Origin of the sequence: Clostridium sp. E02, from assembly GCF_003833015.1 — a bacterium.
GTDB lineage: Bacteria > Bacillota > Clostridia > Lachnospirales > Lachnospiraceae > Lacrimispora.
Map to the genome: position 1 here is coordinate 57,672 of NZ_RJLQ01000002.1, position 57,671 is coordinate 115,342.

General features: G+C 39.8%; 59 protein-coding genes (2 of these 59 cut by a window edge). 43 read left to right on the forward strand and 16 right to left on the reverse strand.

The features are described 5' to 3' along the window. The 3 genes from EFT72_RS01580 to EFT72_RS01590 form a co-directional block, all read left to right on the forward strand. Positions 1-341 carry the 3' portion of a hypothetical protein gene (locus tag EFT72_RS01580; protein ID WP_124065070.1) on the forward strand. It extends 136 nt beyond the left edge of the window, so 341 of the gene's 477 nt are visible here — the last part of the coding sequence; the start codon falls outside the window, past its left edge; its stop codon occupies positions 339-341. A gap of 11 nt (positions 342-352) precedes the next feature. After that, the gene (locus tag EFT72_RS01585) at positions 353-703 is read left to right on the forward strand and encodes a hypothetical protein (RefSeq protein WP_124065071.1); all 351 of its coding nucleotides are present in this window, start codon (positions 353-355) and stop codon (positions 701-703) included. A gap of 339 nt (positions 704-1,042) precedes the next feature. After that, positions 1,043-1,324, forward strand: a complete 282-nt coding sequence (locus EFT72_RS01590) for a hypothetical protein (protein WP_124065072.1) — start codon at positions 1,043-1,045, stop codon at positions 1,322-1,324. A gap of 303 nt (positions 1,325-1,627) precedes the next feature. Here EFT72_RS01590 and EFT72_RS01595 read toward each other — a convergent pair whose 3' ends face one another. Further along, positions 1,628-2,467: an AraC family transcriptional regulator gene (locus tag EFT72_RS01595; RefSeq protein WP_124065073.1), complete on the reverse strand. Its 840-nt coding sequence runs from the start codon at positions 2,465-2,467 to the stop codon at positions 1,628-1,630. 295 nt (positions 2,468-2,762) lie between these two features. On the opposite strand from EFT72_RS01595, the gene EFT72_RS01600 reads away from it, so the two are divergent. From EFT72_RS01600 to EFT72_RS01680, 16 genes are all read left to right on the forward strand, one after another. After that, positions 2,763-4,217 (forward strand): SulP family inorganic anion transporter, encoded by a 1,455-nt coding sequence (locus EFT72_RS01600; protein WP_124065074.1) that lies wholly within the window; start codon positions 2,763-2,765, stop codon positions 4,215-4,217. 136 nt (positions 4,218-4,353) lie between these two features. After that, the gene (locus tag EFT72_RS01605) at positions 4,354-5,400 is read left to right on the forward strand and encodes a D-alanine--D-alanine ligase (protein ID WP_124065075.1); all 1,047 of its coding nucleotides are present in this window, start codon (positions 4,354-4,356) and stop codon (positions 5,398-5,400) included. Positions 5,401-5,424: 24 nt separating this feature from the next. Continuing rightward, complete coding sequence (locus tag EFT72_RS01610; protein WP_124065076.1) at positions 5,425-5,619, forward strand: YwbE family protein; 195 nt, start codon at positions 5,425-5,427, stop codon at positions 5,617-5,619. Between the two features lie 171 nt (positions 5,620-5,790). After that, positions 5,791-6,384 (forward strand): TetR/AcrR family transcriptional regulator, encoded by a 594-nt coding sequence (locus EFT72_RS01615; protein ID WP_124065077.1) that lies wholly within the window; start codon positions 5,791-5,793, stop codon positions 6,382-6,384. Between the two features lie 3 nt (positions 6,385-6,387). Next, entirely contained in the window at positions 6,388-6,741 is a 354-nt protein-coding gene (locus EFT72_RS01620) for a VOC family protein (RefSeq protein ID WP_124065078.1), read from the forward strand. 19 nt (positions 6,742-6,760) lie between these two features. After that, entirely contained in the window at positions 6,761-7,018 is a 258-nt protein-coding gene (locus tag EFT72_RS01625; protein ID WP_124065260.1) for a zinc ribbon domain-containing protein, read from the forward strand. Positions 7,019-7,052: 34 nt separating this feature from the next. Beyond that, positions 7,053-7,496 carry a YaiI/YqxD family protein gene (locus EFT72_RS01630; protein ID WP_124065079.1) on the forward strand — a complete coding sequence of 148 codons (444 nt, stop codon included), beginning with the start codon at positions 7,053-7,055 and terminating at the stop codon, positions 7,494-7,496. 338 nt (positions 7,497-7,834) lie between these two features. Next, a complete protein-coding gene (locus EFT72_RS01640; protein WP_124065080.1) occupies positions 7,835-8,773 on the forward strand; it encodes an NAD(P)H-binding protein in 939 nt (312 codons plus the stop codon). 118 nt (positions 8,774-8,891) lie between these two features. Beyond that, positions 8,892-9,521, forward strand: a complete 630-nt coding sequence (locus tag EFT72_RS01645) for a DUF4397 domain-containing protein (protein WP_124065081.1) — start codon at positions 8,892-8,894, stop codon at positions 9,519-9,521. 168 nt (positions 9,522-9,689) lie between these two features. Further along, the gene (locus tag EFT72_RS01650; RefSeq protein WP_124065082.1) at positions 9,690-9,902 is read left to right on the forward strand and encodes a hypothetical protein; all 213 of its coding nucleotides are present in this window, start codon (positions 9,690-9,692) and stop codon (positions 9,900-9,902) included. Between the two features lie 148 nt (positions 9,903-10,050). Then, positions 10,051-10,383 (forward strand): rubredoxin-like domain-containing protein, encoded by a 333-nt coding sequence (locus EFT72_RS01655; RefSeq protein ID WP_124065083.1) that lies wholly within the window; start codon positions 10,051-10,053, stop codon positions 10,381-10,383. A gap of 581 nt (positions 10,384-10,964) precedes the next feature. Then, a complete protein-coding gene (locus EFT72_RS01660) occupies positions 10,965-12,914 on the forward strand; it encodes a carbohydrate-binding protein (protein ID WP_124065084.1) in 1,950 nt (649 codons plus the stop codon). 52 nt (positions 12,915-12,966) lie between these two features. Further along, positions 12,967-14,610 carry a carbohydrate-binding protein gene (locus EFT72_RS01665; RefSeq protein ID WP_243109922.1) on the forward strand — a complete coding sequence of 548 codons (1,644 nt, stop codon included), beginning with the start codon at positions 12,967-12,969 and terminating at the stop codon, positions 14,608-14,610. A gap of 138 nt (positions 14,611-14,748) precedes the next feature. Beyond that, positions 14,749-16,857 (forward strand): DUF2339 domain-containing protein, encoded by a 2,109-nt coding sequence (locus EFT72_RS01670; protein ID WP_124065086.1) that lies wholly within the window; start codon positions 14,749-14,751, stop codon positions 16,855-16,857. Between the two features lie 67 nt (positions 16,858-16,924). Beyond that, positions 16,925-17,965: a [FeFe] hydrogenase H-cluster radical SAM maturase HydE gene (gene hydE / locus EFT72_RS01675; protein ID WP_124065087.1), complete on the forward strand. Its 1,041-nt coding sequence runs from the start codon at positions 16,925-16,927 to the stop codon at positions 17,963-17,965. 265 nt (positions 17,966-18,230) lie between these two features. Continuing rightward, on the forward strand, positions 18,231-19,055 hold the full coding sequence (locus tag EFT72_RS01680) for a YitT family protein (RefSeq protein WP_164473041.1): 825 nt from the start codon (positions 18,231-18,233) through the stop codon (positions 19,053-19,055). Between the two features lie 97 nt (positions 19,056-19,152). Here the strand turns inward: EFT72_RS01680 and EFT72_RS19600 are convergent, their stop codons facing one another. Further along, positions 19,153-19,755 carry a hypothetical protein gene (locus EFT72_RS19600; protein WP_243109916.1) on the reverse strand — a complete coding sequence of 201 codons (603 nt, stop codon included), beginning with the start codon at positions 19,753-19,755 and terminating at the stop codon, positions 19,153-19,155. Between the two features lie 408 nt (positions 19,756-20,163). Between EFT72_RS19600 and EFT72_RS01690 the strand changes: the two genes are divergently transcribed. After that, a complete protein-coding gene (locus EFT72_RS01690) occupies positions 20,164-20,715 on the forward strand; it encodes a GNAT family N-acetyltransferase (RefSeq protein ID WP_124065089.1) in 552 nt (183 codons plus the stop codon). A 304-nt stretch (positions 20,716-21,019) separates the two neighbouring features. Here the strand turns inward: EFT72_RS01690 and EFT72_RS01695 are convergent, their stop codons facing one another. Beyond that, positions 21,020-22,147, reverse strand: a complete 1,128-nt coding sequence (locus EFT72_RS01695; protein ID WP_124065090.1) for a site-specific integrase — start codon at positions 22,145-22,147, stop codon at positions 21,020-21,022. 209 nt (positions 22,148-22,356) lie between these two features. On the opposite strand from EFT72_RS01695, the gene EFT72_RS01700 reads away from it, so the two are divergent. Next, positions 22,357-24,378 carry a methyl-accepting chemotaxis protein gene (locus EFT72_RS01700; protein ID WP_124065091.1) on the forward strand — a complete coding sequence of 674 codons (2,022 nt, stop codon included), beginning with the start codon at positions 22,357-22,359 and terminating at the stop codon, positions 24,376-24,378. A 70-nt stretch (positions 24,379-24,448) separates the two neighbouring features. Here the strand turns inward: EFT72_RS01700 and EFT72_RS01705 are convergent, their stop codons facing one another. Together EFT72_RS01705 and EFT72_RS01710 are read right to left on the reverse strand one after the other, a co-directional pair. Beyond that, positions 24,449-24,871, reverse strand: coding sequence for a metal-dependent transcriptional regulator (locus EFT72_RS01705; RefSeq protein WP_124065092.1), 423 nt, complete (start codon positions 24,869-24,871; stop codon positions 24,449-24,451). A 14-nt stretch (positions 24,872-24,885) separates the two neighbouring features. Continuing rightward, the gene (locus EFT72_RS01710) at positions 24,886-25,503 is read right to left on the reverse strand and encodes a recombinase family protein (protein ID WP_124065093.1); all 618 of its coding nucleotides are present in this window, start codon (positions 25,501-25,503) and stop codon (positions 24,886-24,888) included. A 421-nt stretch (positions 25,504-25,924) separates the two neighbouring features. Here EFT72_RS01710 and EFT72_RS01715 point away from each other — a divergent pair, with 421 nt between their 5' ends. The 3 genes from EFT72_RS01715 to EFT72_RS01725 all read left to right on the forward strand — a co-directional run bounded on the left by EFT72_RS01715 (position 25,925) and on the right by EFT72_RS01725 (position 29,027). Further along, a complete protein-coding gene (locus EFT72_RS01715) occupies positions 25,925-27,052 on the forward strand; it encodes a GGDEF domain-containing protein (protein WP_124065094.1) in 1,128 nt (375 codons plus the stop codon). An 86-nt stretch (positions 27,053-27,138) separates the two neighbouring features. Then, positions 27,139-28,188: a DNA adenine methylase gene (locus EFT72_RS01720; RefSeq protein WP_124065095.1), complete on the forward strand. Its 1,050-nt coding sequence runs from the start codon at positions 27,139-27,141 to the stop codon at positions 28,186-28,188. Further along, complete coding sequence (locus EFT72_RS01725) at positions 28,179-29,027, forward strand: Dam family site-specific DNA-(adenine-N6)-methyltransferase (protein ID WP_124065096.1); 849 nt, start codon at positions 28,179-28,181, stop codon at positions 29,025-29,027. Before EFT72_RS01720 ends, EFT72_RS01725 begins: the two co-directional genes overlap by 10 nt. Before the next feature lie 64 nt (positions 29,028-29,091). Here EFT72_RS01725 and EFT72_RS01730 read toward each other — a convergent pair whose 3' ends face one another. The 6 genes from EFT72_RS01730 to EFT72_RS01755 are packed head-to-tail and all read right to left on the reverse strand — an operon-like array spanning position 29,092 to position 33,882. Continuing rightward, positions 29,092-29,535 carry a hypothetical protein gene (locus tag EFT72_RS01730; protein WP_124065097.1) on the reverse strand — a complete coding sequence of 148 codons (444 nt, stop codon included), beginning with the start codon at positions 29,533-29,535 and terminating at the stop codon, positions 29,092-29,094. Positions 29,536-29,552: 17 nt separating this feature from the next. After that, complete coding sequence (locus tag EFT72_RS01735) at positions 29,553-30,650, reverse strand: ABC transporter substrate-binding protein (protein ID WP_124065098.1); 1,098 nt, start codon at positions 30,648-30,650, stop codon at positions 29,553-29,555. A 2-nt stretch (positions 30,651-30,652) separates the two neighbouring features. Next, complete coding sequence (locus EFT72_RS01740; protein WP_124065099.1) at positions 30,653-31,450, reverse strand: ABC transporter permease; 798 nt, start codon at positions 31,448-31,450, stop codon at positions 30,653-30,655. After that, a complete protein-coding gene (locus EFT72_RS01745) occupies positions 31,450-32,262 on the reverse strand; it encodes an ABC transporter permease (RefSeq protein WP_124065100.1) in 813 nt (270 codons plus the stop codon). Before EFT72_RS01745 ends, EFT72_RS01740 begins: the two co-directional genes overlap by 1 nt. Beyond that, positions 32,255-33,331 carry a spermidine/putrescine ABC transporter ATP-binding protein gene (gene potA, locus EFT72_RS01750; RefSeq protein ID WP_124065101.1) on the reverse strand — a complete coding sequence of 359 codons (1,077 nt, stop codon included), beginning with the start codon at positions 33,329-33,331 and terminating at the stop codon, positions 32,255-32,257. The genes EFT72_RS01745 and potA overlap by 8 nt, the downstream gene beginning before the upstream one ends. Before the next feature lie 17 nt (positions 33,332-33,348). Next, positions 33,349-33,882, reverse strand: coding sequence for a helix-turn-helix domain-containing protein (locus tag EFT72_RS01755; protein WP_124065102.1), 534 nt, complete (start codon positions 33,880-33,882; stop codon positions 33,349-33,351). Between the two features lie 441 nt (positions 33,883-34,323). Here EFT72_RS01755 and EFT72_RS01760 point away from each other — a divergent pair, with 441 nt between their 5' ends. The 3 genes from EFT72_RS01760 (at position 34,324) to rpiB (ending at position 37,082) form a co-directional block, all read left to right on the forward strand. After that, positions 34,324-35,382: a beta-propeller fold lactonase family protein gene (locus EFT72_RS01760; RefSeq protein WP_124065103.1), complete on the forward strand. Its 1,059-nt coding sequence runs from the start codon at positions 34,324-34,326 to the stop codon at positions 35,380-35,382. A 61-nt stretch (positions 35,383-35,443) separates the two neighbouring features. Beyond that, the gene (aroC, locus tag EFT72_RS01765; protein ID WP_124065104.1) at positions 35,444-36,550 is read left to right on the forward strand and encodes a chorismate synthase; all 1,107 of its coding nucleotides are present in this window, start codon (positions 35,444-35,446) and stop codon (positions 36,548-36,550) included. 91 nt (positions 36,551-36,641) lie between these two features. After that, positions 36,642-37,082, forward strand: coding sequence for a ribose 5-phosphate isomerase B (gene rpiB, locus EFT72_RS01770; protein WP_124065105.1), 441 nt, complete (start codon positions 36,642-36,644; stop codon positions 37,080-37,082). A gap of 76 nt (positions 37,083-37,158) precedes the next feature. Here the strand turns inward: rpiB and lepB are convergent, their stop codons facing one another. After that, positions 37,159-37,725 (reverse strand): signal peptidase I, encoded by a 567-nt coding sequence (lepB, locus tag EFT72_RS01775; RefSeq protein ID WP_124065106.1) that lies wholly within the window; start codon positions 37,723-37,725, stop codon positions 37,159-37,161. 192 nt (positions 37,726-37,917) lie between these two features. Here lepB and EFT72_RS01780 point away from each other — a divergent pair, with 192 nt between their 5' ends. Then, positions 37,918-39,018, forward strand: a complete 1,101-nt coding sequence (locus EFT72_RS01780) for a DUF3810 domain-containing protein (protein ID WP_124065107.1) — start codon at positions 37,918-37,920, stop codon at positions 39,016-39,018. Then, positions 39,011-39,922: a mechanosensitive ion channel domain-containing protein gene (locus EFT72_RS01785; protein WP_124065108.1), complete on the forward strand. Its 912-nt coding sequence runs from the start codon at positions 39,011-39,013 to the stop codon at positions 39,920-39,922. The genes EFT72_RS01780 and EFT72_RS01785 overlap by 8 nt, the downstream gene beginning before the upstream one ends. A gap of 40 nt (positions 39,923-39,962) precedes the next feature. On the opposite strand, the gene EFT72_RS01790 is transcribed toward EFT72_RS01785, so the two are convergent. Both EFT72_RS01790 and EFT72_RS01795 read right to left on the reverse strand, forming a co-directional pair. Then, positions 39,963-40,712, reverse strand: coding sequence for an SIMPL domain-containing protein (locus EFT72_RS01790; RefSeq protein ID WP_124065109.1), 750 nt, complete (start codon positions 40,710-40,712; stop codon positions 39,963-39,965). Positions 40,713-40,730: 18 nt separating this feature from the next. After that, positions 40,731-41,426 carry a hypothetical protein gene (locus EFT72_RS01795; protein ID WP_124065110.1) on the reverse strand — a complete coding sequence of 232 codons (696 nt, stop codon included), beginning with the start codon at positions 41,424-41,426 and terminating at the stop codon, positions 40,731-40,733. A gap of 256 nt (positions 41,427-41,682) precedes the next feature. Here EFT72_RS01795 and EFT72_RS01800 point away from each other — a divergent pair, with 256 nt between their 5' ends. Beyond that, on the forward strand, positions 41,683-42,384 hold the full coding sequence (locus tag EFT72_RS01800; RefSeq protein ID WP_124065111.1) for a hypothetical protein: 702 nt from the start codon (positions 41,683-41,685) through the stop codon (positions 42,382-42,384). 51 nt (positions 42,385-42,435) lie between these two features. Further along, positions 42,436-42,999 (forward strand): HD domain-containing protein, encoded by a 564-nt coding sequence (locus EFT72_RS01805; protein ID WP_124065112.1) that lies wholly within the window; start codon positions 42,436-42,438, stop codon positions 42,997-42,999. Between the two features lie 20 nt (positions 43,000-43,019). Here the strand turns inward: EFT72_RS01805 and EFT72_RS01810 are convergent, their stop codons facing one another. Both EFT72_RS01810 and EFT72_RS01815 read right to left on the reverse strand, forming a co-directional pair. Continuing rightward, positions 43,020-43,493: a methylglyoxal synthase gene (locus EFT72_RS01810; RefSeq protein ID WP_124065263.1), complete on the reverse strand. Its 474-nt coding sequence runs from the start codon at positions 43,491-43,493 to the stop codon at positions 43,020-43,022. A 46-nt stretch (positions 43,494-43,539) separates the two neighbouring features. Continuing rightward, positions 43,540-44,742, reverse strand: a complete 1,203-nt coding sequence (locus tag EFT72_RS01815) for a BTAD domain-containing putative transcriptional regulator (protein WP_124065113.1) — start codon at positions 44,740-44,742, stop codon at positions 43,540-43,542. A 142-nt stretch (positions 44,743-44,884) separates the two neighbouring features. Here EFT72_RS01815 and srtB point away from each other — a divergent pair, with 142 nt between their 5' ends. From srtB to EFT72_RS01875, 12 genes are all read left to right on the forward strand, one after another. Next, a complete protein-coding gene (srtB, locus tag EFT72_RS01820) occupies positions 44,885-45,646 on the forward strand; it encodes a class B sortase (RefSeq protein WP_124065114.1) in 762 nt (253 codons plus the stop codon). A gap of 75 nt (positions 45,647-45,721) precedes the next feature. Then, complete coding sequence (glmM, locus tag EFT72_RS01825) at positions 45,722-47,077, forward strand: phosphoglucosamine mutase (protein ID WP_124065115.1); 1,356 nt, start codon at positions 45,722-45,724, stop codon at positions 47,075-47,077. 51 nt (positions 47,078-47,128) lie between these two features. Further along, complete coding sequence (locus EFT72_RS01830; RefSeq protein WP_124065116.1) at positions 47,129-48,298, forward strand: 5-bromo-4-chloroindolyl phosphate hydrolysis family protein; 1,170 nt, start codon at positions 47,129-47,131, stop codon at positions 48,296-48,298. Then, positions 48,291-49,415, forward strand: a complete 1,125-nt coding sequence (locus EFT72_RS01835; protein ID WP_124065117.1) for a toxic anion resistance protein — start codon at positions 48,291-48,293, stop codon at positions 49,413-49,415. Before EFT72_RS01830 ends, EFT72_RS01835 begins: the two co-directional genes overlap by 8 nt. 262 nt (positions 49,416-49,677) lie before the next feature. Next, entirely contained in the window at positions 49,678-51,342 is a 1,665-nt protein-coding gene (gene leuA / locus EFT72_RS01840) for a 2-isopropylmalate synthase (protein WP_124065118.1), read from the forward strand. 158 nt (positions 51,343-51,500) lie between these two features. Continuing rightward, on the forward strand, positions 51,501-52,610 hold the full coding sequence (gene glf, locus EFT72_RS01845) for a UDP-galactopyranose mutase (protein WP_124065119.1): 1,110 nt from the start codon (positions 51,501-51,503) through the stop codon (positions 52,608-52,610). A 74-nt stretch (positions 52,611-52,684) separates the two neighbouring features. After that, positions 52,685-53,662 (forward strand): glycosyltransferase family 8 protein, encoded by a 978-nt coding sequence (locus tag EFT72_RS01850; RefSeq protein WP_124065120.1) that lies wholly within the window; start codon positions 52,685-52,687, stop codon positions 53,660-53,662. 12 nt (positions 53,663-53,674) lie between these two features. After that, complete coding sequence (locus EFT72_RS01855) at positions 53,675-54,547, forward strand: glycosyltransferase (RefSeq protein WP_124065121.1); 873 nt, start codon at positions 53,675-53,677, stop codon at positions 54,545-54,547. A gap of 24 nt (positions 54,548-54,571) precedes the next feature. Further along, positions 54,572-55,492, forward strand: coding sequence for a glycosyltransferase family 2 protein (locus EFT72_RS01860; protein WP_124065122.1), 921 nt, complete (start codon positions 54,572-54,574; stop codon positions 55,490-55,492). A 38-nt stretch (positions 55,493-55,530) separates the two neighbouring features. Next, a complete protein-coding gene (locus EFT72_RS01865) occupies positions 55,531-56,640 on the forward strand; it encodes a DegT/DnrJ/EryC1/StrS family aminotransferase (protein WP_124065123.1) in 1,110 nt (369 codons plus the stop codon). 12 nt (positions 56,641-56,652) lie between these two features. Beyond that, positions 56,653-57,636, forward strand: coding sequence for an ATP-grasp domain-containing protein (locus EFT72_RS01870; RefSeq protein ID WP_124065124.1), 984 nt, complete (start codon positions 56,653-56,655; stop codon positions 57,634-57,636). Continuing rightward, positions 57,630-57,671, forward strand: partial view of a glycosyltransferase gene (locus tag EFT72_RS01875; protein WP_124065125.1) — the 5' end (the start) only. 918 nt of this gene lie beyond the right edge of the window; the window shows 42 of its 960 coding nt (coding positions 1-42); the start codon lies at positions 57,630-57,632; its stop codon lies off the right edge, out of view. The genes EFT72_RS01870 and EFT72_RS01875 overlap by 7 nt, the downstream gene beginning before the upstream one ends.

The following is a 57,671-nucleotide window of genomic DNA, read 5'->3' on the forward strand; positions in this document are numbered from 1 at the left end:
AGGCAAAGGCAGCTAGGCTTGAATATTTAGAAGCAATGGAAGCTAAGAAGGCAAAATTAAGTGTAGAAGTTGATAATTATTTGGCAGAAGGAAAGAATATGCGAGAAATTGCCGAAATGAAAGTGAACCAAAGAAACATGGATAGAATAAACTCCTATATTGAGAGAGGGGATTATGATAATCTTGAGAAATTATATGAGAGAAATCTTCTTGAATATGGGCAAAAAGAAGGTCCAACTGTGCAGCAATTATACGAAAAATATGGTTCGTATGAAGATGTGATTTATTCAAGTGTCAAGGTGAATAAAGGTATGAATGTGATTTTAGGAATAGAAAATTAAAGGGGGACATTATGGATTTAGAAAGAGAAAAAGAAGAAACTAAATGGTTTAGAAAAGATGGTTTAAGAATTAAACAAACAAGCGAAGGGAAACAAACACTAGTTTCAGTTATTCTTGACGGATATAATATTTGCTTTAAATTAATGCTATTTGATTTTCTTGATCATATAAAAGAAGATTTAGCATTAGATGTCAAAATAGAAAAAATATGGAACGAGCAGCGTGTTTTTGTGGTTGGTTCGAAGTATGTGTCAGATTTAATTAATTATATCGAATTATTTATTGATGAATGGAATATAAAAATAAGTGAAAGTACAGTTTCCGCTTCGGATGTTATTTCTGATGAGTTGTGGTATAGCTAAAATATTTAAAAAGACGAGCATTCATTCATGTTGATGAGAATAAAATAGTAAAAGTATATGTGGTGTACCTACACAAACACCATAAAAAACCTTGAATTTGGCTGGTTTCAGAGATGTTACAGCCATCTAGCAGGTGTTTCTTGTCTAATTTACAGCCACCTTAGAGAATTCATAATTCAGTATTAAAATCATTAAGCAGTCGGCATTGCCGTCTGCTGTAAATCGGCAGGGGCGCCATAAGGTGCACCTGCCTTTAACCTGCATCATTTTCGACCCCATGGTTCATCCCTGCTTTTGTAGCAAAATAGGGCGAGAATTTTTCAGTTCAGGAATTTATAAATGGTTGCGATTGTGCGACTTGAGGAATATGAAAAACTGGCCTATACGCGACATTTTTCTGAAAAAACAACCGGAAGACGAACAGGAGACAATCGCAATCCAAACAGTTATCAGGTGCAACGGGAAAAGACTATATTTTTCAAATTTGCCCAACAAGGCTTTTTATCGTCTGATTGGCATATATGTTCCAACATGGTTTTTAAAGGTCACACAGGGGCAATTATTTGCGACACAGGGCTAACTGGGAATGGGACATCAATTCTGGGTTGCCATTGGTTGTAAGATAACTGCCTACCCCTATGGTTCATGGTGAACCATGAATTTACATCAAACTGGTTCTATGGTAAACTGGTGCTGCGGGGGGTTACAGGGGGGGAGAAAAACACTTCTTCTGTAGCTCCTTTTCTATTCTTTTTTCTGTCGTTCCTTCTCTCGAAAGCAAATTCAGAAATGACTTGCAATACATTCCTTGCGGACTCAATAAGAGTTAACGTTGTCATCTGAGGTTGCCGGTACGGGAACTGATTGGAAGGTAGAAAGAGCCAGACTACTAAATCAGCGAGTCTGTCTCTCCTCCTAATTCACTTATATCGTTTCCACAGGGATCCAAATTTCACAGTAGTTTTCCCCTGGATTTTCACATAGAGGAGTATACATCTCTATGTTGTAGTTTCCTGCAAGCTTATATGCTTTGCAAGATGGAATCCACTCGCTCCAAATCTTTGTGTTCACGTCCTGCAATGCTTTTGGCAATGCACCACGACAGGGGAATATTGCCCATGTGCTTGCAGGAATTACTTTTGTTTCGTAGCCCTCTGGAATCTCATTCCACGGAATATAGTTATCGGCAATGAAATATTCAAAGTTCTTTCCATCACTGTCCATGCAGATTCCATACATGCCACAAACGACCTTTGCATCTTCACTTTCCATATGTTCCTTCCAGAACTTAGGAATTTCGTCATAAGAAATTTCCGTATTGAATTTCCGTGACTTTCCCATTACTGTAAATTGAGCCTTTTCAACAATTTTGTACTCTAACATAGTACCACCCTCCAATGTGAGTTTTATTTTCAGCGGAGCAAAAGAATTTAATTTACTTCCTTGTACTCTTGCGAAAGAAGGACTTATCCCATGAAATTTTGTGAATGCTCTGGCAAAACTATCCGGAGACTCGTAACCGTATTTCAGTGCAACATCAATCACTTTTATATCAGTAGAACAAAGCTCCTGCGCAGCAATCGTTAGACGACGATTCCTTATATACTCACCAACCGTAAATCCACATAGTACATTGAATATTTTCTGAAAGTAGAAACTTGACACATACGCTTTATTGGCTATTTCGTTTATATCAATATCATTCGTCAAATTATCCTCAATGTATGCAATCGCATGGGTAATGCCTTCATTCCAACCATTCATAAGATGCCGCCCTTCTTTGTCTCGCTGTAATTACACTATACTTATAAGTGTATATATTTTCCCGACTTTCCTTGTTCTAATGTATCGGGTTATAACCGATTAATATGAAATCTCATAAATTTATTATACCAAAAAACGATTGGGTCTACAAATTTGTTTTTAACGTTACAACGCTTCCTATGGAACAAAACTGTTGACATAATATTATAGGAATGATATCTTATAAAAGATTATGTGTTCGGACATAGAGGGTTATATTCCTTTTCGTTATTAATAAAAAAGCAAGGAGAATTCAATGAATCTAAAAAAAGAATGGTTCGGCAATGTGAGGCAGGACGTACTGGCAGGTATGGTTGTTGCGATTGCGCTGATACCAGAGGCAATCGGATTTTCTATTCTGGCAGGAGTGGATCCAATGGTAGGGCTATATGCCTCCTTTTGTATTGCAATCATAACTGCTTTTGCAGGCGGACGGCCAGGTTTGATTTCAGCGGCAACAGGAGCGATGGCACTTGTGCTGGCAGGTCTAGTAAGGGAATATGGGGTTCAATATATGTTAGCGGCTACCATATTAGCAGGTGTATTTCAGATTATAATGGGTGCTTTAAAAATTGGAAATTTATTGCGTTTTATTCCAAAACCGGTGATGACTGGTTTCGTAAATGCATTAGGAATTTTGATTTTCAAAGCCCAATTAACGTATTTTTCAGGCCAAGGGGTCACGATGTACCTCTTGGTAGCCGTTGGGATTGGGATCATCTATTTCTTCCCCAAATTAAATAAAACACTTCCAGCTCCCTTGGTGGCAATCATAGTATTAACGGTTGTTACCGTCGGAACAGGTATGGAAGTAACCCGAATTGGAGATATGGGCAATATCGTTGGAGTTTTGCCGAGTTTTTCACTTCCAGAAGTTGCGTTTGGCTTAGAGACACTAAAGATTATTGCTCCATTTTCCCTCTCACTGGCGATTGTTGGACTTGCAGAATCAATGTTAACATCTAGATTACTGGATGAATTAACCGATACAAAAAGTAATAAAAACCGGGAATGTATGGGGCAGGGATTGGCAAATATAGTAGCTGGATTTTTTGGAGGAATGGCTGGCTGTGCGATGATAGGGCAGTCGGTGATTAATTACAAATCCGGTGGACGTGGACGATTGTCTACTTTGACAGCCGGCGTATTTTTGATGATTTTGATTGTTGTATTAAATAACTGGGTTGTTTTAATACCAGTTGCTGCATTAGTTGCGGTTATGATTATTGTATCCATTGCAACGTTTGATTGGTCTTCCATAAAACGAATTGCGAAAGTACCAAAATCAGATACAGCGGTAATGCTTTCTGTAGTAGCCATTGTATTTGTTACAGAGAATCTGGCTTATGGAGTCATAATTGGTATCTTGCTAAGCTCTGTGCTTTTTGTAAATAAAATTTCAAAGGTTAAAGTTGAAAAAACAGGATCAGAAAATAATATAAAATACCGTTGCTGGGGACAGTTGTTTTTTGCCTCCACCACCAATTTCTTAGAACAGTTTGATTTTGATATTTCAGATCAGATGATAGAATTGGATTTGACCCATGTAAAGTTTTGGGATGAGTCAGCGGGGGATGCATTTGATAAATTAATTCGTAAATACAGCGAACGGCATGTCCGAGTTAAAATACAGGGTCTAAGTGAGGCCTGTGAGAATTTACTGGAAAGAACCTCTTTGCAGTATTCGATTTTGCCTGAATATGTAGATTAAGGAACGAAATAAAACATGCAGATAACCCAAGTTGGGACTGCATGTTTTTTGTTCCTAAGTGCTGCTTGTAAAAAATACGGAAACTATTTATAATAAACTGGAATAGAATAGAAAAAGCTATATTGGAGGTTAATCTATGAAAATTGCGGTATTAGGAGGGGGACTCAGTTCAGAACGGGAAGTGTCAATCGCCTCCGCATATGAAATCCATGATGCGTTGATTGACAAAGGACATAAAGTGGTCTTTCTAGACATTTATGGTGGATTTAATGAAGAGACTGATAAATTAGATGAGATATTCACCGATAAAAAAAGGGGTTCGTATGAAATTGCAAAGATGCCCCCTAAGGCGTCTGAACTGAAAAAAAACAGAGTTCCGTCCCCCGATGGGTTTTGGGGTGTAAATATCTTAACTATTTGTAAATATGCGGATCTCGTTTTTCTCGCACTTCATGGTGCCGAAGGAGAAAATGGAAAAGTCCAGGCTGCATTTGATTTGTTTGGAATCAGATATACAGGGACAGGATATTTTGGTTCGGTATTGGCACTGGATAAGCACTGTTCGAAACAGATTATGGTTCAAAATCAAATCATAACACCAGATTGGGAGATCCTATCGAAATCCAATGAGTATCAACTAAAAAGGTTGAAATTTCCAGTTGTGATCAAACCAGTTTCGGAAGGATCAAGCATTGGTGTGAGTATTGTGAAAAATCAGAAAGAACTGACAAGCGCGTTAACCGATGCAATACAATATGGAGATTGTCTCATTGCAGAAGAATATATAATAGGGAAAGAACTATCCGTGGGGATACTCAATCATCAGGCGTTGCCGGTAATTGAAATACTGCCTAAAGTCGGTTTTTTTAACTATCATAATAAGTATCAAAGTGATGGAGCCGAAGAGATTTGTCCTGCAGAATTGCCTACGGATCTTACATTACAATTACAAAAAACAGCCCTAAAGGTACATGAGATACTGGGGTTGGGAACTTATTCAAGGATCGATTTTATTTATGGGAAAGATAAGTTGATCCATTGCCTAGAAGCCAATACTCTTCCTGGGATGACATCACAAAGTCTGTTCCCAAAAGAAGCAAAAGCAAGGGGTAATTCATTTGCTGATTTATGTGATGAGATAGTCAGATTAACATTATTAGATGAAAAATATTTAAACAATTAGAGGGAACAAGGATAGGAGCAAAACATGGATGGAACCGTTAGAAAAGACATTAAAATAGGGGATCAGGTTATGGTGGTACAAAAACAAGATCAGAGAACTGGAAAATTAACTGAAGGGGTGGTACAAAGGATATTAACCAACTCTGCGAACCACCCAAGAGGCATTAAAGTGATGTTAGAAGGAGGAATCGTAGGGAGAGTACAAAAAAGAATGGGTTAAGTAGATTTTTATCCCGATGAATCAATAAAATAACGTTTGGATTTGTCCCATAAATTGTGGCATATCCAAACGTTATTTTTTTCTGGACAAGTTGAGACACAAATAAACTCTTGACAGATAGAATAAAAAGAATTACAATGAGTAACAACTCAGTGAGTTGGAGGTCATTAAATGAATCAGAACAAACGGCAGCTTCAAAAAGAATTCACACGGAAACGTATTTTACAATCTGCGTATCAAGTATATTCCGACAAAGGGTTCGGTGCGACCACGAATATGATTGCAAAAGAAGCGCAGATTTCCCATGGAACCATTTTTCTTCACTTTCCCACTGCAGTGGAATTACAAATATGCCTTTTGGAGCAATTTGGAATGGAGATCAATAAGCAGCTGCACCAATTATCAGAAAAGGACGATAGTCTTGAAGATCTTTTGTCTGCACACATAGATGTTCTGATCAAACATCAAAATTTTTATAAACGATTGATTGCTGAAAGCAGTTTTTTACCGGAACAGGCAAGATATGTATATATCTCAATACAGTCCTCTGTTTCCTTGCATCTCAGTCAGGCTTTTGAGAAAGGACAAAAGGAGGGGCACATAAAGAACCTATCCATGCATCTCATGTTTAATACCTGGCTGGGACTTTTGCATTATTATCTTTCTAACCAGGAGTTATTTGCTCCAGAAGGAGCAGTATTAAATCAATACAAAGAGGAACTCGTTCACCATTTTATCAATCTATTAAAGATTGGAGAGGAATAAAACATGAAAACATATGACAACTTTTTTTTACCAGTCAATGACTTGGAAAAGGCAAAGGACTATTATCAGAATGTCCTTGGATTATCATTAAAGTTTGATTTTTCATCGAAGGGAATGATTGCGTTTCATGTAGGAGAGGAGGAACCAGCCATAATCTTAAAAGATACGGGGCGGTTTCCAGAAGCAAAATCCACCATATGGTTTGAAGTAGAGAGCGTAAACGAAGAATATGAACGTCTAAAGAAAAAGGGTGTAAATTTTTTATCGGTACCTTATATGATAGGAACCGGTCATGCGGTGGAATTTGAAGATCTGTTTGGCAATCGGTTTGGAATTACCGATTATATCAAAGAATAAGAGAAGGATGGGAAGAATGATGAAAGTATGTATATCCTGTGGAATGCCTATGACAAAACCAGAAGATTACTCTTTGAGGGATGAATCAAAGGATTATTGCATTCACTGTGCACGAAAGGATGGTTCTATGCAGTCCTTTGAAGAAAAATTAGAAAGCATGACTGGTTTTATAATAAGAACCCAGGGATTTGATCCTACCGTTGCCACACATGCTGCAAAAGAGCTAATGCGCAATCAGCCGGCTTGGAGCCATTGTTTCGAGACGAAAAATGAATAAATTGGAAAGATAAAAGGAAGAGAGAAAGAATGTTATGAATATTTATGTGGATGCAGATGCCTGTCCGGTGGTTGGTATTGTGGAAAAAGTAGCAAAAGAATATAAAATCAGTGTATCTCTCCTTTGTGATACCAATCATAGACTACAATCTGATTATAGTGAGGTTAAGGTAATCGGAGCAGGAGCGGATGCCGTTGATTTTGCACTGGTAAGCTTATGCAGATCAGGTGATGTTGTAGTGACTCAAGATTATGGTTTGGCAGCTATGGCACTGGGGAAGGGGGCATATGTGATTCATCAGTCTGGAAAACGGTACACCAACGACAACATAGATCAACTGCTCATGGAGCGACATATTACAAAGTCCGCGAGAAGAGCAAAGTCAAAAAATCATCTGTCCGGGCCAAGAAAAAGGACTTCGGATGATGACAAGCATTTTGAAGAGTCATTTCGTTCCTTAATTCTTACCGCTATGTAACAGATCGCATCACTAGAAAAAGAGTTTGACACTCAGCTGATAGATCGAAAAAAAATACCGGTGGAACCCACAGAAGCTGGTTGGCGAAACAAAGTCCTCCTGAAAGATAGTTCCAATTATTTGGAAAAAGGTCTTTACGATATTGCAGTTGCATTTGATTCGGAATTTGTTGGAAAAGAAGGTATATTAACTGAAACATTAGGACAAGGTAAATATTGTGCAGTGGTGAGCGACGACCATCCGCTTGCTCTACAGAGAATATGATTGGATTTTTCCCTGAGCAATATCAATTTGAAAAGTATATGAAATCAATCAATAAAAAATATGAGGTGATGTCAATGGGAAAATTATTGTTAACAGGAGTCGATGGAAACCTTGGAGAAATGGCAGCAGAGGTTTTGCTTCAATTAGCTGAGAACGATCAGATTGTGTTTTGTGGATATAATCCAGAAGCATTAAAGAAATATGCGGATATGGGAATCGAGACCCATAGAACCAACTTTAATTCCATGGATGGACTTGTGGAAGCATTTCAAGGCGCGGACAAGCTGGCATTGATCTCCATGCCATTTGTAGGAGAAAAACGGCAGGCAGCTCATAGAAATGTAGTAGATGCAGCTAAAAAAGCCGGCGTAAAGCAGATTATCTATACGTCTTTGGTTAATGCTGCGGATGAGACAAATCCAAGCATTGAGAAAATAGACCATGCCTATACAGAAGCATACATCAAGGAACAGGGGCTTGATTATATTTTATTACGAAATTCCCAATATGCAGAAGCTATGATTACCAATTATTTCACCTTTGTGAAAATGGGCGGAGTGATGAAAAATTCTCAAGGAGATGGAAAAATGGCTTATATCTCCAGAAAGGACTGTGCAAAAGCAGTTGCTCACGCTCTAGTCAGTACACAATATACGAAGAGCATATTAGACATCAATGGTCCGGAATTATTAACCATATCAGAATTTGTTGCTTATGGGAATCAGGCAACTGGGAACAATGTAAAATATGAATCAGTTACAGATGAAGAAAACTATGCGATATTTGATGCCATGGGAGTACCAAGGACGACAGATGGTGTATTTCAAAAAGGATCGGAGGCACCATTTTCTTCTGAAGGTATGGTGACATTTGCGCAGGCGATTCGGTTAGGTAAAATGGACGCGTTTACCAAAGACTTTGAAAAATTGACTGGAGAAAAACCACTTACAGTCAGCTATATGTTTGAACATGAAGATGAATTCCAGATAGGGGATCGTCATTCCCTTGACTAAAAGAATCGCTATACCTGCTTATGCCTGAATAAGAGAAAAATTTTTATGAAAAATAGCAATCATTCTATACGTGGAAAGCATATTGTATACCGTAGTATAAATTTCGGAGAGGTAAATTATGAATCATCATATGAACCAGACTCAAATGGATATGCCTATGGGTTATGTACGTGTGATCCACACCGTTCCAGATGCACCAAATGTTGATATCTATGCAAACGAGACAATGGTAGTCGAGGATCTTGCATATGGCGAGTATACCGATTATTTGGCCATACCAGAAGGAGAATATAAAATTTCTGTATACGTAGCTGGAACAACAGACACCCCGGTTGTCTCCAATATGCTGAGTGTTGAACAAAATAAAGTACTTACAATTGCAGCAGCCGGTATGCTTAATGATATTGGACTGCTAGCAATTCGGGATGTAGATGACCCAGAAGACACAGACAAAGCGATGGTACGTTTCCTACACTTATCCCCCAATGCTCCAGCTGTAGACATTACGCTTCCTGATGGAACTGTTGTTTTTGATGACGTGTCATTTAAGCAGATCACCCCCTATCGAGAAGTAACACCCATGAATTATACTTTGGAAGTTAGGCCAGCAGGAACCTCTGATGTGGTTTTATCTGTTCCTGATGTTGGGTTAGAAAGCGGGAAAAACTATACAGTATACGCAATTGGACTGGTTGGAGAAGAACCGGAACTAGAGGCAATGTTGATTCAAGATGGAGTCTTTTACTAAAATTAAAAGATTATAAAAAGAAGCAGACCAGTTTCCCCCACAGGTTTGTTTCTTTTTGTTTTTCGATTCAATCCGCCGCCATTAGAAAGGTCTGTCTGCGATGTATAGGGTTGGTGGTTTCAAAGCATATTATTAAAAGTACAATAAGAAAGAAGGGTTTTTCAATGAATGAAGCATATCAGACTAGGGGAAGAGTTTCATCAGATGTTAGATGATCTTCAGGAAGAGGAAAAAGATCCAAGTTCCATAGCAAAGGCAATCAAATCTGTTAGCCAGTATATCAATCAATATCAGAACGCATCGAGAGAAAGCATGCAACTGGCACAAAAGCTAGTGAAAATAGAACAGGAATTTATGGATAGATTACTGATGTATTTATAAGGTGAGATATGACCTTCTATTATGTAAAATTCTTATTAAAATAGTGTTAAATAAATGGGGATAGGTTGACAAAAATTGAAAAATAAGTAATAATAATTACATTAGTAAGACAATAATAATTTTTATCAATTAAAGGAGGCATGTTTATATGAAATTATTTAAATGTACTGTATGCGGATATGTTCATGAAGGAGAGTCTGCTCCAGAAAAATGCCCAAAGTGTCACGTGGGTGCAGAAAAATTTGAAGAATTAAATGAAGAGGATACAAAAAAGATTTATCGGTCTGATCATACCAATGCCATTCACATGGAAGTTATTACATTAGCAGAAAAGATCATTGCATTGAGTGCAGAGGGAATTGAAGATAACTTAGATCCCAAATGCTTAGCTGCATTTACTCAGGCAAAAGATGAGGCGTGGGTAATCAAACAGAGATGCAAGGCCGAGCTTGCCGGACATATGAAGTTAGGAAAATATTAATTTTTAATCCATAGAAAAGGGACCGTTGCCTGTGACATTCTTGTCAGGAGGCAGCGGTCCTTTCGTTTTGCTCCATTGAGAATGGTTACAGAATATTTAGAATAAATAAAATTAACAATAGATGTACTGCCTAATTTTATATTATAATGTAAAATATTGTATAAAACTTGGGACGCAACTTGTAAATAATTAAAAAATATGTAGAATGCACAGACGATAATACAAATAAGTACATACTTTACAAATAACATATCATGTGTTACAATGTGATTACCTGAAAAAACAATCAAAAACACGAATAGGAAGGGGAGGTATGAGATGGTTTAATCGAAGCAATATCGGTTCAAAAGTTTTTTATCTTAGTTAATTTCTTGCATGATGACATTCACTAACACGAACGAGACTATTCGCAGGCTCTACATGACTTTCTTGGTGATTCACCTGAAAAATCCACTGTTTTATTTTAACATATACTGTTTTTATGCAGCTCATTAAGGGGTGCCTAGTTTTTTGTACTTATTTGAGCAAATTAATAGGACGAGTTGTATATGCAGTATATCATCGTTTAAGGAGGTTTTACAATGAAAAAGCGGAGAGGTATTATTTTATTGGGAGCATTAATATTATCTAGTTTTATTATGGGGGGAACGACATACGCAGACAGCAATACCGTTGTGAAGGAAGTTGGGAGATCCAATCCATTGATTGATCATCATTTGGGTGCAGATCCAGCTGCACTTTCATTCAATGGCAGAGTTTATCTTTATCTATCTAGTGATCAATATGAATACAATCAAAACGGTAGTATAAAAGATAACTCGTTTGCGAACTTAAATCAGGTATATATCATATCATCTTCTGATATGGTAAACTGGACGGATCACGGAGCTGTTCCGGTGGCTGGTGCCAATGGTCTTAATGGTGGCAGGGGAATCGCCAAATGGGCATGGGGGTCTTGGGCTCCAGCCGCAGCTGTTAAAAAGATAAATGGAAAAGATAAGTTCTTTCTGTATTTTGCCAACAGTGGCGCAGGAATTGGTGTTCTGACTGCAGACAGTCCCACGGGTCCATGGAAAGATCCATTAGGAAAAGCCTTGGTCTCAGGTAGTACGCCAGGGATGTCTGGTGTTGTGTGGATGTTTGATCCGGCGGTTTTGGTAGATGATGATGGAAGCGGTTATCTTTATTGTGGTGGTGGAATTCCAGGAGATAAAAACCCATCTCAGTGGCAGATTGCAAATCCAAAAACTGCCAGAGTCTTAAAACTAGGAAACGATATGACCAGCGTACAAGGCGCTGCAAAAACCATTGATGCACCCTATATGTTTGAGGATTCCGGCATTCATAAATATAAAGGGGTTTATTACTATTCCTATTGTATTAATTTTAACGGCAATCACCCTTGGGACACACCAAAGGGAGAGATTGGTTACATGACCAGCAACAACCCTATGGGGCCGTTTTCATACAAAGGACATTTTCTGAAAAACCCAGGAAATTTCTTCCCGTCAGGTGGTAATAACCATCATTCGGTATTCCAGTTAAATAACCAGTGGTATGTTGCTTATCATACACAGGTGGTTAGTCAGGTGAAATATGGATCAGGCAAAGGATATCGCTCTCCTCATATTAATAAACTGGCTTACAATGGAGATGGTTCCATTCAGGAAGTAAAGGCTGATTATAATGGTATATCTCAATTGGCAAATTTAAATCCATATGAAAGAGTAGAAGCGGAAACAATTGCTTGGAATCGGGGGATTTTAACTGAAAATACATCTGCAAGTGGTGGTCCAGTGAGCAATCAGCAAGTAACAAACATCCATAATGGAGACTTTATTGCAGTTGGGAATGCAGACTTTGGATCAGAGGGAGCGAAAAGCTTTAAGGCAAACGTGGCATCTTCTGTAGGTGGTAAAATCGAAATTCATCTGGACAAAGAAAATGGCAGACTTGTAGGTGCCGTTGATGTTCCAAATACAGGGGGGGATCGTAATTTTAGAGAAGTTCAAACAACCATAAGCAATGCGACTGGAGTTCATAATGTATTCTTTGTGTTCCGTGGCAACGGCAATCAGCAACTCTTTCAGTTCGAATCCTGGCAGTTCTCCAAAGACGAAGGAGGAGGCTCCTATCAAGGAACAACGTATGAAGCGGAACGAGACACCACACTGGTTAATTCAGCGGTGGAAAGTTTGTACACTGGATATACGGGAGAAGGTTATGTCAACTTTAACGCATATTCGGGTGCATCCATTCAGTGGAATAAGGTTCTTTGTACAATTAGTGGTACCAAGAATATAACATTTCGTTATGCACTGGAATCGGGAACTAGAAATCTAGATCTATATGTAAATGGAAATAAAATAAAAAGTGTTGAATTTCCTGCAACCGGAAGCTGGACAAACTGGAGAGAAATAACCGTTCAGGTCCCTTTGACAGAGGGAGATAATGTTTTACGGATAGAAACGACCGGTGAGGAAGGTCCTAATATTGATAACATGAATGCAGCCCCTAATTTTGACCTTTGATAAAGGAGAGGATGACAAAATGAAACGTTTAAAAAAAATATTTGGATTTTTAATGACTGGTGTGCTTTTATTGTCAATGTTTTTAAATACACCATTTACATTCGATGCCGGCGCAGCCAACAGTGTGGTAATTAACTTGACGGCTAGGAAACAAACCATACAGGGATTTGGTGGAATGAACCACCCCGTCTGGACATCTGATTTAACACCGCAACAGAGAAATACAACCTTCCGAAATGGAGCTGGGGATCTGGGATTTACGATATTGAGAATTCATGTTGATGAGAATCAGGCAAACTGGTATAAGGAGCTTGATACGGCAAAAGCAGCAGTGGCAAATGGTGCGATTGTTTTTGCATCTCCCTGGAATCCTCCTGCAAGTATGACAGAAAACTTTTACAAAAATGGCAATTCCTCGGCTAAGCGGCTTCGCCACGATAAATATGGAGACTATGTTAGACATTTAAACAATTTTGTCAAATATATGAAGGACAATGGAGTTGATTTATATGCCATCTCAGTTCAGAATGAACCAGATTATGCAAATGAATGGACTTGGTGGACGCCTCAGGAAGTACTTGATTTCATGAAAAACTATGCGGGTGGCATCAACTGTCGTGTGATCGCACCGGAATCTTTTCAGTACTTAAAGAATATTTCTGATCCTATTTTAAATGATCCGCAGGCACTTGCCAATATGGATATTTTAGGTGCCCATCTCTATGGGACACAGGTTCGAAATTTTCCTTATCCTCTGTTTGAACAAAAAGGGGCTGGAAAAGGGCTTTGGATGACAGAAGTTTATTATCCAAACAGCAATGCAAACTCAGCAGATTCCTGGCCAGAAGCATTGGAGGTTTCTTATCATATTCATAGTGCAATGACAGAAGGCAATTTCCAGGCTTATGTATGGTGGTTTATTCGTAGAAATTATAGTCCTTTAAAAGAAGATGGAACCATTAGCAAACGAGGCTATAATATGGCCCATTTTTCCAAATTTGTCCGTCCTGGATATGTGAGAGTCGATGCGACAAAAAAACCCTCTAATAATGTCTATACTTCAGCTTACATAGGGGATAATAAAATAGTAATCGTAGCAATTAATAAAGGCAACACTGTGGTAAACCAGAATTTTGTGCTACAGAATGGAACAGCAGATTCCTTTTCCTCCTGGGTGACTGACGGCAGAAGAAATATGGCATCGTCAGGAACGAGTAAAGTATCCAATAATTCCTTTACCTCTCAGCTTCCGGCACAGAGCGTTACTACATATGTAGCAGATTTGAAAAATGGATCTGGGAGCGGAACATACTACGAAGCTGAAACCAATGCTACACTAAAAGATGCAACGGTAGAGAGTCTTTATAATGGTTATACTGGAAGTGGATATGTTAATTTTAATTCACAGTCAGGGTCATCCATTGAATGGAACAATGTTTACTGTGCCTTACAGGGAACCAAGAATATAACCGTACGCTATGCACTGGAGTCTGGATCACGGTATTTAGATGTGTATGTCAATGGGACAAAGGTAGCAAACAATGTGGCATTTGATGCAACTGGAAGTTGGGAGAGCTGGGGAGAAAAAGTAATTCCAGTAGATATGATTGTAAATATGAATTCATTCAAACTAGTAACAACTGGATCAGAAGGTCCGAATGTAGACCGTATCTATGCAACTGCTAAAATGGACTAATTAAAGGATATAAATAGATTCCATAAGATGAGGCACTCCACTGGGGTGTCTCGTTTTTATGTCAACTTTCATGAACCTCTTTACAGGAAATCTTTATCAATGGTATACTAAGAGAAAATAAAATTGGAAGGGGGAAGTATGAAAACAGCAGAAGAAAGAATTACGGAACTAGAACAACGGATTACGCTTCTGGAATCCATTATAAACAAACAACAGGCAGATACCAATAGAACACCGTTAAACGCAAAACCGAATCATGTAACGATGGTTAGACCGGAATCACCGGTGCAGACTTTACCGCCAGGGATCACAAAACAGAGTTTGATAGCAGCTAAGAACCCAGCTGGGAGTGATAAGGAAACACTGGTTGGGAAATATATAATTGGTGGGATGGCATCTTTACTTATCTTCATAGGAGCGATCTCTTTTATCGGACTGGTATGGAACCGGATGACACCAGGGTTTAAACTATCAATCTTAACGGCCATTGGTCTGATTTTGACAGGTGTTGGCTTTAAAACCATTCGGATCAGGAAGAATGCAATCTCCTCCATAATTCTCGGTACAGGAGCCGGGTTGCTCTTTATTTCCATATTATCAGCCAATCTTGCCTTTCATATAATTGGCAGCCAGCTCTCCCTCCTTCTTGCCGGATTATGGGCTGTATTTTTTATTCTGACCTCCCGATATACCAAACAGTTTTTTACCGTGATGATTGCTTACATAGGAAGTTACATTGCTTTGGTTTTGGGACTAACCCTGATGCAGGGTAACTTAGATCTGCTGGTTATGATCCTGTTTGCTCTTTGTATCTCAGCGGTTATGCTTTGGTACACAGCGAAAGGGCCTAGAATTCGATTCCTGATCAGTATTATACTGGCAGCGGTAAGTAATGTTACGATTCTGTTTGGCTGCTATCTAGACGGATTGCTAAGCTATCCGCCACTTTTAACGGGATACGTTTATCAGACGTTGGTTCTCGTTTTAATTTATCTGCTCTTAAATCTGTTGTATCAGAAGTTAAACGATGGGGATACGGTGCCAGTCTATCTCCTGGCTGGAATCGGTGTAAGTATTTTAACGTTAATTCACCTGCTTTATTTAATAGGTGCATATCTGACACAGACATTAACACCCCTTACTTGCTATTTGTTATTTTTTTCCGTACATCTAGTTCAGTTTTTCCTAACGGCCCGTTACACCAAAACAGCAGATCCGTGGCTGGGGGGATATTATGGTGGAATTCTAGCCATCACGATGCTATTTCTCAATGCAGAATGGATAGGAGTTCCCGTAGGAATGGTACTCATTGGCTTGTTGCTTGTGGTCAACGAAAAAGTATTAAAACGATCTGCCCATCCGTTTTTAATCAGTGGAATTTTATTATTTGATACTCTTTTCCTAGCTTTTGGATCACCCGATATTCTAATCTGTATAATGATTGGAGCCTTACAGATAGGCCTGATGTTCTATGTATTATGGGATAACCTTCAAAAGAAGCAGTATGCACAGACGAATCTGTTAAAATCCCTGGGCCTTATTGTACTTATCATAAATAGTTTCACAATTCCAAGATGTGTCAGCCAGTTTTTGTGGATCCATTTTAGCATTGGCAGCAGTACCAGCCCTTACGGTTTTGTGTTGGCAGTGCTAGTCCTATGTGGACTGGTAAGATGGGGATATTTTAAAAACTGGAAGGATCCCAAGTTTGTTTTTTGGAGCTGGAATAAAGAACTTTATAAAGACACATGTATGCAAGTGATTTTTTATCTGATTTCCACGATACTGTATATCGTAGGAGTGGTAGGAGTGACAATGGAAATTCAAGCCGGATATAAACTTCTCTTTACTGGATTAACGCTGGTAATTGCAGGAATTCAAAGCCGTGAAATCCTTAAAGAAGAAGGACACAAACTCCTACTTGGAGGAATCTGGATCTGCATCAAATACATACTGTTTTCCTGGGTTGTGCTTTACTCCTTTTCGAACCTTACCTTTGCGTCTCCGGTTTATAGCATATTGGGGCTTTTGATCGCAATCGGAATTATAACCGCCGGTTTTAGGTGGAAGGCGAAGGGGATTCGTCCATGCGGACTGGCACTGGCTATCTTGATGGTAGTGAAATTTATAATAATAGATCTGCATCAGGAAAACTCGATAACGCGGGTGGCAGGATTGATCGCAGGAGGCGGACTTTGCTTTCTGATCAGTCTTATCTATAATAAACTGAGCCAAAATGAATTTTAACCTTAAATTTACAAATTAAAATCGATCATTACGTGATAATATAAAGGCAAAAAGGAGCTTAAAATTGATGAAAGACTTAATTGATAAACTGTATCAGACACATGATCTGACATTGGATGAATATAGAACACTAATTGATTCTTATGATACGAAATCCAGTGAGTACTTATTTTCCCTGGCAAGAAAGAACAGCGAAGAACATTTTGAGAAAGAGATTTATATTAGAGGGCTGATTGAATTTACCAATTACTGTAAGAACGACTGCATCTACTGTGGAATTAGGAGCAGCAACCAGAATGCAAGCCGGTACCGGTTGAGCAAAGAAGAGATTCTAGCTTGTTGTCAGAATGGATATGAATTGGGATTTCGGACCTTTGTACTACAGGGGGGAGAAGATCTTTCCTATACCGATGAAATCATGACAGATATAATAAAGACAATCCGTAAAGGGTATCCAGACTGTGCCATTACCCTCTCCATTGGAGAAAAAAGTGAGGAACAATATCGAGCTTATTATGAAGCAGGTGCCAATCGCTATCTCCTTCGTCACGAGACGGCCAATGAAGCGCATTATCATAAACTTCATCCAGAATCCTTATCCTTAAAAACTAGAAAAGAATGTCTCTGGACCTTAAAAAAGATTGGTTATCAGGTGGGAACAGGATTTATGGTGGGATCTCCTTATCAGACGACCCGTTGTCTGGCAGAAGATTTGAAATTTATAAAAGAGCTATCCCCTCACATGGTAGGGATCGGACCGTTTATTCCTCATAAGGACACTCCTTTTAAAGACTTTAAAGCTGGAAGTATGGAATTGACCCTGTTCCTAATCGGTATCATAAGGTTGATGCTGCCCAATGTATTATTGCCAGCAACCACAGCGCTTGGAACCTTGGATCCAAAAGGAAGAGAAAAAGGGATATTAGCTGGTTCCAATGTCCTTATGCCCAATTTATCCCCAGTTGGTGTGAGAAAGAAATATTCCCTGTATGATAATAAGATCTGTACTGGGGAAGAAGCTGCTGAATGTAATGTTTGCCTGAGGAACCGTGTTTCCTCAGTCGGTTACTCTGTGGTTGAAAAAAGAGGAGATTTTGTTGAAAACTAACATAGATTTCCAGAGAAATGTGGATTAATAGATATTTAATTTTGAAACCGTCAGGTTGATTTCACACATCTGGCGGTTTTTTGCTGTTTATTTTTGAGAAAAAAATTATAACATGGTTATAAACAGATAATTTACAGGAAAATGGAAAATAAATGTAGTTGCTTAACGAGAATGATATGGATATAATAAATCTCGGTACAAAGGTATTTGGGACATCGAAGGAATGAACGGATCAGATACAAATACGTATATGAGGGGAATAATAATGAAAAAAAAATTGATTTGGATTGCAGTAGGACAGATCATATCTGCGATTGCATATTGTCAAATTTTGAATGCGAACAATCTGGTGGCAACTGGAATTGGGGGAATGGCAACGGTTATCAATCGATTAACCGGAGCGAATGTACAGATGCTCTTGATTGCTATGGCAATGCCGATTTTTTTGTGGGCATTCTTCCGTTATAATAAAACGCAGATATTTTACGCTGCATTTAGTTATTTCATGTTCACATTCTATGTAGGGATTGTAGATAAAGTCATACCACAGTTGCACACCGACCCAATCGCAGCAGCCGTAAGCGGAGGTGTTGTTGGTGGAATCGCAGGCGGAATTATTATGAAGCAGCGAGTTGCCAATGGACCGGAATCCATTGTTGCATTGTACCTAAAAGAGAAGAAGGGGATTTCTATTGGGACCTATTATCTGGTTCTTAATACAGTTGTAATCTGTTCGTCTATCATTTATGGGGATCTTACTATGATCATATACTCCCTCATCTGTACTTTTGTACAAAGTCTAGTTACGGATAAGTTAATCATTGGATTTGAAAAGTATTACAATGTAAATATTATGTCGGATCAGTATCTGGAGATCACCCAGTTTATCCGCAATGAATTAAATAGAGGTGCAACATTTATTCAGGGAATGGATACCACCAACGTGAAGAAGAAAATGTTAATTCAGGCGGTGGTAAATCAGCAGGAATTGATTGCCATCAGAGAATATGTGAAAGCCTTTCAAGATGACAGTTTCATCTGTGCAAGCAGAAGCAATAGCATCATTGGCAGAGGGTTTGATGTAGATTAACAAAAGAAGCAATCAAATATTAAAACATAGTATCGCATATGCGGCCGGTTAATTACTTTTATCCCAAGGAGGGATTTTGAGGATTGCCGGCTGTTTTTTATGGGCGAAGCTGTTCAATGAGAAAAGCTGTGGTTTGGGGAGGAATGCTGGCGGTCTGAAAATTGGCATGTTCCACCCGTACCATCTCACCGGGCTTTAACTGGGTAAGCTGCATCTGGTTTCCATTATAATTTACGATATTTGTTGCACTAGAGATTGTGAAACGCATTTGATCACTGCTGTTATAGGGATTTTCAGTGTAAAGTACATTTCTGGCTGAATCAATCATAAGTATTCGTCCGGTTGTAACACGGAATGAAGGGGATCCCATGAGCGCAATGATTCGGTAAGCATTCGACTGGGGAGGAATGCTCCTCGTCATTAATTTGGAGAAAGTAGCATTGACCCGATCTCCTTTTATAATACTGCATAAACTGATGGAATCGCCATATTGGTTGATGAGAATGGTATTCCAATCAACGTTTAACTGCACAAGTTCCTGAAAGGTCATCTCTTTTTCTCCTGGTAAGTCATACGAAATCAGTAGGTAACCAGTCCTACTGTTAGGTGTATACACCTCTTCCACTAAGGCATAATTGACTTGTATAAAGTTTCCATATTCTATATAGTTTTCCCGAATATCTAAATTGGCTTGCTCCATATTTGTCTCCTAAATAGCAAAGTATTCTATTCTCAATATATGCTTTCTTTTACAAATATATCTTTAAAACCACGGATAAATCGTGTATAATTTTAATAGTGCATAAACGGTTATAAGAAAAACAAGACGTATGCTGTAGCTCTCTTACTAGTACTTGGATTGAAAAGAGAGAGAATCCTGTTACTGGGATTCTCTCTCTTATTCTTAAGGTTGCAGAAGATAACCGATTGCAGGAAAAATGATGGAAGAAAAAATTACGTTTTACGCCATATATGAAGTCTGATATGCTATACTAATTTTGACTGTATGATGACAAATAATTCATCATACCATACATTGTATCATAATGAAACAAATTGTATGGCTATGGTGTGTATATAGAGAGTATAAACTAAAAGGAGGTAATGTATGAAATTAGACTCAGAGAAACATGAGATAAAAGGGCTGTGTTATTGCATTCGGTCAGCCAAGGAAACAGATGCCAAGGAGTTGTCAAGGATTTTGTTGTTAATCGATGGAGAGACCGAGAATATGGACCGGGAGTCAGGAGAAGGGTGTTTTGATGAAGAAAAGTTTAAAGAGCTGATTAAAGAAGACAGCAAAGCAGAAAATCACATATTTTTGGTCGTAGAAGTGGAGGGTGTTCTGGCAGGATTTTCTAGATGTGAAGGGAATACTTTAAAACGGATGAAGCACAAAGCGGAATTCGGAGTGTGTGTGTGCAAGGAATTTTGGGGACATCAGATGGGGAGGAAATTATTGGAATGCACGATTTCTTGGGCAGATAAAATTGGACTGGAAAAGATTGAATTAAGTGTATTGGAGACCAACAAAAAAGCCATTTCTCTCTATCTTGAACTTGGATTTGAAGTAGAGGGATTGATTAGAAAGGACAAACGACTATCCGATGGATCTTTTTATGACACCATTGCGATGGGAAGGCTTCGGCAGCTTACTTAATGCCGATTTGGAGGCCTTCGAGAAAAATCTGTTACATGCAACGCTAAAAGTTTATATTCTAAAATTTATCGTTATTCCATCCGGTATTAATTTTATAACAATAATTGTAGAAACCTTAGTGATAAAGTCAAAGACGATCCGTTAGCATTGGACTCTCTGAATATGACAGAGAATCCGATGCCGCCCAGTTTTTTATCTATTCCGATCTGGCTCTTTATAATGCGAAGAAAGTTCGCAATTCCGTAAGAGTGTACGAAACAGGTATGGCAATGTCTGACCGTTAATTAGAGTTGTCAGAAACAGGTTACTGGCTGGATTCCGTATTTAGATGGTACATTGTATTAAACTTTTCTATGGCTGCTTTCTTTTGTTCCATGAGAGAATGGGCATAAACATTGAGGGTAATAGATACCGTGGAGTGCCCAAGCAATTCACTGATGGTTTTAATATCGACACCTAATTCCAAGGCACGTGTGGCAAAGGTATGCCGAATGGCATGAAATTTGCGATCCTTGACCTGGGCATCCTTTAAAATTCGCTTATAAAGCTTCTGAAAGTTTCTAGGGTCAAAGGGCGCCGAGGAACTGGAAAACAAGTAAAAATCCGGATTGGAATTATAAAGACTGCTTTCTCTGATTAAGTCCAGTAAAAATTTAGGAAGAGGAATCTTACGAAATGATTTTTTGCTTTTTGGAGTTCCTACAGCCAAGGAAGTTTTAGTTTTGCTTTCTTCAAAATGCCGGATGCGGGAAACGGTACGGGAAACAGTTAAAGTTCCGGTTTCCATGTCAATATCTTTTTGCTGAAGTGCACACAATTCCCCAAGACGCAGTCCGGTATAGAAGCAGAGCAATATCCCTAGTGCCCGGTCATCTTTGTAATTTCTTGTAACTTGTTCAATTTGTTTTTGATCACTCATGGAAAAGACAGAAACTTCTTTGTCCTGGGGCTTGGGATATCGAATTAATTCGATTGCAGAATAAGATTCAGGCGCTTCTTTTAAGATCTCTTTGAGTGCAATCTTAAAAATCGTTAAATGTTTCTTTTTTGAGGAATCGGCAAGTCTTTGATTGTCCAACATGGTTTTGACGAAACGAAGAACGGAATCTTCATTAATCTTAGGATATTTTTCTTCCTTAAAAAACGGGATCACATAATTGTTTATACTGCGATAATAGCTTTCGTATGTAGAGGGTTTGATTCTTTGAGAAACTTCCACAAGCCATGCTTCCAGTAAAAATACTGGATCTCTTGACTCTGCGGAGGATTTTTTTTTCCGAAAGTCATGGACTTCCTTATAATTCTTCATTTTCTCCTTAACCCCTTTATAGCTTTGGGAGTAGAAATACTGATATTTCCCATTTTGTTTTAGGGTTCTTCCTTCCCATCTTCCATCTTTTCGTTTGTACACATTTTCACCTCTTCTTGGCATGTTAAAACTCCTTTACTTATAATTTTTAATTATATGTCTTTTTCAGAATCATGCAACATTCCAATTATTCCCACATCCTGGCATTAAGACAAATACTTTGTTATTAATTGACAAAATATGGAAATTCGAGCTATAATAATTATTAATATAATACAAAAAACTTGCAAATAGTTGGTTTGGTTTACAAGAGAAAAGTGGGGGATATAACTGTGGCAGGATTGTTTCGAAATAAGATGAAGGGATTGCAGAAGGAAGAGAAGAAAAAAGGAAGCAAAAGTAAAAAACGATCCATTAAAAAGACATTTCTTTTTGGAATCCTCAGCCTGACGGTGTCAATTTCTATAGTATTTGGGCTGGTGAACAGTTATTTGTTTTATCAAGGTGAGAAAAACAATATGGAAGTCAGGTTAAATGAATGTTCCGCGGCTTACAGCCAGACCGTTCAGAATGCAATTGAACTCTACAAGATTAAGATCGAATCCATTGCCCGATACACGAGCATTACCGATCAGAAGACAAGCCAGCCACAGAGAAAGGAAACTCTCTCAGAATTGGCAGGTGAATATAGATTTATCCAGTTAATCACAGCAGATGCCGATGGAATTGACTCCAATGGGGAGGATGTGAGTCAGAGAGAATATTTTAAGCAGGCAATCAATGGGGAAACCTGTATTTCAACTACACTTTATTCAGAAAGTTTGGGTAAGACGATTATGGTGATTGCGACAAAGATCAACAATAGCCATTATAACGGTATTGTAGCTGGATTTATAGATTCCAATACATTTAGCAGTATGATAGACGGGGTCTCTGTCGGGGATTCAGGATATGGTTTTATCCTAGACAGGACTGGTAAAATCATAGCTCATAAAGACAAAAAGATGGTGACCAAACAGACCAACTACATAGAGATGGCTAAGACAGACAGCCACTATGAGAAAATTGCAGAAAAAACCAAAATAATGATTGCAGGCAAACCAGGGATTCAGACCATTCCTAATGGAGGAAAGTCCCTGACCATTGGTTATGCACCCATACCCGGTACTGACGGCTGGTCCATAGGAGTTGCAACCGTACGGACAGAGATGATGGCTGGATTTTATCGATCTTTTTTAATCACTGCGGGATTGACGTTTCTAATGATTCTTTTATCTGTTCCTTTGGCGTTTAAAATTGCAACACCCATCGTGAATCCAATATTGAATCTGGTGAAACGGATTCAGGACTTAGAGAACGGAGATCTTCATTCTCCCGTACCTCAAGCAATTACAGGAGATGAGATGGAGGTTTTGTCAAGATCATTTGCAAGGACAGTGGATACGTTAAATAGCTATATTAATGAGATCTCTTACTTATTGACTCAACTTGAAAAAGGGGACTGCACTGTTTTAGTGGAGCAGGAGTATAAGGGGGATTTTGTAAAAGTCAAAGGTTCTCTTATTGGAATTGTTGAGAATTTGAATGATGTATTTCTTAGTATACGAAGATCGTCTCAGCAGGTGGCAGATGGGGCTGGTCAGATTGCAGATACATCTCAATCACTTTCCGCAGGGGCAACAGAGCAAGCGGCTACGGTAGAGGAACTTAATGGTGCCATCACTGGGGTGGCGGACCGGGCGCAGGAGAATGCTGCTCATGTACAAAAGGCAACGGGTTATGTAAAAGAAGCAGGAGATGGCATCAAACAGGGAAATGCTTCGATGCAGAGACTAGACGGCGCCATGCGTGAGATTGGGGCGGCTTCAGAGCAGATATCATCCATCACAAAAGTAATTGAAGACATTGCTTTTCAGACTAACATTTTAGCATTAAATGCGGCTATCGAGTCGGCTAGGGCCGGAGAGGCAGGAAAAGGGTTTGCAGTGGTAGCCGATGAGGTTCGGAATCTGGCAGCGAAATCTGCAGAGGCGGCAAAACAAACGGCAGAATTGATTGTACAGTCGGTGCAGACTGTTTCTCAAGGGGAGGAGATTGCTGCGGAAACCACCCAGATTTTAAAGGAAGCAGCTCAAAAGTCCCAGTCTGTGGAACAGACGATTCAGGAGATCGTCCTATCTTCCAAAGAACAGGTGGAATCCATTGAACAGATCCAAGAAGGACTCAATCTGGTATCTAGTGTGATTCAGAATAATGCTGCCACTGCGGAGGAATCTTCCGCCTCCAGTGAGGAGATGGATGCATTGGCTCACAGTTTAAAAGACGAGGTGTTAAAGTTTAAACTTAAGGAATAAAAATTTTCATAAAAAAACGGTAACTAATTGACGTTTGCTGTTGCTGCATCGTCATAAGCTACCGTTTTTTTTAATTTTTATTACTGCCATTTACATAAGCTTTCATAGCTGCAAAACTTTCTGCGCTTAATACATGTTCCATCCGGCAGGCATCATCCAAAGCAATTTTTTTGTCCACTCCAAGTTGAATCAGCCAGTCAGATAAAAATGTGTGACGTTCGTACATCCGCTCTGCGATTTCTTTTCCCTTATCTAGTAAAATAATATGACCATTTTCTTCGACATCAATGAAACCATTCTCACGCAAATTTTTCATAGCAACGCTGACACTGGGTTTGGAAAATTCCAGTTCTCCAGCAACGTCAATGGATCGTACACTTCCGTTCCGCTTTTGCAGCATCAATATTGCTTCCAGATAATTTTCGGCAGATTCCTGAATTTTCGTAACAGCACCTTCTTTCAACAGTTTTCTTGTATTTATCCATTTTAACATAATTACAGGAATTTTCAAGTCGGTCGATTGTTTTCCTTACTTTCCTGTTTTTTTACCATAGTACGAAACTGGCTCACGGTTACTCCCAGTGTACTGCTTGCTGTTTTTAAAGAATATTCTCGATTCTTCCATTTTTCATATATGGGATAAAATTCATCTGGAATGGGAGAGGGATAGCGGCCCAGATGCTTTCCCTGTGCTTTCGCAATGGCGATTCCTTCCGCCTGTCTTTGCTTGATGCTTTCTCGTTCCGCTTGGGCTACATAGGAAAGAAGCTGTAAGACGATATCAGATATCAGAGTTCCAATTAAATCTTTGTTGGTTCTTGTGTCAAGAATGGGCATATCAATAATAACAATATCTGCTTTTGTTATTTTGACAATTTCTCTCCATTCTTTCTGAATGTCTTCGTAGTTTCTGCCCAGACGGTCCAGACTCTTGATGACAAGAACATCTCCTTCTCTTAACTTACGTTTTAATTTCTGATATTGGGGCCGGTTAAAGTCTTTTCCAGATAATTTATCACAATATATATTTTTCTCTAAAACGCCCCATTTGAGCAGCTCAATTAATTGACGCTCCACATTTTGATCTAGAGTCGAGACTCTGACGTATCCATAAAAAGTGTTCATGTTGATTTTTAACCTCCTATCTTTCATAGTATGGCAGAAAGGGTAGTTTATAAAATGAGACAAGCATACCGCAGTGTCAAAAAGGTGTACCTTTGTGGCAGTGCGGTATGCTTATAAATGAGTAAAATCAACCATAATATATTATAATCATAATTTCGGCAGATTTCAACTGTAAAATAGCCAAAAGGGAAATTATGTAACCGATAGATAAAGGTACACCTTTTTATCATTATAAGAAAAAATGACAAACATGGAAGTGGCAATATATGTAAAAAAAACACCTGGTATGCGGTAATAGGAGTAACACATCCAAAAAAACACATAAAATTCCTTCTTATTTTTTGGAGGAATGATGCAAATGAACCGTAAAATCGCGTGGAAAAGGTTCCCCATAGCTTAATATTGATCGAAGGTGTAGCAAATGACGGAAAAAAATGCTTTTATTCTTCTTGAGCAGATCCGAAATATTATGTTAAAAAAACCGGTAGAAGAAAAGCTGGAAGTAAATGAGCCGGTCATAAAAGAATTGCAGAACACTCTGTCTTATCTTTCTCACTGTCTGATCGAAACCAGTGAATACATAGAAAATCTGGCAAAGGGAAAGACAGATACAATTCCCCCTGGGCAAAGTAATTTTTTATCCGGTGATTTAAAAAAGCTTCATTCCACTTTTAAGCACCTGACAGAAAATAGCAATATACCAATAGCAAACAGCAAACCAAAGCGCAAAAGTCTGGATACTTTGCTTCTATCCATTTTGGATAGTTTAAAGGACTGGGTTGTGGTTACGGAGGAAGAAACAGGGGATATACTGTATGTCAATGAGTTGGCAAAGAGACGGTTCTTTGATCCAGAGTGCCGGATTTTAGTCCGCAAAGAGATTACTGCGTTCATGGAAAAACTAAAGTCAACAAAAAACATTCAGGAAGAATTAAGATATGAATATAAGTGTACCAATCACAAAATTTTTAAGGTGAAGTCATATTCTCTTTTGTGGGAGGATACAAGGGCTGTGGTTCATCTCATTACAGATGTAACCTATCAAAGGGAAACGGAGGCATATTTAGAGATTATGGCATATAAGGATGAATTGACTGGACTTAATAACAGAAGAAGCTGTTTTCAGACCATTGAAACATTCATTCAAGATGGAGGTTCCTTTGCTCTTTGTATGATTGATCTGGATGGGCTAAAGTTTGTCAATGACCGGTTTGGTCATTTATATGGAGATGAATACTTAAAGATGGTATCTCAGGAGCTGGAAAATGAAACAGGTGAAAAAGATTTTACCTGTAGGTTTGGAGGAGACGAATTTATTGTTCTTTTCCACGATTGTGATAAAAAAACAGCACTAGAAAAATTAGCAAGGGTAGATCAGAGAGTGTCAGAGAGTGAGATGAATTATCCCATGTCCATTAGCTATGGAGTGGTGTGTGTGACAAGGGAAATGCACTTACCGCCAGAATACGCGTTGAAACTGGCGGATGAGGATATGTACTGTTTTAAAAGACGTAGAAAAGAGAAAATTAGAATTCAAGGGAAAGTATAAGCCGGAAGGTGGATCTTTTCTTGTCTTTTTCCCTTTTTTCCATTATAATGGTATGCAGGTCAAAATGGAATGGGAGCAAGAAAAGAATGAGATTTATTGGAAGCAAAACACTGCTGCTGGATCAGATAAAACATGTGATCGATGAAAAAGCACCCCAGGCTAATAGCTTTTGTGATATATTTTCTGGAACCGCTGTGGTTGCCAGATATTTTAAACAGTGGTACCAGGTCTGTTCCAATGACCTGCTGTACTTTTCCTATGTGCTTCAGAGGGCGACGGTTGAAAATGACCGTATGCCCGAATTCGTGCGTCTAAAAGAGCAAACAGGAATTTCAGATCCCATTGACTACTTGAATGGGAGAGAGAAAAAAGAGTTGGAGACTCTTAAAAAGGAACGGCGCTTCTTTCAGAATACCTATGCACCAGAAGGAGGGCGGATGTATTTAAACGATGACAATGCCCTTCGCATTGATTACGCCCGGTGTACAGTGGAGGATTGGAAGGAGGCTGGCTGCCTAAGTGAAGAGGAGTATTATTATTTGGTTGCCTGTATTGTAGAAGGGATTCCTTTTGTATCCAATACGTCAGGAACTTATGGGGCATTCCATAAGTCATGGGAACGGCGCAGTTATAAGCCATATGAACTTTACCGCCTGCCTGTTACAGAGAATGGAAAAGAGAACCACAGTTATCATGAGAATGGAGCCGATCTTTTAAAACGGATTCAAGGGGATATTCTTTACATTGATCCTCCCTATAATGCCCGTCAGTACTTATCCAACTACCATGTGCTTGAAACTGCGGCCAGATACGATTATCCCGTTGTCAGAGGGGTCACCGGGCAGAGACCAGAAGAAGGTCAAAAGTCTGATTTCTGCATGAAGAATCGTGCGGTACCGGCATTTGAAGAATTGCTTCTACAGGCGAAGTTTCGTCATATTATATTAAGCTATAGTACAGATGGACTGATGCCAGTAGGGGAAATCGAACGGGTGATGAAACAGTACGGAAAGCCCGAGACATTCCAGATTTATGAAATCCCATACCGAAGATACAAGAGCAGGAAGGTGAAGGAAACAGAACGGTTAAAAGAACTTCTGATCTACATTGAGAAGCAGGTGCCGCCATGTTCATAAAGAGCCCTCTCAATTACACTGGGGGGAAATTTAAGATTCTTAAGTCTGTTTTTCAGGTGTTTCCAAAGGATATTCGTACTTTTGTAGATGTCTTTGCCGGTGGATTTAATGTGGGAATCAATGTGGAGGCAGAAACAATTGTCTGTAACGATCAGATTACCTATTTAATTGAACTGTTTCAGATGTTTCAGAAGACTGATGTTGATGTACTTTTAAAACGGATTAAAAAGGTGATTGGGACCTATGGGTTAACCCAACAGAATCAGGAGGGGTATTACGCATTAAGAGACGATTATAACCGTTCCAAGGACTTGACAAAGCTATTTGTTCTGACCTGTTATGCGTTCAATCATCAGATTCGTTTTAATAATAGTCATGAGTTCAATTCTCCATTTGGAAGAAACAGAAGCTCCTTTAATGCGAATATTGAGAAAAATTTAACGGAGTTTAGCCAGGCTCTTCATGAAAAAGAGATTGCATTTTCCAATCTAGATTTTACGAAACTGGACTACGCTGCCTTAGATTCCAGGGATCTTGTTTACTGTGATCCGCCTTATTTAATCTCCACGGGTAATTATAACGATGGCAACCGGGGGTTTAAAGATTGGAAGGAAAAGGAGGAGCGGACTCTTTTAGAGCTTTTGGATCGGTTACATGAAAAGGGGATTCGTTTCGCTTTATCCAATGTCCTGTATCACAAAGGCCTGTCCAATGATCTTTTGATTGAATGGAGCAATAAGTATCAGATTCATTACATTGATAAAACTTACTCAAACTGTAATTATCAGTTTAAGGACCGTGGGGCGGTTACGGTTGAAGTGCTGATTACCAATTATTAAATAGAGTTAAGCAAAAAGACGAATCCAAATTGGATTCGCCTTTTTGCATTGATAGTATGTGTGATTAATGAAAATCCTCAATCACATATAAAGTTTTTAACTCTTGGGAATAAAGCAGATAAAGAACAGAACTGTCTTCTCGTTTCGTGAGATAACCATGTGTGATTCTTTCAAACGGAGGATACTCCGTTCCCTTTACAGATAGATTTGTTAGTAGGTTTGATATTACTTCTCTCTCTTTTTCGGACACCGTTATCTCACTAATCTCTGAAGGGAAGGAAACGGACTTATGATATGTTAATATATGGTATCGTCCTCCATCTCCTAGGATATCAGGTTCACCTTCCGCCTGATAGGTAAGCTCACAGCCAGATGGCAATGTAATTCCCCAGTTAAGCTTAAGTACCAGCAGATAAGACGAACCATTTTTTAGAACGTTAATTGACCAAGCGGATGCAAGAAGTAATAGTGCTATAATGAAAAAGGTCAAAATATGTTTTTTATTCACTCGGGTAGTTTCACTCCTTAATTAGATTTGACTTCCTTCCATGCATTGTTGTAAAGAGTATCCGCTTCATCCCCCAGATATTTGTATACTTCACTGTTCTTTAACGCTGCATCGTCAGGAAATACCGCTTTGTTATTTTTTAATTCCGGGTCCAGAAGGTCAAAGGCACCTTTGTTGGGAGTTGGGTAGGTGATGTATTCAAAATTCTTCTTAGCAATCTCAGGACGGCACATGAAATTAATCCACTTTTCAGCGTTTTCCTTATTGGGAGCATTCTTTGGTATTACCCAGGAATCAATCCAGAGGTTTGTTCCTTCTTCTGGTATTACGTATTCCAAGGAATAATCAAGACCAAGATCCTTCACTTCATTTTGAATATAAAGCATTTCCCCAGAATAAATAACTCCGATAGCGGCTTCTCCACCGATCATCTTATCCCTTACCTGGTCTATGACATAAGCCTGAACCAAAGGCTTTTGTTTGATCAATAGTTCTTTTGCTTCATTGATTTCCGCTTCGTTGGTTGTATTCATAGAGTATCCAAGGGATTTTAAAGCCACCATAAAGGTATCCCTTACACTGTCCTGCATCAAGATGCTATCCTTATACTTCTCATTCCAAAGATCGGACCATTTTTTGGGGACATCTTCCGGTGCAACCATGCTGGTGTTATAAAGAATTCCAACCGTTCCCCAGCAGTAAGGAACCGAATACTTGTTTTCCGGATCAAAGCTTTTTGACATTTCCAAGTACTTCGGATCGATCTCCTTTACGTTTGGAACGTGATCCATATTGATTTCTGAAAGTAAATTGTTTTCAGCCATTTTTTGAATCATATAATCCGATGGGCATACAACATCGTATTTGACCGCACCTGCTTCAATGATGGGATACATCTCCTCGTTGGTTTCAAATAAATCATAAACCACTTTAATTCCAGTTTCCTTTTCAAATTCGTCAATCACAGATTCGTCAATGTACTCTCCCCAGTTATAGACATAGACTTCTCCATTGTCTTTTTTGGTTTCTGCGGATTTCCCACAACCACCAAGTAGGGAAACGGAAACAAGTGCAAGAGCACTTGCAGTTAAAACGCGATAAAAACAATTTTTCATATTTATTTTCTCCTGTTCGTTTTTTGTTTGGGTGCAAAATTGGTGATCAAAAGAAGCACCAGCACAGTTAAAAAGATAATGGTTGAAAGTGCATACATGGAAGGTTTGATTCCTCTGCGCACTTCACTGTAAATCAAAGTGGAAAGTGTATTGATTCCGGCACCTCTGGTAAAGTGGGTGATGATGAAATCATCAAGTGACATGGTAAATGCCAGTAAAAAACCGGAGAGTACACCCGGAAGAATGTCCGGAAAAATCACTTTAAAAAATGCTTTGAACGAAGTTGCACCCAAGTCCATGGCAGCTTCATAGGTACTTTTATCAATCTGCTTTAACTTCGGCATGACACTTAAGATCACATAAGGAATGTTAAAGGTAATATGTGCAATCAAAATGGTTTTAAAACCCAAAGTAATCCCAAAAGCGATAAAAGCGAGCATAAGTGAGATCCCAGTCACAATATCAGCATTAAGCATGGGAATATTGGTGATCCCCATTAATAATGACTTAGGAATTCGTTTCATACTGTTAATGCCAATTGCAGCAGCTGTGCCGATTATAACTGCAATGAGAGACGATACAAATGCGATCATTAATGTATTCCATAGTGCATCCATTATGGTACTGCTTGTAAAAAGTTCTATATACCAGTGACCTGTAAATCCCCCCCATTGCGTACGGGATTTGGAACTGTTAAAGGAAAGTACGGTCATAGTTGCAATGGGGGCATATAGGAACACCAGAATCAGAACCAGGTAAAAATCCTGAATAAAACGTTTGAATAAATCATCTTTTTTCATCAGAATGTAGATCCCTCCCCATTTTTGTCGTATTTGGCAATGAGTGCCATGCTGATTAAAATAAATAACATAAGAACCAGTGAAAGACCGGAGCCTAGATTCCAGTTGCTTCCTCTTGTAAATTCCTGTTCGATAACGTTACCGATCAAAAGGATCTTACTGCCTCCTAATAAATTCGAGATTACGAACGTGGTAAGAGCTGGAACAAAGACCATTGTGATACCGCTGACAATACCAGGTATGCTAAGAGGAAGAAGGATCCGAATAAGCACCTGAAAGGAATTGGCGCCTAAGTCTCTAGCTGCACGGATGATTTGGTCATCGATTTTCATAAGTACATTATAGATAGGAAGCACCATAAAAGGAAGAAAGTTATATACCATTCCCAGTATGATGGCGCCGGGAGTGTTGATTAAGTTCTGTTTTGGAAGATGGAGTGTGGATAAGATTCCATTAATCACTCCATTTCTCTCAAGAAGAGTTTGCCAGGCCAGTGTACGGAGCAGAAAATTCATCCACATAGGAAGTACAAAAACAAATACGATGAAGCTTCCTTGCCCGATCCCTTTGGAACGAAGAATCATTGCTAGTGGATAAGCAAGCAACAGGCAGATCAGGGTACTAATGAAAGATAGCCCCAGAGAAAGCCATAACGCTTTTGCATGTTCCGGTGAGGAGATTGAGATAACATTTGATAGTGTAAAGGCTCCTGATTGGTCAGTCAGTCCGTAAATAACAATCATCACCAAAGGGATGATAATAAAGCCAAACATCCATATCAAGTAAGGACCGGAAAGTGATTTTTTATTCATTGATTCCCACTGCCTCCTCATCTTCAGAAACGGGTTTGTTCATAATCTGGATGTCGAAAGGATTTACATGAATCCCCACATTTTGTCCCACTGGGAAGCAGTCCGTACTGTGAACCAGCCATTCAAACCCGTCTTGAGTAGTGACTTCCATCTCATAATGAACTCCCTTAAAGATCAGATGCGTCACCACACCTTTTAAAGTTCCTTCATCAGGAGAGACAAGGTCAATGTCTTCCGGACGAATCACCACATCCACCGGCTTATTTACACCGAATCCCTTATCCACGCAGTCAAATTTCGCTTGGAAAATCTCTACTAGTTCATCTCGAATCATAATTCCTGGGACAATGTTACTTTCCCCGATAAAATCGGCTACAAACGCGTTCTCCGGTTCATTGTAGATACTTTCTGGGGACCCCATCTGCTGGATATAACCCTGATTCATGACGACGATGGTATCCGACATAGTCAGTGCTTCTTCCTGGTCATGGGTCACATAGATGAATGTAATGCCAAGTTCATTTTTTAACCGGATCAGCTCATACTGCATATCTTGGCGAAGTTTTAAATCCAGCGCGCCTAATGGTTCATCAAGAAGAAGTACTCTTGGTTCATTTACAATGGCTCTTGCTATGGCGATTCTTTGCTGCTGTCCGCCGCTTAAAGAACTGACGGAACGATTTTCAAATCCGTCTAAATTTACTAACTTTAGTGCGTATTTAATTTTATCCTGAATATAGGATTTGGTTTTGTTTTTGATTTTAAGTCCAAAGGCAATGTTTTCTGCGATGGACATATGAGTAAACAGGGCATATTTTTGAAATACGGTATTAAGCTGTCGTTTGTTGGGAGGAAGATTGGTGATATTTTGCCCCTCAAAAATCACGTCTCCCATGTTTGGAGTTTCAAAGCCACCGATGATTCGCAGTGTGGTTGTTTTCCCGCATCCACTGGGACCGAGTAGTGTAACAAATGTGTTTGGTTTTACTGAGAGATTTAAATTGTCCAGTACCATGGTACCGTCAAAACTTTTTGTAATATTCCGTAAATCAATGAGTGGCTGTTCCATGATATTTTATCCTCCTGTTAAAAGCTTGGCGGAGAACTTACCCAGATTAAGGAAGCGCCTGCCTTGCTGCTTAAATAGTGTTTTTTGTCTGGTATAAAGTAAAAGGATTCCCCTTTTTTTGCTTTATATGTCTTACTTCCAATATGAATGGATACGCTGCCCTGTAAGAGAAAGCCAAATTCTTCCCCCTCATGTGGATTGTCAGGATACGTTTCACCCCCTGGATCTAGGGTTAAAAGAATGGGTTCCATCATATTTTTCTGCGCATTAGGGATGATCCATTTGACGTCATTTTTCAATTCTTCATCGTGCTTTTCAAAATAGTCGGACGTTCCAAATACAATTTGTTCCTCTGGTGTCTCGTTGAAGAATTCACCGATGGACGTACCAAGGCATTGTAAGATATCCATAAGAGTGGAAATGGATGGAGAAGTTAAGTCTCGTTCCAGCTGAGAAATAAATCCTTTCGAGAGTTCTGCTCGGTCCGCCAGTTCTTCCTGAGTCAGTCCTTTTAAGACTCGCAGTTCTTTTAGTTTTGTACCAATATCCATGTGCTCCTCCTCTTTATTATGATAAGCGAAAAGTTTACTTATACTAACTGATCATAAATATAACTTTAAAGTTTAGTAATTATAAACACATAACAAAAACCATTATACGGATTTTTCCATGTATGTCAATAGATTTACAAGAAGTTTTTCCTTAATATGCGGCTCTATTTATATTCCTAAAATAAAAATATGTTAACGATTCTAAGACAGACAAATCCTCAAAATAGTTGCTTCCGAATGAAACTTTTTTTGTTTTTCATTCGTAAATATAGGTTTTTTGGAGCAGGGCACATGCTTTTAATGGAGAAGACTTAGATTAAGGATAGAAACGTTATTGAGCTCAGATGCCAGAAAGCATTGCAAGTTTTTCCTTAACAAATGAATTAAAATATGATATTATACCTTTAGTTTACAAGGTACAATATCAGGAGGAAACGTATTATGACTGGAAAATATATGGCTTATGTAGGATCGTATACCTACAATGGACAGGCAAAAGGCATTACCGTTTATGATGTTGATATAGATGGAGGACGTTTTATTAAAAGATGTGAAGTAGAAGTAGAAAATTCTTCTTATGTTATTGCATCTTATGATGGGAAAACATTGTATTCCATCGCAGATGAGGGCGTGATTGCTTTCCGCATACACGAGGATGGTTCCATTACCAAGCTCAATGCAGCAAGTATCAAAGGGATGAGAGGCTGCCATTTGTCCACTGATGAAGAGGATAATTTTCTGTTTGTTTCCGGCTACCATGATGGAAAGTGTACGGTCCTTGATTTAAAGGAAGATGGATCAATCGGAGAGATCGTAACCGGGGTGTTTCACCGGGGATTTGGAAGTGTGGCAGAAAGAAATTTCAGTCCACACGTAAGCTGTTCGAGGAGAACACCGGATGGGAAGTTCGTTATGGTCGCAGATCTTGGAATTGATCAGGTTAAGATATATTCCTTTGATGAGAAAAATAGAGAGCTGATCTTAGTAGATGCCATTCGCTGTGAGATTGAGTCTGCCCCTAGATGTTTTCGATTCAGCTCGGATGGAAAGTTTTTCTATCTAATTCATCAATTAAAGAATAGGATTGATGTGTTTACTTATGAAACAGGAGACCGCCAGCCAAAGATTGAAAAGATTCAGACCATTTCCACGACTGGACCCAAACCATTGAACAATTTAACGGCAGCTTGTTCCATGCGCTTATCAAACGATGAAACGCACATGTTCTGTGGGAATGCCGGAGATAATACTGTAACTGTTTATGGCAGGGATAAAAAAACTGGGAAAATTAGGTACTTATGTTGTCTTCCTATCAGCGGAAGCTATCCAAAAGATATTTGTATCTTCCCAGATGATAAGCATTTCGCTAGCTTAAATCATGAGTCTGGAACCATCACTTTCTTCACCGTAGATTACGAAAAGGGTTTGTTAGTAATGAATGGAAAGGAACTAAACGTGAAGGAACCAAATAGTTGTGTGATCGTAAAAGTCGGCAAATAAAATACCTTATAGGTATCCCATTATGCCCATAGGACGTGGGCAGGAAAGAGGAGAGTCAACCATGGCAGGATCAACACTGGGCACTATATTCCGTATCACCACTTGGGGGGAATCCCATGGCAAGGGCATCGGCGTGGTGGTTGATGGATGTCCGGCAGGACTTGAGATAGGGGAAGCAATGATTCAAGCGTACCTAGACCGAAGAAAGCCGGGGCAGAGTCAATTTACCACAAAGCGTCAGGAAGCAGATCAGGTAGAAATTTTATCTGGCATTTTTGAAGGAAAGACCACAGGGACACCGATCTCCATGGTGGTATGGAATACGGATCACCGCTCTAGAGATTATGGAAATGTGAAGGAAGTATACCGTCCGGGCCATGCAGATTACACATTTGATCAAAAATATAGAGTAAGGGATTACAGAGGTGGTGGACGTTCCTCTGGGCGAGAGACCATAGCAAGAGTGGCAGCCGGTGCCATCGCAGCTTGTTTTCTAAAGAGTCTCGGAATTGAAGTGACGGCTTACACAAGATCCATAGGACCTTATGAGATAAAAGAGGAAAATTTCAAGATAGAAGAACGAGATCGCAACCAGCTCTATATGCCAGATCAGAAAACAGCGGCAAAGGCCGAAGCATATCTGACAGAGAAGATGAAAGCCATGGATTCCGCTGGAGGTGTAGTCGAATGTATCATTGATGGAGTACCATCTGGCATTGGAGACCCTGTGTTCGAAAAGTACGATGCGTCTCTTGCAAAGGCAATTATGTCCATTGGTGCAGTCAAAGGGTTCGAGATTGGAGATGGATTTCTTGCCTCAAAGGCTTCAGGCTCTGAGAATAATGATGCGTTTCAGGTCGATGAGACAGGTAATATCACAAAAAGAAGCAACCATGCAGGTGGTATTCTGGGAGGGATCAGTGATGGTAGCAGAGTCACATTCCGGGCAGCGTTTAAACCCACACCATCTATTTCTATCCCACAGTCTACCGTAACCAAAGATGGAGAAGAGACGGAGATTACCATTAAGGGACGTCATGACCCGATTATTGTTCCACGGGCCGTTGTGGTAGTGGAAGCCATGGCAGCACTCACCACAGCTGACTTACTCCTCACCAATCTCTCTGCCAGAATGGATGGGATTCGTTCCTTTTATGGACGGAGCTAAAGAATGAAAAGAGCGAAACACAACACTTGATAAATGCTGTCATTTATGTTATGTTAATTGAGGATAACAGAAAAGAAACAGGAGATTAATCATGAAAATTGCAATGGGAAATGACCATACGGCCATAGAAATGAAACAAGCCATTAAAGAATTTGTTCAGAGCAAAGGATACCAGGTTTTGGATTTGGGTACCAATGCCGCAGAAAGCTGCGACTATCCCAAATATGGAGAAAAGGTAGGTCGTGCTGTGGCAGATGGAGAAGCAGATCTTGGAATTGCAATCTGCGGAACTGGGGTTGGAATTTCTCTTGCCTGCAATAAGGTGAAAGGAATTCGAGCTTGTGTCTGCAGTGAACCCTATACGGCAAAACTTTCTAAGATGCACAACGATTCCAATGTACTTTGTTTTGGAGCACGAGTGATTGGAGTGGAGATGGCAAAGATGATTACCGAAGAGTGGTTGAATGCCAGCTACGAGGGCGGAAGACATCAGCGCCGGGTAGATATGATCATGGAGATTGAGAACAGATAAGAGCGCATATTATTACAATAAAAATCCCGCTGGCTTTCGTGCCTGCGGGATTTATTACATATTTGCCGTGTGTGAATTATTGTATTTTATGAATGGATGGGAAGTAACGGAATAGAACCTTCGCGATGATCTTCTTCTTCTTCACGTATTTATGATTCCACCTTCTGGCATCTGCAGAGTAATTCCGGTTATCTCCCAGCATGAAGTAATTGTCCTCTGGAACTTCAAAATGAGCATCGGGTTCTGGTATCATAGGTTCCGCCAGATAAGGCTCATCCAAAGGAGTTTCCGAATCATTGATATAGACTTGCCCACCTCGGATATCAATCCGATCTCCGGGAAGACCGATGATTCGCTTCACATAATAGGTTTTTCCTGTTGGATCATCTGGGAAATGAAAGATTACCACATCACCTCGCTGCGGATCTTCGAAATAATAAGAAAGTCTGGATCCGATGACACGATCATTGGTCATAATGGTTTGTTCCATGGAACCGCTGGGTACGCGGCTGTTCGCGATGATGTAATTATTAAGTAGATACGCGATCACAGCAGCAATTACGATAATTTTGATCCAGCTGATGATTTCTTCCTTCCAGCTAAATGGTTCTTGAACCTTTGACGTTTTTTCTTCTTTTTTCATGTGATTTCTCTTCTTTTCTTTTTATTGTATCCATATCAAAGTGTAATAGAAAATCAAGGATCGCGCAAGTGATTTTACAAAATGGTAAGAAAATATTCACAAACATTCATTATTTGTCCATAAAATCATGCTATTCTATTCTCATAAATGTCGAAGTGGGCAATCGTGAAAACTGCATTCGAGGTGACTAATATGGAAGACAAAAAAAGAAGATTGGATCCTATGCTTTTGATTGCATCGGGGCTTATGTTTGTATCAGCTCTGCTTGTTCAGATTCTGGCAAGATCCGTTCCAGGGTTTGGGGATTGGTATGCCCTGCATGTATATCCTCTCCTAGTCGGAAGTGTGGGGCGTCTGTCCGGGCAAGTTCCGTTTGCATTAATCGAAATCATTTCCTATGTTCTGATTCTAGTGATATTCGTTGATATGATCCGCCATTTTAGGGAATGGAAACGTGGGCTGATCCGATTCGGATTCTTAATGACAGGGTTTTTCTTTCTATTTACCTTTCAATGTGGGATTAATTATTATAGAAAACCTTTTTCTCATAGCAGTGGTTTGGAAGTCAGAAAATCCTCAAAAAAGGAACTAGCCAGACTTTGCCTTAAACTAACGGATGAGGTCAATGGACTAGTCGAACAAAAATTGCAGATAACAGACCAGAAAGTTATGAGAATGGAAAGCAGGGAAGCGATGAGTAAGCTTGGGGATTCTTATCCTCAGCTCGCAGGATACTATCCCCCTCCCAAACCATTGATTTGGTCTACGTTTTTTTCCATTCAAGAACTTTGTGGGCAGTATTCGCCTTTTACAGTGGAAGCTACTTATAATCGGTTCATGCCGGCATATAATATACCTCATACCCAGTGCCACGAGTTGTCTCATCTGCGCGGATTTATGAGAGAGGATGAGGCTAACTTTATTGGCTATCTCGCTTGTATTGGTTCCGATGATCCCTATTTTAATTACAGTGGGTATCTAACTGGATGGATTTATGCGACCAATGCCTTGGCAGAGACCGACTGGACGGCATATCAAGAGGTCTGTGATCTTCTTGATGAACGGGCATGGAAAGACCTTAGGAAAAACAATGAATTTTGGAGCCAGTACCAGGGGAAGGCGTCAGAGGTATCCAATCGCCTTAATGACACGTATCTAAAAATAAACAGCCAGTCGGATGGCGTGGAAAGCTATGGAAGAGTGGTGGATTTGATGCTGGCTTATGATAGAACAAAAGAGTTAGGAACTTGTCAGCAAGAAAACAACAATAGTCAGGAGTTATGTTATGATTGAAACATTATTAATACGTTCGGCACCAAAGGAAACCGTTGGTGTGATCGCCCAGGAAGTACAGGAAAATTTAGACCAGTTAAGACCCAATGTAGTGTTAGAAACCATCAAAGGCTGGGGACCGTCTTTGATTACATTCGGATTTAATGTATTATTAGCTTTGGTGATTTTCTTTATCGGGAGCCGTATGATTAAGATTTTGCGCAAGACGCTGGATCGTTCTTTTGCCCGGGTAGATATGGAGGTTAGTCTGCGAAAATTCTTGATTTCTGTAATCAATGCCGTAATGTATTGTCTTCTTTGCTTTGTTATCGCTGGCCAGATCGGAGTGAATGATGCATCTATCGTGGCATTATTAGGCTCTTCCAGTATCGCAATCGGTCTGGCGATCCAGGGAAGTCTGGCTAATTTTGCAGGTGGAGTTCTGATTTTACTGATGAAACCGTTCCGGGTTGGAGATTATATTCTATCCATTGGAGGGGAAGGTACCGTTTATACCATTGGTCTGGTATATACCATATTGACGACTCCAGATAATAAGCAGATTGTTATCCCCAATGGAACCTTGTCGAACTCCCCATTGACCAACGTAACTGCTATGGACAAGCGGCGGTTAGATATTTTGGTGGGGATCGGATACAATTCGGACTTAAAGAAAGCGAAGAAGGTGCTGTCGGAGATTTTTCATAGCCAGCTTGAGATTTTAAAGGATGAACCGATTGATATTTTCGTCAGTGAACTGGCAGATAGTACAGTAACCATCGGAGCAAGAGGTTGGACCGCTGTAGAGGATTACTGGACCACACGTTGGGAAATTTTGGAACGAGTGAAATTGGGATTCGATGAAGCAGGGATTGAGATTCCCTTTAATCAGTTGGATGTGCATATTAGAGGAGCAGAAGAATAGAAGGAAAAAGGAATCTGAGGTCTCAGATTCCTTTTTCCTTCTATTTTAATTCATAAGATATTTTTACACTGGCCTGAACACTGATCTGACCTGGTTCAACCGCCATTTCTTTTGACAATAGTCCAGTGTCTGCCTTGGTATTTTCGTAGGCATTATACCGAGCTGGACTATAGGAACTAAGTTCTTCGATGGATATTACTTCTCCAAGCGTTTTGCCGCTGGCACTTGCCATGGCCTGTGCCTTTGTCTTTGCTGATTCAATTGCTTTTTTTAATGCTTCCTGGTAACTTTCATCGTACTTACTCGATAGATAAGATACATTGCTAATGCTGTTGATCCCTGCTTCTATGGAAGAGGAGATTAAGGTTCCCACTTGATCCATGGGGATATCAGACACAACGATACTTGTACGCATCTGGTATCCGGTTATTTTCTGGCCGTCTGACCAATCATAATTTGGCTGAAGTCCATAGTTGGTTGTTTGGATGGAAGTTTCTGCAATCCCAGAATCCTTCAAAAAGGTAATAACCTTATTCAGATCTTCGCTGTTTTTCTCTTGTACTGATTTTGGATCAGCCGCTTCAGAGGAAACACCATAGTTGATCTCTGCTTTATCTGGAACTGTCTTTACTACTTCTTCGCTTTGAACCTGAATGCTTTTGTTGACTGTTGCTGTATATGAACCATTGGTTGCGGGGACTAAAGAACCACTTGTCTGTGCGCACGCGGTTAGGCTGAGCGCGGATGCTGCGATGACGGCAACCGCAACGGGTCTAATGATTTTTCTCATAATTAATTCCTCCTTTTCCTATTGTTCTTCTTCGCTGTTCATCTCTTCTTCTTCAAAACTATCGCCCTTTGGAGTGATGGCGATATGAAATTCATTGCCCACCATATCTTTCGCCGATATGGTCAGTTTCTTCTTTTTAATCTCGAATGAAATAAGACCCGAACGTCGATCAATCGAAAGTGGAAGAATCATGGGATCCTTATCATCGGAAGCGGATATAGACGAGTAATCCACACCGGACTGAGAGTCCTCTAAGCGGAAAGAGAAGATTCCTTCTTCATTCAGCTTGTCCTTCATAATAGGGGCAGTATCATCCAATACACTCACCTGTTCATCTAATACAGTCTTCATCTTGTTAAAACCAATCACCTGAACATTAAGGAGTCCGTTGTTATGTAAAACTGCTGAATAGGTTTTGGAACCAGTTTTCGTTAAATCAATTGCTGTTCCATCTAAAGTTGCGACTATAGACTTTTGAGGAAGTAAGGATTTTATCTTTAATTCGAAGCTTGTCGTTGTATAGTCACTGCTTTCTAAAACAGTAAGTTCAGCCTTTGGCTTTGAAGTAACCAGAAAAAAAATCAAACCATTAAAAACAAGAAAAGGAAGAACATAATACAGAAGAATTGAAAGAAAACCACCCTGTCCGTTCCGTCGGTTGCCAACACTTTTGCCACGGTGGCTTGACCTGTATTGATTATTATACTGATTCATTTGATTCCATTTCCTCCTGATGATATTTACGTCTCCTAGCATAGCAGAAAATGTATTATCTTACAAGAATATGTTCTAAATCGTAATAAATTAATTTATTCTTAAACAATGCCGTATTTACGCATGTTTCTAGGAGGTGATTTTAGGGATTGATTCCATAGATCTATTGTTTTCTATTGTGAGTCATATAAGAATATGGTACAATTTTACTGGCTAGAAAATTATCACAATAATCGATCATAAGATGGGGGATAAGATGAAAAAATTGATATTGGCTTTATTGCTTCTTTGTTTGTTAAATCCAATCGTCAGTTATGCTGAAACCTGGGTACAGGATTCCACTGGCTGGCAATATGTATTAGATAATGGTGAGACACTCAAAGACACTTGGTGGTATGATGTTTCGACTCGAATCGATTATCATTTCGATTCAAATGGATATATGCAAACAGGGTATATTACTATTGATGGAAAAGAATTCTATTTTGATGAATCAGGAGCAAAGGTAAGAAATTCAGCTCTTCCGGATGGGCGGGCAACGGATGGGAATGGAGTCATTTTTGATAATTTTAATGATGGTCTAACCTATATGTTTGTGGCTGCTTCGGATATCCAGATTGGAAAATGTAAGGTTGTGGTAGTGGCAATTAAGAATGAATGTGATAAAAAATTTACGGTTAATTCAAAAAGTGGTTTGGTCAATTCAAAAGATGGGACTCATCAAAGATTATATTTATATGATGTGAAAGAAAAGAAATTTTATGACGAAAAGAGAGTGAATCCAAACGAAACGGTTACTCTTTCATTCGTCGCCTCCGATTTATCTGAATTTCAAGTAAGTGATATTGACTATGTTCCCATTATGATTGAGTACAATGGAAAGAAGATAAAAAGCATATCAAGTATTCAGGATGGGTATCGACATCACTTTTCTTCGCAAAGGATTAATGAGTTATAGGATGAAATTCCCATGACGTATATTGATACATTAAAAAAAAGGAGATTCAGTATGGTCGAGAAAGCAGTTGCATTTGCAACCAGATGCCATGCGGGAACCTATCGGAAAGGGACACGGATTCCCTATATCGTTCATCCGTTAGAAACCGCAGTGATTACCTCGATGATGACAAAAGAGGAGGATATGATTTGCGCCGCATTGCTTCATGATGTAGTGGAGGATGCTGGGGTTACAAAAGACCAGCTTTCCAAGGAATTTGGTGTTCATGTGGCACAACTTGTCATGGATGAAACCGAGGATAAAACAAAAAGCTGGAAAGAGCGTAAATGTAACACCCTAAATCATTTGAAATTTGCATCAAGAGAAGGGAAAATTCTTGTTTTGGCAGACAAACTGAGCAATCTAAGAACCACGGCAAGGGATTATCTACTCCTTGGAGATGAGATATGGGATCGGTTTCATGAAAAAGATAGGAATCAGCATGCCTGGTATTATGTGGGAGTTTTGGAATGTTTGACAGAGTTAGAGGATTATCCGGCTTATGAAGAGTATCGGAATCTTTGTAAGCTGGTATTTGGACAAGAACTAGAAAGAAAAAAACGACTGGATCAGTAATCTCAGTCGTTTTTTCTGGTCTATAATGAATTTGCACGGTCCGTAATGTTTTTATTAAAATTAATAATCTGATGTTCATATGTGGTTTGCATCAGTGGGGAGGTAATGATAAAGTCAGCCGTCGCTCTGGTGTTAGCCATAGGGATATCATAAACCTGGGAAATACGAAGCAGTGCCTTCACGTCTGGATCATGAGGCTGTGCTGTCAGCGGATCTGAAAAAAAGATAACCAGATCAATTCTTCCCTCTACAATCTTAGCACCTATTTGTTGATCTCCGCCTAATGGACCACTGTTATAACCCTTAACCATAAGACCTGTATGGTCTGTAATCATACGGGCGGTTGTACCTGTTCCGCAGAGAGAATGTTCTTTTAAAATTTCTTTGTGTTCGATACACCATTCAATCAGAGCCGTTTTTTCGTTGTCATGAGCAATCAGAGCAATGTTTTTTTTCTTTTGCAGCGTGAGTGTAATAAAATCTTCCTGTAACATCATGTTCCTCCTATGGATAAAAAGTTATATGGTAATTTGATAAAACCTAATTGGGCATAACAGTCTGCAGAGAATAGGTGATAGATAAGTCTTTTCTTGAATACTCTTTCTTGAAATTATGAATGATCCGTTTTAAAACCATCTCTCCATTCTCGTAAGTCGCCGTAGGCAGAAGCATCAGATACTGGCTTACACTGTACCGGCTATAAACATCTCCCCTTCTAAGGGAGTTCCGGATCGATTCTCCAAGCTCGTCCATAGCTCGAGTTTGAACGGCTGGTTTTAACAGCTCGCCCTTTAAATTACTGATTGTTACAAGGCATAAGAAAATAGAATCTCCGGTTCGCTCGATGGCTCGGGTCTCCAGTTGATAAATGTCTCGAAACACAGAAGCTTCACAGCAAAAAGCACCTTTGTTTGTAGCACCGTCCAGTAATATCTCCCGAATGGTACTAAGATCCATGGTAATTCCATGCTTTTTATCGCTGATCATCTTGTATAACTCTTTAAAACGAATGGATGGGGTAACCGCAAATTCATTGTAGAACAAGTCATTGACCCGCTTATAATGTTCAATAGATTTTAATTGATTCCCACTTTGATAAAGGGCATAGATTAGATAATAATGGGCATCCTCTCCGTATGGATCGATGGAAATTGTCTTCTGACAGACATCAATCATGGTTGGATAATCCTTGTTTTCATCCAAAATCATCAACGTACGCTTCACTAACTTCTGATACAAGGTATGATAATACGTATGAATGGGGACCACCCAGGATTCCCACTCAGATTTTGGGAGAAAATTCCCTTTGTATAAGGAAAATGCTTCTAGTAACAGATGCAAACGATCCTCATCACTTAGATCTGGTTGTTCTGACTGAAGACATAGATCCTCAAACCGGTCCGTATCACAGACGGTAACCAGTTCTTTCGTCCAACCGTACGCCTTCCGGTTTTGAAAAATCAGTTCTTGCGTAGGATAACCAAGTGGCTCTAAAAGTTTACGAACGCGAAACATCAGTGTCTTTAAGGCACCGGCTGGGTTGTTGCTGCTGCTTTCATCTCTCCAGAATAGATCGATCAGTTCATCGACGGGGATATCACGTCCCCGAAAGGTAATCAAATACTCTAAAAGGCTCCAGGGCTTTTTTGCCTGATTATTCTGGTCTAAAATTTTCTGGTTTCCAATTGTTACAGAAAACCCACCTAACATACTTACATAAATTACAGATTCTAAGTTTTTCATATATATCTCCAACATAACGTTTTCTTACCTTAGTATATAAAAAAAATGCTTAAAAGTCTAGCAAAGCTTATAAAAGATTGAGATTTTTGGTGAAAACAGTTATAATTGAGAGAATAAAAAGGGAGGAAAAGGGAAAAAACGCATGAATAAAAGGAAGTTGACTTTTACCGTGTTCATAGGTCTGATTTTGCTGTTTTTGACGGGGGTTGGTATGATTTATTCCGATTATCGAACCAGATCAAAGGCGAAACAGGAATATGAGAGTCTGGCACAGATTGTTAAAGAAGCGAGACAGGAAGAGGAAACAAAAGAAATAAAGGAAACCAAGGAAGAATCCAGTGCCCCTTATGTTTCTCCCATTCCGTTTGATCAGTTGGAACAGATTAATCCAGATATCGTTGGCTGGCTAAAGATAGAAGATACAGCAATTGATTATCCAATTGTGCAGACGGATAATAATGAAACCTATCTGGAAACAGATTTTACTCAAAAGAAAAATAAGGTAGGGGCTATTTATCTTGATTACCAGTGTGAATCCGATTTTTCCGGCAGACATAATATACTATATGGGCACAATAGGAAGGACGGGACGATGTTTCAGGACATCATTCAATACAAAGACGAGACCTTTTTTAAAAATCATCAGAATATCATTGTATACACAAAAAATAGGGAGTACCATCTGCGCCCAATTACCGTACTCTATGCGGATGCATCGGGAATTCGCAGACAGACCAGATTTGATACCATGGAATCTTTTTATGCGTATACCAAGGAGATGACAAAGGGGGGAATGTTTTTAAAGGAATCCGATCTTCCTGTGGAAACCCTGTGGTCTTTTATAACCTGCAGTTATGAATTTGAAGATGCTAGGACCATATTGTACGCAGCTTTGGTGCCTTAAATTGAAAATAAATTAAAATTGTGTTATATTACATATAATTCTGTAGGAACTACAGACAGGTCAAAGGAGATTAATATGGGAAAATATTTTGGAACCGACGGTTTCCGTGGGGAAGCAAATGTAACGCTGACAGTTGAGCATGCCTATAAAGTAGGACGGTTTCTAGGTTGGTACTATAGGCAACAAAATCCCAAGGAGGTCTGTCGAATCGTCATAGGAAAAGATACCAGACGAAGCAGCTATATGTTTGAATATTCCTTGGTTTCTGGTCTTACGGCTTCTGGAGCCGATGTTTACCTACTGCATGTGACTACAACGCCTAGTGTTTCCTATGTGGTTCGCACCGAAGGGTTTTCCTGTGGAATCATGATTTCCGCCAGTCACAATCCCTACTATGATAATGGGATCAAAGTGATCAATGGAAAAGGGGAGAAGCTTAGTGAGAATGTAATCACTGAGATTGAAGCTTATCTGGACGGAGAGATGGACGAAATCCCACTGGCAAAGCAAGATATGATCGGCAGAACGGTGGATTTTGCAGCAGGCAGAAATCGTTATATTGGATATTTGATCTCAACAGCGACTCGTTCTTTTAAGAATAAAAAGGTAGCGTTAGACTGTGCCAACGGGAGTGCTTCTGCCATTGCCAAAAACGTATTTGATGCGCTAGGGGCACAAACCTATGTAATCAGCAACGAACCCAATGGATTAAATATCAATAACAATTGCGGATCTACTCACATGGAACAACTGGTTAAGTTTGTAAAAGAAGTAGGAGCAGACGTAGGGTTTGCTTACGATGGAGACGCAGATCGCTGCATTGCCGTAGATGAGAATGGTCAGATCGTAGATGGAGACGGAATCTTATATGTTTGCGGGAAGTACATGAAGGAACAAGGACTGTTAAAGAATAATAAAGTAGTAACTACCATTATGTCCAATTTCGGCTTATACAAAGCTCTGGAACGAGTTGGAATTAAGTATGATAAAACAGCCGTGGGAGATAAATACGTTTATGAAAATATGGCAGCCAACGGAAACTGTCTGGGCGGAGAACAGTCTGGACATATCATATTTAGCAAACATGCCACCACAGGAGACGGAATTTTGACATCCTTAAAAGTTATGGAAGTGATTCTGGAGAAGAAAGAAAGTCTCTCAAAGTTAGTTTCTGAACTTGCGATCTATCCTCAGGTATTAAAAAATATCCGTGTCTATGACAAAGGGGCGGCTCAGGATGATGAGGCAGTTAAGGCAGAGGTGGATAAAGTTTCTAATCTTTTGGGAACGAGTGGCAGAATTCTTTTACGCCAGTCAGGAACAGAACCGGTGGTTCGTGTTATGGTAGAAGCGTCTGACCTAGAAACGTGTGAAACGTATGTAAATCAGGTAATCCATGTGATGAAAGAGAAAGGTCATATTATTGCTTAATATTGGAATATGATTAGAACATTATTTCGAGTAACATTGGGAGATCAAAATATGGATCGTAAAGAATTCGCCAATCTAGGTGATAAGATAAAAAACACGGTGCAAAGCGCCATTGATTCCAGTGATTTTAATCAATTAAACCATACCATTTCCGAGACTGTAAATACGGCACTAGATGAAGCAAGAGAGAAGCTTGTCAGAGGGACTGGATTTGACAAAAAGGCAAGTGAACCTGGTTACCAGGCATTCAAAAGACATCCCTCAGAAGAACGTGAGGAGTTAAAGATGAACTCTGTGGGACGTGTGTCCTCCATCCTTTTAACCGTTTTTGGTGGTCTGGGTTTATTTCTTACGGTTGTCCTATTCATGCTGTCTCTTTTCATTACTTTGATTGTTAATCCGGCAGCGGGGGCGGTAATCGGGACTATGGTGTTTCTTCTTGCCATGGGAGGAGTCTCGAGTGCGCTGATTTCCATTGGAATTTCCACACGTAAGCGGTTAAAACGGGCCGCTCTTTATATGAAACAATCGAGAAATCAGTCCTTTATAAAACTAGAAACATTGGCGAATGCAGTAGGCAAGACAAAGGAATTTGTGGAAAAAGACGTAGTAAAGATGATGAAACTGGGGATATTTAAAAGGATCTATATGGATGAGCAGAAAACTTGTCTGATCTTTCGTGAAGCGACTTATCAACAGTATTTAGATAGCCAGAAGGCACGAATCGAAAGAGAAAAAGAGAAAAAGAATGAGGACTCGGAGCATGAGAATCCAGAACTGAAAGCTATGATTGCTCAGGGACAGACTTATTTAAAAGTGATTAAAGAAGCCAATGATGCAATTCCGGGGGAAGTGATTTCCCGAAAGATCAAAAGGCTGGAAGATTTAATTAGCAGGATTTTTGAATCTGTGATAAAAAATCCCAAACAGATGAGTGAGATGGAGCGGTTTATGGATTATTATCTTCCCACCACAGCAAAATTGGTACAAACCTACCGGGATTTTGACAGCACCCAAACAAAAGGAACCAACATTGATTCTGCTAAGAAAGAGATTGAGGGAACGCTTGATACGATCAACCTTGCCTTTGAGCGTCTTCTTGATGGTCTGTATCAGGATGCAGCTTGGGATATAACTGCCGATGCATCGGTCCTTCAGACCATGCTGAAAAAAGATGGCTGGGCAGATAGTGATTTTACAGGAGGAACGAAACATGAGTAAAGACTTTATAACTCTTTCTCTACAGACAGAGGAAGCGAAACCAATCATAGAAGTGTCGCCTGAATCCCAAACGGTACCAGAACAAGAGGCAGAAGTTAAATTGACCCCACAGGAAGAAAAGATGGTATCTGAATTTTCAGAAAAAATTAATTTAAAAGATTCAAATCTTATTTTGCAGTATGGAGCAGGAGCACAGAAAAAAATCGCTGATTTTTCAGAGGCAGCCCTTGATCATGTGAAATCAAAGGACATTGGAGAAGTGGGGAAGATGCTGACCAATGTTGTGACGGAGCTAAAAAGCATTGAAACAGGAGAAGAGGAAAAAGGAATTTTCGGATTCTTTAAAAGAAATGCAAACCGTCTGGATAGTATGAAAGCGAAGTATGCCTCCGCAGAGACGAATGTCAATCAGATCATAAAAGTGTTGGAAAACCATCAGATTCAACTGTTAAAGGACATTGCACTTCTGGATAAAATGTATGAGTTAAACCATACTTATTTTAAAGAATTAACCATGTATATACTGGCGGGAAAAAGAAAACTGGAGAATGTGCAACAGCAAGAACTTCCTATGTTGATGGAGAAAGCACAAAAAAGTGGATTGCCAGAAGATGCACAGGAAGCCAATGATTTGGCCGCGATGATCAATCGTTTTGAGAAAAAACTCCATGATCTGGAATTGACCCGCATGATATCTATTCAGATGGCACCTCAGATTCGACTGGTTCAAAACAATAATACATTGATGACGGAAAAAATTCAGTCCACCATTGTCAACACCATTCCTCTCTGGAAGAGTCAGATGGTACTTGCCATCGGCATCAACCACTCCGAGCAGGCAGCAAAAGCACAACGGGAAGTAACGGATATGACCAATGAGCTTTTGAAAAGGAATGCAGAAGTATTAAAGACAGCAACCATAGAGACGGCAAAAGAATCGGAACGTGGAATCGTGGATATGGATACTTTAAAAAAGACCAACGAGTCTTTGATTATCACCTTAGATGAAGTGGTTCGGATTCAGGCGGAAGGAAAAGCGAAACGTCGGGAAGCGGAACTAGAATTAAGCCGAATGGAAGGCGAATTAAAAAACAAGCTGTTACAGTTTAGTAAATAGACAATCGATGACTTACAACGAGAAAAAATATTTTCCTGTTGTAAGTCATTTTTAGTCATGCTATAATAACATAACACTTCACCGTGATGTATTATCAGAGCGAGGGACGTGATTTTAAAGCAAAGGAATGATGAAGATGGGGTTAGGCCGTTAAAAACCACGTTGTTCATTGTCACAAAATACAGCGTGATCTATCGACTCCAAAGCCTTCAATGAAATATCAGAAAAAACAGATAACGATGAAAAATGGAGGAGATGAGTCATGTTGAATTATGAGAGATACAAGCGGGTACCAGTTGTAGATTATCCGGAGAGACAATGGCCGTGTAAGGAGATTAAGAAAGCACCGATCTGGTGCAGCGTTGATTTAAGAGATGGAAACCAGGCACTAATTGAGCCTATGGTGGTGGAAGAAAAGATTGAGCTGTTCAATCTCTTGGTTCAGCTCGGGTTTAAGGAGATTGAAGTAGGATTTCCAGCTGCCTCTCAGATTGAATATGATTTTTTAAGACAGCTTGTGGAACGGAAATTGATTCCCGATGATGTGGTGGTTCAGGTTCTGGTTCAATGCAGGGAACATTTGATCAAACGTACCTTTGAAGCATTGGAAGGGGTAAAAAAGTCCATTATACATATTTATAATTCCACTTCCACCTTACAAAGAGAAGTGGTATTTCGAAAAGATATGGACGAAATCAAAGAGATAGCCGTTCAGGGAACCAAATGGGTCAAACAATACATGCAGGCCTATGAAGGTGAATTCACTTTGGAATATTCTCCTGAAAGCTTTACTGGAACGGAACTTGACTATGCTCTTTCAATCTGTACGGCTGTTCAGGAGATATGGGAACCCACACCGGAACATAAGATGATCTTTAATCTTCCGTCTACCGTAGAGATGGCAACGCCCAACGTTTATGCCGATCAGATCGAATGGATGAACACACATTTTAAGAACCGAGATAGCCTTATCTTAAGTGTTCACCCTCACAATGACCGGGGAACTGGGGTTGCTGCGACAGAACTTGCTCTTTTAGCCGGTGCAGACCGGGTGGAAGGAACGTTGTTTGGGAATGGAGAGCGAACGGGAAACGTCGACATTTTAACCGTTGCTTATAATATGTTTTCCCATGGAATCAGTCCACAGCTTCACCTTGAGAATATCCGTAAGATTGTAGATGTTTATGAACGTTGTACTAAGATGGAAGTGGAGCCAAGACATCCTTATGCAGGTAAGCTTGTATTTACTGCTTTTTCTGGTTCTCATCAGGATGCCATCAACAAAGGCATGCAGGCCATGCACGAGAGCAAGAATCCTTATTGGGAAGTTCCTTATCTTCCCATTGATCCTTCGGATATTGGCAGGGAATATGAACCGATTGTCCGTATCAACAGCCAGTCTGGTAAGGGCGGTGTTGCCTTTGTTATGGATACCTTCTATGGATTTAAGCTTCCAAAGGGAATGCACAAGGAATTTGCAGATGTAATTCAGGCGATTTCCGAGAAACAAGGAGAGGTTTCACCAGAGCAGATTTTGGTAGAATTCAATCACAATTATACCGATCGGAAAGAACCCATCCATTACAATAAATGCCAGATTACAGAGACAGAAGAGGATATTGAATTCTCTACCATTGCAAAAGTCCGCTTTAGCGATCATGGAATTGAGAAGATCTTTGAAGGAGTTGGAAACGGACCCATTGATGCCGTTCAAAAAGGTCTTGAAAAAGAACTTGGCATTGAGATTCGGGTTCTGGACTATAGCGAACATGCATTGTCATCTGGCTCTGGAGCGAAGGCGGCATCTTATATCCATCTTCTTGATGTAAAAACCGGACGGACGACTTATGGGGTAGGAATCAGTTCCAATATCACAAGAGCGTCAATTCGAGGAATCTTTAGTGCGGTAAACCGTTTATTCTATTAAATATTTATAGTAAGATAAAATTCATAAAAACCCTCCTGTTGTAGGATAACTACGACAGGAGGGTTTTTATGATCATTCTACATGTGCATAAGGATTTACATTCCCAAAGGACTTTAGTATAATGGACACAGTTTATAACAAAGACAGGAGAACCAACTATGAAAAAATATGATTATGTCTTAGTAGGCGGTGGCCTTTATTCTGGCGTATTTGCCTATCTAGCCAAAAAACAGGGAAAGAAATGTCTGGTACTGGAAAAAAGGGATCATATAGGAGGAAATATCTATTGTGAAGAAGTAGAAGAGATCCAGGTACATCGATACGGTGCTCATATTTTTCATACCAGCAACAAAGCGGTGTGGCAGTTTGTCAATGAACTGGCAGAATTTAACCGTTATACCAATAGCCCAGTCGCCAATTACAAAGGAGAGATGTATAACCTTCCCTTTAATATGAATACGTTCAGCAAGATGTGGGGGATATCCACACCCGAAGAAGCGAAGAAAAAGATAAAGGAACAGACCAATACGATTTCCAAAGAACCGGAAAATCTAGAAGAACAAGCCATACGTCTCGTGGGAACCGATATCTATGAAAAATTAGTGAAGGGATATACGGAGAAACAGTGGGGGCGGGATTGTAAGGAGCTTCCAGCCTTTATCATCAAACGGCTCCCCGTTCGATTTACCTATGATAACAACTATTTTAATGATTTGTATCAGGGAATTCCCATCGGCGGATACAACGTGATCATAGAGAAGCTGTTTGAAGGCTGTGATCTGGAATGTTCTGTGGATTATTTAGAGAAGAAAGAATACTACGATGGACTGGGAGATAAAACCGTTTACACAGGGATGATTGATACATACTTTGGATATTCCCATGGGAAATTGGAATACCGGAGTTTGAAATTCCAAACAGAGACTGTGGATACGGATAATTATCAGGGGGTTGCTGTAGTGAACTATACAGATAGAGAGACTCCCTATACCAGAATCATTGAGCACAAGCACTTTGCTTTTGGAACCCAGGAGAAATCTGTAATCACCAGAGAATATCCTGCAGATTGGGAAGAAGGGATGGAACCTTACTATCCAGTTAACAACAAAAAAAACCAGGAACTCTACGCAACGTATGCTGCTTTGGCAAACCAGGAATCCCATGTAATCTTTGGGGGTAGGTTAGGAGAGTATCGGTATTACGATATGGACAAGGTCATAGAATCGGCCATGAAGATGGCAGAGTCTGAATTTGGTACGAAATCCTAAATCAAGGATCGGTTTACTTTTAGAGGGAGATATAGTACAATGATCGGAAAATACGGCACAAACGGGAGGAAATTATGAATGTTGTCTATGCTTCCAATGATTCTTATGCCAGACACCTAGGAGTTTCTTTGTATTCTTTGCTAGAGAACAATCAAACCACCCCATTCATTAAGGTCTATGTGCTGTCCATGGGTCTGACCAAAGACACGATTTGTCGCTTGTCAGAAATTGCCGAGACGTTTGGGCGAGAGCTCATTCTCGTAGAATTAGGAGATTTAAAGACACGATTCTCTTATGAAGTTGATACGGGAGGGTTTGATTTAAGCATTATGGCACGGCTGTTTCTCGCAGATGTACTGCCTGCAGATATGAAACGAGTTCTTTACATGGACTGTGATACCGTCGTGCTATCCTCTTTGGAAAAGTTATTGAGAACTAACCTGAATGGAAAGATACTAGGGGCAGTCATGGAACCTACCATCTATTCTTGTGTGAAAGATCAGATCGGACTTTCAAAAGAAGTCCCCTATTTTAACTCCGGAGTTCTTTTGATTGATATGGATCGGTGGCGGAAAGAAAAAGTCCAGCAAAAACTTCTGGATTTTTATCAGAAGAAAGGCGGTAAGCTGTTTGCGGGAGATCAGGATACCATAAATGGAAGTTTAAGCGGAGAGATTGAATCAATCTCACCTCGGTATAATTTTTTCACCAACTACCGATATTTTCATTATCGTCATCTCATACGTCTGTCTCCGGCTTATGAGATTTATTCTAAGAAAGAATATTCAAATGCCAGAAGGCATCCGGTGATTCTTCATTATATGGGAGATGAAAGACCATGGAAGCAGGGGAATTATAACCACTACAGGAAGGCATATGAAAGGTATTTAAACAAAACTTCATGGGCAGGGACGAAAAAAGAAAAAGGAAGCCGTTTGTACCTGCTATCTTATCATTTGATGAATTATCTTACCTTTCTCTGCCCTCCCATAAGGGACTTTATTAGTCGACGGTTTGGGATGAAGGTCATCGAATTTCGAAAATCATCTTAACGAGGAGCGGGAATGAAAGTTAGCTGTATCATCTTAAATTATAACGATGCTAAAACAACAGAACGGTTGGTTTCCACCATAAAAGAATATGAGGAACTGGATTCCATTGTGATTGTAGACAACCATTCCACCGATGATTCCGTTCATAGACTAAAGCGACTGACCGGGGATACCATTCATCTGATCGTATCAAGCCGCAATGGAGGGTATGGATATGGAAATAATCTTGGGATCCGGTATGCAGATGAAACACTCCATGCCACCCATGTATTGATTGCCAATCCAGATGTGGATTTTTCGCAATCCTGTGTGACAGCGTTAAAAGAATCGTTTCATACCCACGATTTACTGGGAGTAACTGGAGCGGTTCCGGTTAACCAGGCAGGAAAGCGGGGAGTATCAAGCTGGAAACTCCATGGATTTTTTGGGGATCTTATGGATACGGGACTAATCACTAGGAGGCTTATGAAACCATGGCTTAGCGATCACCCGGAAGCAAGGAGAAAGAAAGGTTTTGCTCTGGTGGATGCCATCCCTGGCTCTCTCTTTTTGGCGGATATTAAGGCTATGATGGATTGTGGACTTTTTGATGAGCGGGTGTTTCTTTATTATGAAGAAAAGATACTTGGATTTCAGATGAAAAAGAACGGGTATCAAACCCTGCTGCATCTAGATCAGACGTATCTCCATCTCCATTCGGTTTCCATTGATAAAAGTGTAGCCACCATATTAAAAAAGCAGGCGATCCTTCACAAAAGTAAACTTTATTATTATAGAAACTATTTAAAGATCAACCGAGTTCAAGAATGGTTGGCAAACGGATTCTTTCAAATTCTTATGTTTGAAATCTGGTTCTTGACGGAAGTGGCAGGAATGTCCTGGTGAGGACTGTCGGAAAGGGGAATTAGGATGGTAACGGTTCTTTTGGCATCTTATAATGGAGAGAAATATTTAAAAGAACAATTGGATTCCATATTAAATCAGACGTTTCCAGATATTCGAATTGTAATTTCCGATGATGGCTCCACGGACCAGACTCTTAATATTCTACAACAATATAAAAAAACCGCACCTGACCGTGTGTTTTGTCTGTCTGGTACGGGGCATTTTGGAAGTCCCGAGAATAACTTTTTCCATCTTCTAGAGAATGTTTCCGATGAGTATTTGATGCTGTCGGATCAAGACGACATATGGGAACTGGAAAAAGTGGAGCTGATGCGAAACGAGATGAAGCATCAAGAACATATCCTTGGAAGAGATACACCCATCTTGATTCATACCGATCTTTCCATTATGGATCAGACAGGCGAAATCAAACAGCAGTCCATGGCGAAATACCAGAAGATCCCCACAAAGGATCGAACCCTTTCCCATTATTTGGTGGAGAATAACATAACAGGCAATACCATTATGATAAATCAAGCATTTCAGCCATTTTTTTCTTATATACCGGAGACCTGCATGATGCATGACTGGTGGATGGGACTTTTGGGATGCTGCTTTGGAAGAATCGTCTACATGGAAAAACCATTGGTGCGATATCGACAGCACGAGACCAATCAGCTTGGGTCAAAAAGTGGATTCAGACAGTGTCTTAGCAGATTCAAAAATGAAGAAAAAGTGAGAGAAAATTATAGTCGCATGTTTCGGCAGGCAGAACTTTTTTACACGCAGTACTCAAAGAACTTAACCGAAGAACAAAGAGAACTGATCCAAGGATTTTTAAGCCTCAGACAGAAAAATCGCCTAGGTAAAATAATCACCATTATAAAATTTAAATTCTTTAAAAGTACCCCGATCAGGACCCTTGGCCAGATGTTTTTCATCTGACTTTATAATAGAAGCTTAAAAGCGGAGGATGAAAACATATGTTACCAGAAGAAAAGGATATCTTAGTGACAAAGGCATCGATGCCATCTTATGAAGAATTCATAGAAGAAATCAAACCTATCTGGGAGTCTGCCTGGATGACCAATATGGGAGAATTCCACGACAGGCTTATGGATCAGTTGAAAGAATATTTAAGGGCAGAGAACCTTCTATTATTTGTCAATGGTCACATGGCGCTTGAGATGGCGCTGCAAGCCATGGATCTTTCGGGGGAAGTAATTACAACCCCGTTTTCCTTTGCTTCCACCACCCATGCCATTGTTAGAAACAATCTTACCCCCGTTTTCTGTGACATCAGGGAAGAGGATTATACCATAGATCCAGATCAGATTGAACGTCTCATAACCCCTAAGACCTCAGCAATCGTGCCGGTGCATGTCTATGGGAACGTTTGTCAGGTAGAGGCGATTGAGCGGATAGCAAAGAAGCATAATTTAAAGGTGATCTACGATGCCGCCCATGCGTTTGGGGTAGAAGTAAAAGGAAGAGGAATCGGAACTTTTGGGGATGCCTCCATGTTCAGTTTCCATGCAACGAAGGTTTTTAATACCATAGAAGGTGGGGCGGTAACGTTTCAAAACCCTAAATTGGAGATTCTATTTAACTATTTAAAAAACTTTGGAATTACAGGAAAAGAATCGGTGGAATATATCGGCGGAAATGCCAAGATGAATGAATTTCAGGCAGCAATGGGAATCTGCAATCTGCGCCATGTGGATGAGAACATTAATAAGCGCAAGCAGGTGGCCATGCAGTATAAGAAAAGGCTGGAAGGTGTTTGCGGTATCCGGCTAAATAAAGAGAAAGAGGGAATCCGCTCTAATTATGCGTATTATCCGGTGGTATTTGATGGATATTGCCTCACGAGGGATCAGGTCTATGATCGTTTGGCTTCCCATCATATTTATGCCAGAAAATACTTTTACCCACTGATTACAGAGTTTGACTGTTACCGGGATCGTTTTCAAGACATCAGTCTCCCAAGAGCAAAAAAGGCAGCAGAGAGTGTTCTGACGCTTCCTATGTATCCTCAGCTTTCCCTGTCAGAAGTTGACCGGATCTGTGATGTGATAGTAGGAGCCAGATAAGGAGAGATAGATATGAATACAGTAGTGGTGACGGCCATTGGATCATTTTCAGCCGATGTAGTAATAAAAAATTTAAAAAATATGGGGATTCGGGTAATTGGCTGTGACATCTATCCCAGAGAGTGGATTGCAGATTCTATGAATGTGGATTCCTTTTATCAGGTTCCTTATGCCACGGATGAGGCCAAATACGTGGAAGCGGTCCTTTCTCTCTGTGAAAAAGAGAAAGCCGATGGGCTGCTGGTACTAACGGATGTAGAAGTGGATGTGTGGAATCGGAACCGGGAATTCTTAGAAAAACAAGGTGTTTTACTGTGCCTTTCTAAAAAAGAAACCATAGAGGTCTGTAGAGATAAAAGAAGTTTGTATCAAGTCTTAAGGGAACAAGGGGTTGGTAATCCCATTCCTACGATCCGTCTTAATGAAAGCGCAGGAGAAGAAATTTCTTTTCCCATGGTAATTAAGCCCTACAATGGAAGAAGCAGCCAGGGACTTTTCTACCTTAACACACAGGAAGAATATGACCAGTGGGTCAAAGGGAAAGATCTGGATCAATATGTAAAACAACCATTTCTAAAGGGAAGCATTCTCACTGTGGATGTGGTCAGGCAAGAAGAGTCCAACACCACAGTGACGATAGGTAGAAGAGAACTTCTTCGAACAGCAAGTGGCGCAGGCACTTCAGTGTTTGTCTTTTCTGCCCCCCAACTGGAAGCGGAATGTGAAAAAATTGCCCAGGTGTTACAGATTAGAGGGTGCGTTAACTTTGAATTCATAGAAACAGAAGATAAAACCGTTCACTTTCTAGAGTGCAATCCTCGCTTTTCTGGAGGAGTGGAATTTTCCTGTATGGCAGGATATGACTGTATTTCAAACCATATTCGATGCTTCACCGAAGATACCATAGACGTAGCAGGGGAGAAAGTGGAGCTGTATATTGCAAGGAAGTATGAAGAATATATAACAAAGAGAATGAATGGGAGAACCCTATGTTAGCAAGTATCAATTGTGTGACCTATAACCATGCCTCA

Bases quoted from the DNA above. Each gene is read 5' to 3' on its own strand.
- EFT72_RS01585 (WP_124065071.1), top strand. From the start codon at position 353: ATGGATTTAGAAAGAGAAAAAGAAGAAACTAAATGGTTTAGAAAAGAT.
- EFT72_RS01590 (WP_124065072.1), top strand. From the start codon at position 1,043: ATGGTTGCGATTGTGCGACTTGAGGAATATGAAAAACTGGCCTATACG.
- EFT72_RS01595 (WP_124065073.1), bottom strand. From the start codon at position 2,467: ATGAATGGTTGGAATGAAGGCATTACCCATGCGATTGCATACATTGAG.
- EFT72_RS01600 (WP_124065074.1), top strand. From the start codon at position 2,763: ATGAATCTAAAAAAAGAATGGTTCGGCAATGTGAGGCAGGACGTACTG.
- EFT72_RS01605 (WP_124065075.1), top strand. From the start codon at position 4,354: ATGAAAATTGCGGTATTAGGAGGGGGACTCAGTTCAGAACGGGAAGTG.
- EFT72_RS01610 (WP_124065076.1), top strand. From the start codon at position 5,425: ATGGATGGAACCGTTAGAAAAGACATTAAAATAGGGGATCAGGTTATG.
- EFT72_RS01615 (WP_124065077.1), top strand. From the start codon at position 5,791: ATGAATCAGAACAAACGGCAGCTTCAAAAAGAATTCACACGGAAACGT.
- EFT72_RS01620 (WP_124065078.1), top strand. From the start codon at position 6,388: ATGAAAACATATGACAACTTTTTTTTACCAGTCAATGACTTGGAAAAG.
- EFT72_RS01625 (WP_124065260.1), top strand. From the start codon at position 6,761: ATGAAAGTATGTATATCCTGTGGAATGCCTATGACAAAACCAGAAGAT.
- EFT72_RS01630 (WP_124065079.1), top strand. From the start codon at position 7,053: ATGAATATTTATGTGGATGCAGATGCCTGTCCGGTGGTTGGTATTGTG.
- EFT72_RS01640 (WP_124065080.1), top strand. From the start codon at position 7,835: ATGGGAAAATTATTGTTAACAGGAGTCGATGGAAACCTTGGAGAAATG.
- EFT72_RS01645 (WP_124065081.1), top strand. From the start codon at position 8,892: ATGAATCATCATATGAACCAGACTCAAATGGATATGCCTATGGGTTAT.
- EFT72_RS01650 (WP_124065082.1), top strand. From the start codon at position 9,690: ATGAAGCATATCAGACTAGGGGAAGAGTTTCATCAGATGTTAGATGAT.
- EFT72_RS01655 (WP_124065083.1), top strand. From the start codon at position 10,051: ATGAAATTATTTAAATGTACTGTATGCGGATATGTTCATGAAGGAGAG.
- EFT72_RS01660 (WP_124065084.1), top strand. From the start codon at position 10,965: ATGAAAAAGCGGAGAGGTATTATTTTATTGGGAGCATTAATATTATCT.
- EFT72_RS01665 (WP_243109922.1), top strand. From the start codon at position 12,967: ATGACTGGTGTGCTTTTATTGTCAATGTTTTTAAATACACCATTTACA.
- EFT72_RS01670 (WP_124065086.1), top strand. From the start codon at position 14,749: ATGAAAACAGCAGAAGAAAGAATTACGGAACTAGAACAACGGATTACG.
- hydE (WP_124065087.1), top strand. From the start codon at position 16,925: ATGAAAGACTTAATTGATAAACTGTATCAGACACATGATCTGACATTG.
- EFT72_RS01680 (WP_164473041.1), top strand. From the start codon at position 18,231: ATGAAAAAAAAATTGATTTGGATTGCAGTAGGACAGATCATATCTGCG.
- EFT72_RS19600 (WP_243109916.1), bottom strand. From the start codon at position 19,755: ATGGAGCAAGCCAATTTAGATATTCGGGAAAACTATATAGAATATGGA.
- EFT72_RS01690 (WP_124065089.1), top strand. From the start codon at position 20,164: ATGAAATTAGACTCAGAGAAACATGAGATAAAAGGGCTGTGTTATTGC.
- EFT72_RS01695 (WP_124065090.1), bottom strand. From the start codon at position 22,147: ATGCCAAGAAGAGGTGAAAATGTGTACAAACGAAAAGATGGAAGATGG.
- EFT72_RS01705 (WP_124065092.1), bottom strand. From the start codon at position 24,871: ATGTTAAAATGGATAAATACAAGAAAACTGTTGAAAGAAGGTGCTGTT.
- EFT72_RS01710 (WP_124065093.1), bottom strand. From the start codon at position 25,503: ATGAACACTTTTTATGGATACGTCAGAGTCTCGACTCTAGATCAAAAT.
- EFT72_RS01715 (WP_124065094.1), top strand. From the start codon at position 25,925: ATGACGGAAAAAAATGCTTTTATTCTTCTTGAGCAGATCCGAAATATT.
- EFT72_RS01720 (WP_124065095.1), top strand. From the start codon at position 27,139: ATGAGATTTATTGGAAGCAAAACACTGCTGCTGGATCAGATAAAACAT.
- EFT72_RS01725 (WP_124065096.1), top strand. From the start codon at position 28,179: ATGTTCATAAAGAGCCCTCTCAATTACACTGGGGGGAAATTTAAGATT.
- EFT72_RS01735 (WP_124065098.1), bottom strand. From the start codon at position 30,650: ATGAAAAATTGTTTTTATCGCGTTTTAACTGCAAGTGCTCTTGCACTT.
- EFT72_RS01740 (WP_124065099.1), bottom strand. From the start codon at position 31,450: ATGAAAAAAGATGATTTATTCAAACGTTTTATTCAGGATTTTTACCTG.
- EFT72_RS01745 (WP_124065100.1), bottom strand. From the start codon at position 32,262: ATGAATAAAAAATCACTTTCCGGTCCTTACTTGATATGGATGTTTGGC.
- potA (WP_124065101.1), bottom strand. From the start codon at position 33,331: ATGGAACAGCCACTCATTGATTTACGGAATATTACAAAAAGTTTTGAC.
- EFT72_RS01755 (WP_124065102.1), bottom strand. From the start codon at position 33,882: ATGGATATTGGTACAAAACTAAAAGAACTGCGAGTCTTAAAAGGACTG.
- EFT72_RS01760 (WP_124065103.1), top strand. From the start codon at position 34,324: ATGACTGGAAAATATATGGCTTATGTAGGATCGTATACCTACAATGGA.
- aroC (WP_124065104.1), top strand. From the start codon at position 35,444: ATGGCAGGATCAACACTGGGCACTATATTCCGTATCACCACTTGGGGG.
- rpiB (WP_124065105.1), top strand. From the start codon at position 36,642: ATGAAAATTGCAATGGGAAATGACCATACGGCCATAGAAATGAAACAA.
- lepB (WP_124065106.1), bottom strand. From the start codon at position 37,725: ATGAAAAAAGAAGAAAAAACGTCAAAGGTTCAAGAACCATTTAGCTGG.
- EFT72_RS01780 (WP_124065107.1), top strand. From the start codon at position 37,918: ATGGAAGACAAAAAAAGAAGATTGGATCCTATGCTTTTGATTGCATCG.
- EFT72_RS01785 (WP_124065108.1), top strand. From the start codon at position 39,011: ATGATTGAAACATTATTAATACGTTCGGCACCAAAGGAAACCGTTGGT.
- EFT72_RS01790 (WP_124065109.1), bottom strand. From the start codon at position 40,712: ATGAGAAAAATCATTAGACCCGTTGCGGTTGCCGTCATCGCAGCATCC.
- EFT72_RS01795 (WP_124065110.1), bottom strand. From the start codon at position 41,426: ATGAATCAGTATAATAATCAATACAGGTCAAGCCACCGTGGCAAAAGT.
- EFT72_RS01800 (WP_124065111.1), top strand. From the start codon at position 41,683: ATGAAAAAATTGATATTGGCTTTATTGCTTCTTTGTTTGTTAAATCCA.
- EFT72_RS01805 (WP_124065112.1), top strand. From the start codon at position 42,436: ATGGTCGAGAAAGCAGTTGCATTTGCAACCAGATGCCATGCGGGAACC.
- EFT72_RS01810 (WP_124065263.1), bottom strand. From the start codon at position 43,493: ATGTTACAGGAAGATTTTATTACACTCACGCTGCAAAAGAAAAAAAAC.
- EFT72_RS01815 (WP_124065113.1), bottom strand. From the start codon at position 44,742: ATGAAAAACTTAGAATCTGTAATTTATGTAAGTATGTTAGGTGGGTTT.
- srtB (WP_124065114.1), top strand. From the start codon at position 44,885: ATGAATAAAAGGAAGTTGACTTTTACCGTGTTCATAGGTCTGATTTTG.
- glmM (WP_124065115.1), top strand. From the start codon at position 45,722: ATGGGAAAATATTTTGGAACCGACGGTTTCCGTGGGGAAGCAAATGTA.
- EFT72_RS01830 (WP_124065116.1), top strand. From the start codon at position 47,129: ATGGATCGTAAAGAATTCGCCAATCTAGGTGATAAGATAAAAAACACG.
- EFT72_RS01835 (WP_124065117.1), top strand. From the start codon at position 48,291: ATGAGTAAAGACTTTATAACTCTTTCTCTACAGACAGAGGAAGCGAAA.
- leuA (WP_124065118.1), top strand. From the start codon at position 49,678: ATGTTGAATTATGAGAGATACAAGCGGGTACCAGTTGTAGATTATCCG.
- glf (WP_124065119.1), top strand. From the start codon at position 51,501: ATGAAAAAATATGATTATGTCTTAGTAGGCGGTGGCCTTTATTCTGGC.
- EFT72_RS01850 (WP_124065120.1), top strand. From the start codon at position 52,685: ATGAATGTTGTCTATGCTTCCAATGATTCTTATGCCAGACACCTAGGA.
- EFT72_RS01855 (WP_124065121.1), top strand. From the start codon at position 53,675: ATGAAAGTTAGCTGTATCATCTTAAATTATAACGATGCTAAAACAACA.
- EFT72_RS01860 (WP_124065122.1), top strand. From the start codon at position 54,572: ATGGTAACGGTTCTTTTGGCATCTTATAATGGAGAGAAATATTTAAAA.
- EFT72_RS01865 (WP_124065123.1), top strand. From the start codon at position 55,531: ATGTTACCAGAAGAAAAGGATATCTTAGTGACAAAGGCATCGATGCCA.
- EFT72_RS01870 (WP_124065124.1), top strand. From the start codon at position 56,653: ATGAATACAGTAGTGGTGACGGCCATTGGATCATTTTCAGCCGATGTA.